The following is a 57,671-nucleotide window of genomic DNA, read 5'->3' as shown; positions in this document are numbered from 1 at the left end:
CCCGGTTGCGGAGGAGTTCGAGGACGGGGAGCCGGTAGCCGACGGCTGTCTGCTCCGCGTTGGCGAGGACGGCGCGGATCTGGTGGGCGGGGCCGCCGCGCCAGCGCTCGCCCGGAGCATAGACGCGCCAGGCGCCATCCATCCGTAGATGGCTGTGGAGGGTCAGGCCGCCCTCGATACGGGTGAGGAGATGCTTGCCGCGCGAGGCGACGTCCAGAACAATCCGGCCGGTGAGGTCGGCGGTGGCGAGCCGGGGGACGCGCAGGTCGGAGTGGGTGAGGACCCGGTCGGCGAGTGCGGTGTGCAGACGCTTGGCGGTCTGCAGGACGGTGTCTCCTTCGGGCATGCCTCCATGATGCGGGGTCGGGTGGGGAGTGCGGCGTGCTGGGCGTGGGCGGTGTGCTGCGGCGCAGGTGGCGTGGGGCGCGTGGTGTGGCGCAAGAGGCGTGAGGTGGTTCAGGCGCGCAGGCGGAGTCCCCTCGGGGTGGCCAGGAATCCGGCCGCCTCCAGCGTGCGGCCGATCGGGGAGGTCAGGGACGAGGCGCCGTTGGTGCGCTCCACCGTGACCGTGCCGAGCGCCCCCGCGCGGGCGGCTGCCGCCAGTGCCCCGGCTGCCGCGAGGAGTGCCGGGTCATCCGGGTCGGTGGGCCAGGCCAGCAGCGTCTTGCCGCCACGCTCCATGTACATCGCCAGTTCGCCGTCGACCAGCACCACCAGGGCACCCGCCTTGCGGCCGGGCTTGTGCCCGGCGTTGTCCGGGGGCTCCGGCCAGGGAAGAGCCGCGCCATAGGCATTGGCCGGGTCCGCCGCGGCGAGGACCAGGGCGCGGGGTGCGGTGCCCGGCTCCGTACGGTCTCGGGCGGTGGACGTGGCCCGCAGCCGGTCGACCGCGCCGTCCATCGCGAACTGGGCCGCTCCCAGACCTTCGACGACATAGCCGCGCAGGGCCTGCCCGTTGTCCTCGAAGGCGGACAGGACGCGGTACGTAGCGGAGAAGCCGCCCTCGACGCCTTCGGCCTGGACCGCGCCGCGGGTGACTACCCCGTGGCGGTCGAGGAGTGTTCGGGCCAGGGTGTGCGCACGGTGCGTGGGGTCGGGTTCACCGGCGGGCAGCAGGGACCAGCGGCCCGAGACGGTGGGCGGGCCAGTGCGGGACGAGGGCCGGGCGGCGGCGGTGAGTGAGCCGTAACGCCCGCGCGGGACACTCCGTTTGGCGCGGTGAGCGGTCGACCCTGCTGTGCGACCGGAGCCGAGGAGCGAACGCAGCGGGGCGAGCGTGTCATTGGTGAGCCGGCCCGACCATGCCAGGTCCCAGACCGCATCGGCCAGTTGAGGATCGGTGCAGTCCGGGTGCGTGGTGGCGCGGACATGGTCGGCGATCTGCCGGAAGAACAGTCCGTATCCGCCGGTCAGGGCAGTCAGGACGGATTCGTGCAACGCGCTCAGTTCGAGCGGGTGCGGGGGCGGGAGGAGCAGCGGTGCGCTGTCGGCGAGGTAGAGGGACAGCCAGCCGTCCTTGCCGGGAAGGGCACCCGCACCGGCCCAGACGACCTCGCCGGTGGTGGTCAGCTCGTCCAGCAGTGCGGGGGAGTAGTCGGTTACCCGGCCCGGCAGGATCAGTTTTTCCAGGGCCGACGCCGGGACGGGCGCACCTTGCAACTGCTCGATGGCGCGGGCGAGTCCGTCGATTCCACGCAGGCTGTTGCTGCCCAGGTGCTGCCACTGCGGAAGGAAGCCGGCGAGGGCGGCGGGCGGGACCGGCTCCAGCTCATGGCGGAGCGCGGCGAGTGAACGGCGGCGCAGCCGGCGCAGCACGGTGGCGTCGCACCACTCCTGGCCGATGCCGGCGGGGTGGAACTCGCCCTGGACCAGGCGGCCGGTCGTGGCGAGCCGCTGCAGCGCGCCGTCCGTGACGGCGGTGCCGAGGCCGAAACGGGTGGCGGCCTCGGTGGAGGTGAACGGGCCGTGCGTACGCGCATATCGGGCGAGGAGATCGCCGAGTGGGTCCTTCACCGGTTCGGTGAAAGCCTCGGGGACACCGACCGGGAGTGCGGTGCCCAGCGCGTCGCGCAGCCGTCCCGCGTCCTCGATCGCGGCCCAGCGGTCCGCTCCGCCGACCCGGACCCGGATGGCCCGGCGGGCAGTGGAGAGCTCCGGAGCCCAGGGCGGCTGGGCGCCGCGCTCGGCCAACTCCGCGTCGGTGAGCGGACCGAGGACCCGAAGGAGATCGGCGACCCCTTCGATGTCCTTGATCCGGCGGTCCTCGGTCAGCCACTGGAGTTCTTGCTCCAGCTCGGTCAGGACATCGGCGTCGAGCAGCTCGCGCAGTTCTGCCTGGCCGAGGAGCTCGGCCAGGAGATGGGAGTCGAGGGAGAGGGCTGCGGCCCGCCGTTCGGCGAGAGGCGAGTCGCCCTCGTACAGGAACTGGGCCACATAACCGAACAGGAGCGAGCGGGCGAAGGGCGAGGGCTCCGGGGTGGTCACCTCTACCAGCCGGACACGGCGTGCTTCCAGGTCGCCCATGAGTTCCGTCAGCCCTGGGACGTCGAAGACATCCTGGAGGCATTCGCGGACCGCTTCCAGAACGATCGGGAAGGATCCGAACTCGGAGGCGACCTGAAGGAGTTGTGCGGCGCGTTGGCGCTGCTGCCAGAGCGGGGTGCGCTTGCCGGGGCTGCGTCGCGGCAGCAGCAGGGCGCGCGCCGCGCATTCGCGGAACCGCGAGGCGAACAGGGCTGATCCGCCCACCTGGTCGGTGACGATCTGGTTGATCTCGCCCTGGTCGAAGGTCACGTCCGCAGCGCCGACGGGCGGTTGTCCGCTGTCGTAGGAGGGGCCCGGCAGCGGTGCCGGATCCTGGTCCGGCTCCTGCGCCGGATCGAAGTCCAGGAGGTCCAGGCCCATCAGGTCTGCGTCGGGCAGCCGCAGCACTATGCCGTCGTCGGCATGCATCACCTGGGCATCCATGCCGTACCGCTCGGCGAGGCGAGCGTTCAGCGCCAGCGCCCACGGGGCATGCACCTGCGCGCCGAACGGGGAGTGGACGACGACCCGCCAGTCTCCCAGCTCGTCACGGAAACGCTCGACGAGGATGGTCCTGTCGTCCGGTACGTGACCGCAGGCGCGGCGCTGTTCGTCGATGTACGACAGGGTGTTGTCGGCGGCCCAGGTGTCGAGACCGGCGGCGAGCAGACGCTGCCGGGCATCTTCCTGGGACAGCCCGCCGATCTCGCGGAGGAATGCGCCGAGCGCACGGCCCAGCTCCAGCGGACGGCCCAGCTGGTCGCCCTTCCAGAACGGAAGCCGGCCGGGAACCCCGGGGGCGGGAGACACCAGGACCCGGTCGCGGGTGATGTCCTCGATCCGCCAGGACGTGGTGCCCAGCGTGAAGACGTCGCCGACCCGGGACTCGTACACCATCTCCTCGTCCAGCTCGCCGACCCGGCCGCCGCCCTTCTTGGGGTCGGCGCCGGCGAGGAAGACCCCGAAGAGCCCGCGATCGGGGATGGTCCCGCCGGAGGTGACGGCGAGCCGCTGGGCGCCCGGGCGGCCCGTGACCGTACCGGCCACCCGGTCCCAGACCACACGCGGGCGCAGCTCGGCGAAGGCGTCGGACGGATAGCGCCCGGCGAGCATGTCCAGCACGGCGGTGAACGCCGACTCGGGCAGGGAGGCGAAGGGGGCGGCGCGGCGGGTCACAGTCAGCAGATCGTCCACCTGCCAGCTGTCCAGGGCGACCATGGCGACGAGCTGCTGGGCCAGCACGTCCAGGGGGTTGGAAGGAATCCGGAGCGCCTCGATGGAACCCTCGCGCATCCGCTCGGTGACCACGGCCGCCTGCACCAGATCGCCCCGGTACTTCGGAAAAACCACTCCGGTGGAGATCGCACCGACCTGATGCCCGGCCCGGCCGACCCGTTGCAGCCCGGAGGCGACCGACGGCGGCGACTCCACCTGGACCACCAGATCGACCGCTCCCATGTCGATGCCCAGTTCCAGACTGGAGGTGGCGACCACGGCCGGCAGCCGGCCCGCCTTGAGGTCCTCCTCGACCTGGGCGCGCTGTTCCTTGGAGACCGAACCGTGGTGGGCGCGGGCGAGCAGCGCGGGGGCGCCCTTCGCCGCGCCCGACTGGGCCATGATCTCGGCCGGGGAGTGTGCTTCCGGCGGTGTGGGGGCGGGGCCGTGCTCATGGAGCACAGTGCCGGTGGCCCGCTCGTACGCGATCTCGTTGAGCCGGTTGCAGAGCCGCTCCGCGAGGCGGCGGGAATTGGCGAAGACGATGGTGGAGCGATGCTCCTGGACGAGATCGACGATACGTTCCTCGACATGGGGCCAGATCGACGGTTTGTCCGCCTGGCCCGCCTGGCCCGCCCGGTCGGTGTCGGTGGCGGGGGAGCCGCCGAGCTCGCCCAGGTCCTCGACCGGCACGACCACCGACAGGTCGAACCGCTTGGTGGACGGCGGCTGGACGATCTCCACCTTCCGCTGCGGTGAAAGGAAGCGCGCCACCTCGTCGACCGGACGGACCGTCGCCGACAGGCCGATCCGCCGTGCCGGTCGCGGCAGCAGCTCGTCGAGACGCTCCAGCGATACGGCGAGATGGGCGCCCCGCTTCGTGCCCGCCACGGCATGCACTTCGTCCAGAATCACTGTCTCGATGCCGGACAGTGCCTCCCGGGCCGATGAGGTCAGCATCAGGAACAGCGATTCGGGCGTGGTGATCAGGATGTCCGGCGGTCGGGTCGCCATCGAGCGGCGCTCGGCCGGCGGGGTGTCGCCGGAGCGGATCCCCACCCGGACCTCGGGCTCGGGCAGCCCCAGGCGTACCGACTCCTGGCGGATGCCGGTCAGGGGCGAGCGGAGATTGCGCTCGACATCGACCGCGAGGGCCTTGAGCGGCGACACGTACAGCACACGGCAGCGCTTCTTCGCCTCGGCGGGCGGCGGGACGGACGCCAGCCCGTCCAGCGCGGCGAGGAACGCGGCCAGGGTCTTGCCGGAGCCGGTCGGCGCGACGACCAGCACGTCCGAGCCCTCGCCGATCGCGCGCCAGGCGCCTTCCTGCGCGGCGGTGGGCGCGCTGAAGGCACCCGCGAACCAGCTGCGGGTCGCAGGGGAGAACGAGTCGAGCGCAGAGCCGGCCATGTCCCCCATCGTGCACCCCGCCACTGACAACGGCCGTAATGGTCATCGGCGACCCTGCCCGGGGGCTGCGAGGATTCGTCCATGGCGGCCATACCGGAGTCGGGGTCTGCGCACTCGGTCTCGTCGTCTCACCGGCGTCTCGCAGTTCGCCCTTCCGCGCGCGATCCGCCCCTTCGCCGCCCAGTGGGTCATCGACGAGACCTCCGCCGTGACACTTCGGGTCTCAGTCGAGGCTGCGTCCATGGGCCCGCAGTGTCAGAAGCGCCTTGATCGTCACGATGGGCCGCCCCTCCGGAGCCGTCCCCGGAGCCCACTGCCGCCAGTTCACCGGCCAGCCGCCGTCCGTCTGCTGCTCGGCCGCAAGATGGTCGAGCGAGCGGGCCATTTCCTCGTCGGTGAACCAGCGGCGGGCGAGCGAATCGGGTGTACGGGCGTAGTCGTACGGGAAGTGCTGCTCGCCCGGTGCGTATCCGGCCGCCACCGGGTACTCCGCACGCCGCTCCGGATCCAGCACGGCGAGCCGCTGTTCCCGCACCAGCCGCCCGAGCCGGTCGGCCGCCGCCTCCGCACGGGCCCGGTCCGGAGCGCCGTTCAGAAAGGCGAGCGCCGCCTCGATCTCGTACGGATGCGACCGGTCCAGAGCGTCGACCGCCGCCCAGCAGAAATCGGTGGCCCGGAACAGCCAGGCATGCCACACCGCATTGCGGTGCAGGAGCCCGACGACGGGTCCGGTGGTCAACAGCTCCGCGGGCGGGTCGTCGACGATCGGGATGAACGGTGCGGCCGGATAGCCGCGCTGCGACGGTAGGAGAGCGGGCAGTGCACCCTCCTTGGTGGACACCTCGGTCAGGAAGCGGCAGATCTGCTCCATCCGCAGCCCGCTGCAGCGGCCGATGGAGTCGAGGACATTGAGCGCGTGCGCGGTGTGCAGTGGCTGACTGACGGGGCCGCGCAGATCGGGTTCGAGCGCGTGCCCGTATCCGCCGTCCTCATTCAGATAGGCGGCGAGTGCGGTCTCCACGGTCTCCGCACTTCCTTTCAGGAAGTAATGGGCGAACCGCCGCTGTTCTAGGACACGGGCCGTGAGCCAAATGAACTGCTCGGCACGGTTGAGGGGACTTGTTCCGGTTCCAGCCATGGACCGACCGTAGGGCGGTAAGCGCTCTCGGCAAGACGTAGCGGCCGGGCTGCACTCTCAGGAGCGGGATACTGAGGTCATGCGGTTGACGATTTTCTGGGAACGGATGGCGGACCACTTCGGCGCGGGGTACGCCGATTCCTTTGCGCGCGATCATGTGATGGCCGAGCTCGGCGGGCAGACGGTGCACCAGGCGCTGGCCGCGGGCTGGGATGCCAAGGACGTCTGGCGCGGTGTCTGTGCGGCGGTCGACATCCCCGCCGACAAGCGCTGATCGTCGGCTTGTCAATGACCGGACCTGTGATGTTGCCCGGGGCGGGGCCATTTGTCGCAGCGGTAGGCGAGACTGGAGCCGTGTCACCGACAGATGAGACAGCCCAGACCGAGACGCCTCTCGCCCAGCACGCCCCGCCGTCCGGCACCCGGCCGGCCCGTATGCCCGTGTGGCTGCCGCGCGCCATGGTGCTCGCCCTGGCGCTCTATGCCTGTTTCCAGCTCGGCAGCTGGGCGTTCCACCAGCTCATCGGGCTGCTGATCAATGTGCTGATCGCGTTCTTCCTGGCGCTCGCCATCGAGCCCGCTGTGAGCCGGATGGCGGCGCGCGGCATGCGTCGCGGCCTCGCCACTTTCCTGGTCTTCCTCGTTGTGCTGATAGGCGCGGCCGGTTTCGTCGTGCTGCTCGGCTCGATGCTCGCGGGCCAGATCGTCGCCATGGTCGAGGAGCTCCCGAGTTATCTGGACTCGGTGATCAACTGGGTCAACCAGATCTTCCACACCGAGCTCTCCCGGGTCGAGGTCCAGGACAGCGTGCTGCACTCCGACTGGCTGCAGAAGTACGTCCAGAACAGCGCCACCGGAGTGCTCGACATCTCCACCACCGTGCTCGGCGGGCTGTTCCGCCTTCTGACGATCTTCCTGTTCTCGTTCTACTTCGCCGCCGACGGCCCCAGGCTGCGACGCGCCCTGTGCTCCGTACTGCCGCCCGCGAAGCAGGCCGAGGTTCTGCGGGCCTGGGAGATCGCGGTCGACAAGACCGGCGGCTACCTCTACTCGCGCGGTTTGATGGCGCTCATCTCCGGGATCGCGCACTACATCCTGCTGATGATCCTCGGTGTTCCGTACGCGTCCGCGCTCGCCATCTGGGTCGGACTGGTCTCCCAGTTCATCCCCACGATCGGTACGTATCTGGCAGGCGCCCTGCCCATGCTGATCGCGTTCACCATCGACCCCTGGTACGCGCTGTGGGTGCTCGGATTCGTCGTGATCTACCAGCAGTTCGAGAACTATGCGCTGCAGCCCAAGCTCACCTCCAAGACCGTTGATATCCATCCGGCGGTCGCCTTCGGATCGGTCATCGTGGGCACGGCGCTGATGGGTGCCGTGGGTGCGCTGATCGCGATCCCGGCCGTCGCTACGCTTCAGGCGTTCCTCGGCGCCTATGTGAAGCGGTACGACGTGACGGACGACCCGAGAGTGCACGGCCGCCTCCAGCAACGTGGTGAGCCGGTGCTCGCACGGATGCGCCGGTCCTGGCGGGCTGCCGAGAGCAATGAGGGCCGGGGCGGACAGGGCAGGGCCGGGGAGCATCCGGAACGTGTCTGACCGGCTCGATGGAGGCGGTCGCTCCGGTCGAACCCAGCTGAACAGCGATGCCACGGTCCGCGCTCCGCCTCGCCTTGGCCACCAGAGCTGCTTTGCTTGCCAGGTTTGTCCGCACATGGTCGGAATCCGGCGCGGTGTCGATCGCCGATCCTGACTTCTCGGGGTGGAGCGCCAGGGGCCTGCTCCGGGGGCGGTTCAGTCCGGCGCGGCTCACTTGACACCAAAATCGAACATACATTCTCATGGGATTCCGGCCGGGTTTTCCCGGGCCCGACCGTGGAGTTGTCCACAGGCCGGGAGGACGTCGAGGCCCATTGTCAGTGGCAGGGGTTAGCGTCTTTGACGTGAAGCGATCGACTCAAGCAAATCGGGTGGAACCCATGGCAGGAACCGACCGCGAGAAGGCGCTGGACGCCGCACTCGCACAGATTGAACGACAATTCGGCAAGGGCGCGGTGATGCGCCTCGGTGAGCGGCCGAACGAGCCCGTCGAGGTGATCCCCACCGGTTCGACTGCCCTCGACGTGGCCCTTGGCGTCGGCGGCCTGCCGCGCGGCCGTGTGGTGGAGGTGTACGGGCCTGAGTCCTCCGGTAAGACGACGCTGACGCTGCACGCGGTGGCGAATGCGCAGAAGCTCGGCGGCTCGGTGGCCTTCATCGACGCCGAGCACGCTCTCGACCCCGAGTACGCGAAGAAGCTCGGCGTCGACATCGACAGCCTCATCCTGTCCCAGCCGGACAACGGCGAGCAGGCCCTCGAAATCGTCGACATGCTGGTTCGCTCCGGCGCGCTCGATCTGATCGTCATCGACTCCGTCGCGGCGCTCGTGCCGCGCGCGGAAATCGAGGGCGAGATGGGCGACTCGCACGTGGGTCTGCAGGCCCGCCTGATGAGCCAGGCACTCCGCAAGATCACCAGCGCGCTCAACCAGTCCAAGACCACGGCGATCTTCATCAACCAGCTCCGCGAGAAAATCGGTGTGATGTTCGGCTCGCCGGAGACCACGACCGGTGGCCGGGCGCTCAAGTTCTACGCCTCGGTGCGCCTCGACATCCGCCGGATCGAGACGCTGAAGGACGGCACCGACGCCGTCGGTAACCGCACCCGCGTCAAGGTCGTGAAGAACAAGGTCGCGCCGCCCTTCAAGCAGGCCGAGTTCGACATCCTCTACGGCCAGGGCATCAGCCGTGAGGGCGGTCTGATCGACATGGGCGTGGAGCACGGCTTCGTCCGCAAGGCGGGCGCCTGGTACACGTACGAGGGTGACCAGCTCGGCCAGGGCAAGGAGAACGCCCGTAACTTCCTCAAGGACAACCCCGATCTCGCCAATGAGATCGAGAAGAAGATCCTTGAGAAGCTGGGCGTCGGTGTCAGGCCTGATGCCGACGAGCCCGGTGCCAATGCGGCGGGCGGCGCCGCGGCTTCGGCCGACAGCGCGAAGTCGGTGCCCGCTCCGGCCGGCAAGGCCAAGCCGGCCAAGACCGCGGCGGCCAAGAGCTAGACCGTGACGCGTCGTACGGAGTGGCCGGTCGGCGCCACTGACCATGGTGTTGGTCCCGGCCCCGAATTCGCCACCGGACACACGGCCGAGTCCGAGGGCGCGTACGAGCCGGAGGCCGGTCACGGCACCAGCTCGGGTGCCGGATTCGGTGAGGGGGCGGGGCGTCGTGCCCGCTCCCGCTCCAGGAGCAGCGGCTCCCCTTCCTCGTCGAGGGCCGAGAAGGGGGAGCCGCGAGACCCGGTCGAGCAGGCGCGCAACATCTGTCTGCGGCTGCTCACCGGGACCCCGCGCACCCGAAAGCAGCTTGCGGATGCCCTGCGCAAGCGGGAGATTCCGGATGAGGCAGCCGAAGAAGTGCTGTCGCGCTTCGAGGATGTCGGGCTGATCGACGATGCCGCGTTTGCGGACGCCTGGGTGGAGTCCCGGCACCACGGCCGAGGGCTGGCCCGCCGCGCTCTCGTCCGTGAGCTGCGCACCAAGGGGGTGGATTCCGCCGTGATCGACGAGGCCGTCGGGCAGCTCGACTCCGAGCAGGAGGAGATGACCGCCCGCGAGCTGGTAGTGCGCAAGTTGCGCTCCACTCGCGGCTTGGACCGCGACAAGCGGCTGCGCCGCCTTGCGGGCATGCTCGCCCGGAAGGGGTACGGGGAAGGCATGGCCCTGCGCGTGGTGCGGCAGGCGCTGGAAGAAGAGGGCGAGGACACGGAAGGGCTGGACGAGCCCTTCTGACCGGGCCCGTACTGGGCGGGACGGTTGTGGTGATTACTGTCCGGCGCGAGCCGCGCGACTGATGGTGGCGTCGATCAGGACGAGCGCATCCGCGGCGGTGCGGCCGGGGTGCCGGTTCCAGGGTCCGATCAGCCCGGACCAGCCCTGGGAACGGAGTTCGGCGATGAGCCAGGCGCCGGCCCGGTCCACGGTGTCGCGGGAGCCGTACCCCAGGCGGTGTGCGGTGAGCAGGGCGCCGCAGATACACCGGGCGCCGCGGGCGTTGCGCAACCGGTACGGGGTGTTCTGCCAGCCCCACTCGGTCAGGATCTGCCGTGCGTAGGCGAGATGGGTGGAGGGCCGCACTTCGGGCTGTCCGATACGCCGCCAGGAGTGGAGCCGGTCGGGGAGGATCGCACCCAGGCGCCCGGGAAGGGGCCGTTCGCGCGGCGCGGACGCCGGCAGGGCTCGGACGGAATCGGCGATGAGCTGGTCGACCGGTACGGACAGCAGGTCGCGCCAGTCGGCCGGGTGGCTGTCCGGCAGCTGTTCCGCGGTGCCGGAGCAGGAGGGGGGTGCGGGTTCGGGGGCGGTGAGGTCCCAGCCGGAGACGATCTGCTGCCACGCCTCGGTGTCATGGAGGCGAGCGGCCTGAACGTCGAACTGGTCAGGGGTGAGGGTGGGGGTCGGCATGGGTGCGAAGTCTCCGTCATGTCGGTCCTTGGCGTTGAGGTGAATGTCCGTCGGGCACGGGGATTGCTCCACCTGAGCGTGGCGTTCGGGTGTATCGGAGCGGATTCGGCGGACTGGCGACGCAGATGCGTTCCGGTGCACGGACATCTGTGACCGGCACTCGGGGTCCGCCCGGCGGAGGTATGCACGGCCGCACGACAGAGCGCAGGGCGCGGCAGGATGAGGCGATTCAGCAGGACGGTCGACACACGCAGCCCGGATGGCGGACGAGGTCCATATGGACCCTCCGCCACAGGCGCACATCGGTGTCGGTCACGTTCCGGAGTGGACCATGTGTGCCCGTACGGTCAATTGACGTCCGCTGTCCGGTCGGAGCGTACGGAGGTGCGTGCCGCGCCGCCACGCGTCGCATCCGCCGCAGCGAAGAGCTCCTGGGGCCGTACCCCGCCGAACGACGCCACCAGGTGACCGTCCGGCCTGATCAGCAGCACGGTGTGCGCCGACGCCCCCGGATAGCTCTCGGTCACCAACAGCTCGCCCTTCACCGGCATCGCATCGACAGCCGCGACCAGACGGGGCATGACGCCCGCGGTCATCCAGTGCCGCCGGTCCCACACCCCGGTTCCGGGCGCCACCAGGACCACCAGCAGGTGCCCCTGCCCCAGCCGCTCGCGCAGCCGCACGGTCGTGCCGTCGGGTGCCGTCACCCGTACATCGGTGACCGGCGCACCGGGGGGCGTACCCACGGATGTGTGCGCCTCGGAGCGTGGGGGCGCAAGAGGCGAGTGCGAGTACGAGGGGGGCGCACCGAGGGGGCCGCATCCCAGATGCCCGTCGGTGAGCAGCGAGTCATGCCCCCGTGCGCTCCCGGGCACCAGGGTCCGCAGGCCTCCGCCACCGCGCAGTATCGGCAGCGACTGGTCCGCGGCGCGCAGCCGTGCGGCGACGGCGGCCCGGCGCTCGGCCTGGTAGCTGTCGAGCAGTACGTCGGAGGCGCCGTGGTGCCAGGCCTGGGCCAGCTTCCAGGCCAGGTTCTCGGCGTCCCGCAGTCCCTCGTCGAGCCCCTGGGTGCCGAGCGCCCCCAGCAGATGGGCGGCGTCCCCGGCGAGGAAGGCGCGGTCGACCCGCCACCGCAGGGCGAGCCGGTGGTGCAGCGTGTACACGCCCGTGTCCAGCAGTTCGTACGGCGGTGTCTCGCCGCACCAGCCCGCCAGGGTGTCCCGGACCCGGGTGATCAGGGCGTCCGGGGTGACGAGCTCGCCACGCGGCGGCAGCAGCCAGTCCAGCCGCCAGGCGCCGTCCGGAAGGGGCCGTGCGGTCACCTCGGCGCCCCCGGTGCGCCACGGCGGCAGCCGGTGCAGCACGGCCTGCCCCGGCCAGGGAAGATCGGTGCGCAGAGCCGCGACGGCGTGCCGCTCCACCGCCGTACGGCCGGGGAAACGGATGTCGAGGAGCTTGCGCACGGTGGACCTGGCGCCGTCGCAGCCCACCAGATAACTCCCACGCCACCAAGTCGGATTCGGCTCCCTGGTGTGCACCGTGACCCCGGTCGGGTCCTGCTTCAGCGTGTCGATCCGGCTGTACGGAGCCACCCGCACCAGCTTATGCGCGGCCACCGCGTCCCGCAGCCCACGCGTCAGGACGTGCTGCGGCAGATGAAGCGGGGCGGGCAACGGACCGCCGTCGGGGGAATCCGCGTCGGGGGAGTCCGCGCCGAGCCGCAGCTCACGCACCAGTTGCCTGCGTCGCATGGACCGCCAGCCGGACCAGCGGACTCCCTCGTGCAGGAGTGCTTTGCAACCGAGCCGCTCCACCAGGGCCGCCGTGTCCTCGCGCAGCACCACCGTACGGGCCGGACGCGTCTCGTCCTTGGCCGGATCCTCGTCCAGAAGGACGGAAGGGACGTCCTGTGCTGCGAGGGCGAGCGACAGTGCCAGACCGACGGGTCCCGCGCCGACGACGATCACCGGGTCCACGGGGCGCCCCCTCGGATTCGCGCGAACGATGCCGAAGACACCAGGGAACCGGGCGAAAGGAGCGAACGGCTCGAAAGTGGGGCAGGGAATGGAGGAGGCGTGGCGGCGGAGAGGGCAGGGGGCGCGATCACAGAACGTATGCAACCTACTGCCGGTGCTTGCGTCAAGCGACACCGAACGGTGGCGAGGGGCGGTGGCGGATCAGCCACCGCCCCTCGGGCACACGATGCGACGAGCCGTCAGACGGCGCGACCGTCGTCGACGACGAGCGCCGGCGTACCGATGGTCTTCGGTGCGCCCCCGGGCGCGGTGCCGGCCGGGGAACCCTTGCTCTTCCTGCTGCGCCGGAGCCAGCGCTCCAGCCAGCTCGCGAACGAGGTGAGCGCGAAGTTCAGCAGGAGGAAGATCAGAGCCACGATGGTGAAGCACGCGATCGTGTTCGCGCCGTAGTTCGCGCTCATCGGGCGGATCGAGGCCAGCAGCTCGGGGAAGGTCATCATGGCGCCACCGAGCGCGGTGTCCTTCACGATGACCACGAGCTGGCTGACGATCGCCGGCAGCATGGCCGTCACCGCCTGCGGCAGCAGCACGGACATCATGATCTGGCTCTTGCGCATGCCGAGCGCCTTGGCCGCCTCCGCCTGGCCCTTCGGCAGGGACTCGATTCCGGCCCGCACGATCTCGGCGAGCACCGAGAAGTTGTACAGCACCAGGCCGGTCACCACGGCGTACAGCGGACGCACATCGGTATCGATGGTGGTGTACTCCGCGTACACCGCGTTCGCGGTGATCATCAGGATCAGCACGGGAATGGCGCGGAAGAGCTCCACGACGATGCCCGCCGGCATCCGTACCCACCGGTGGTCCGACAGTCTGCCGATCCCGAACAGGGCGCCGAGCGGCAGCGCGATGATCAGGGCGAAGAACGCCGCCTTGAGCGTGTTCTGGAGGCCCGGCCAGATGTACGTCTCCCAGGGCTGGGAGCTGGTGAAGAAGGGCTTCCACTTGATCCAGTCGAGCTGCTGCTTGGAAGCGAGGCCGTCGTAGACCCACCACACCACCGCCGCGGCGCACAGGACGAACAGCACCGTGTACAGGATGTTGCGCCGCTTGGCGCGCGGTCCCTGGGCGTCGTAGAGGACGGAACTCATCGCTTCACCGCCACCTTCTTGCTCACCCAGCCGAGGATCAGGCCGGTCGGGAGGGTCAGAACGACGAAGCCGAACGCGAAGACCAGTGAGATCAGGATCAGCTGGGCCTCGGCCTCGATCATGTCCTTCATCAGGTACGAGGCTTCGACGACCCCGATCGCGGAGGCGACCGTGGTGTTCTTCGTCAGTGCGATCAGCACGTTGGACAGCGGGTTGACCACCGCACGGAAAGCCTGGGGGAGGATGATCAGGCGCAGCACCTGCGTGAAGCTCAGCCCGAGCGCACGGGCCGCCTCCGCCTGGCCGACCGGCACTGTGTTGATGCCGGAGCGCAGCGCCTCGCACACGAAGGCGGCGGTGTAGGCGGCCAGGGCGAGCACGGCCAGCCGGAAGTTGATGTCGTCGATGACCTCGGCACCGAGCATGACGCCCAGCGTCTGGTACAGACCCAGCGACGAGAACACGATGATCACGGTCAGCGGAATGTTCCGGACAACATTGACGTACGCGGTGGCGAAACCGCGCATCAGGGGGACCGGGCTGACCTTCATGCCGGCCAGCAGTGTTCCCCATATGAGGGAGCCGAGGGCGGAGTAGACGGTGAGCTGCACCGTCACCCAGAAGGCCCCCAGCAGGTCGTAACCTTCAAGAAAGTCGAACACGATCTCCCGCGCTTCCGCGTGTCGGAGGGCACGGCGCGCCGCCGCTCAAGGACGGCGCGCCCGGTCAGCCCTGCTTCACTTGACGACGTTGCCGATCTTCGGGGCGGGCTCGTACTTGTAGTTCGCCGGGCCGAAGTTGTCCTTCACGGCCTTGTCCCAGGAACCGTCCGAGACCATCTTGGCGAGCGCGTCGTTGATCTTCTTCTTGAGATCGGCGTCGCCCTTCTTCAGGCCGATGCCGTAGTTCTCGTTGGTCATCTTGAAGCCGGCCAGCTTGAACTTGCCCTGGAAGTTCTGCTGCGACGCGTAGCCGGCCAGGATGGAGTCGTCGGTGGTCAGCGCGTCGATGACCTTGTTCTCCAGGCCGGTCAGGCACTCCGAGTAGCCGCCGTACGTCTGGAGCTGGGCCTTCGGAGCCAGCTTGTCCTTGACGTTCTGCGCCGAGGTCGAGCCGGCGACCGAACAGAGCTTCTTGTCGTTCAGGTCCTTCGGCGACTTGATCGAGTCGTCGTCGGCACGGACCAGGATGTCCTGGTGCGCCAGCAGGTACGGGCCCGCGAAGTCGACCTTCTGCAGCCGCTCGTCGTTGATCGAGTAGGTGGCGGCGATGAACTTCACGTCACCGCGCTCGATGGCCGTCTCGCGGTCGGCGCTCTTGGTCTCCTTGAAGACGATGTCCTTGGCGTCGTAGCCGAGTTCCTTGGCGACGTACGTGGCGACGTCGACGTCAAAGCCGGTGTACTTGCCGTCCGGAGTCTTCAGACCGAGGCCGGGCTGGTCGATCTTGATGCCGATCGTGATCTTCTTGCCGCCGCCCGAACCGTCCGAGCCGCTGTCCTTCTTGTCGGAACCACAGGCGGTGGCAGTCAGGGCGAGGGCGAGCACGGCGGCCGAGGCGGCGGTGACCTTACGAAGCTGCATGATGAATTTCCCTAGAGAGTTGACGCGATGTGAGCGATCAGCCGGTCCGGTAACCGGCGATGCAGGATCAATCAGTGGTGAAGGATCTTCGACAGGAAGTCCTTGGCCCGGTCACTGCGCGGGTTGCTGAAGAACTGGTCGGGCGTGGCCTCTTCGATGATCTTTCCGTCCGCCATGAAGACGACCCGGTTCGCGGCCGAGCGCGCGAAGCCCATCTCATGGGTGACGACGACCATCGTCATGCCGTCCCGGGCGAGCTGCTGCATGACGTCCAGCACCTCGTTGATCATCTCCGGGTCGAGCGCGGACGTCGGCTCGTCGAAGAGGATCACCTTGGGGTCCATCGCCAACGCCCGGGCAATGGCCACGCGTTGCTGCTGACCGCCGGAGAGCTGGGCGGGGTACTTGTCGGCCTGCGTCGCCACGCCCACCCGGTCCAGCAGCGACCGGGCCTTGTCCTCGGCGGCCTTCTTGTCCGCCTTGCGGACCTTGATCTGGCCCAGCATCACGTTCTCGAGCACCGTCTTGTGCGCGAAGAGATTGAACGACTGGAAGACCATGCCGACGTCGGCGCGCAGCCTGGCCAGCTCCCTGCCCTCCTGGGGCAGCGGCTTGCCGTCGATCGATATGGCGCCTGAGTCGATCGTCTCCAAGCGGTTGATCGTGCGGCACAGCGTGGACTTACCGGACCCGGAGGGCCCGATGACGACCACGACCTCGCCACGGGCGATGGTCAGGTCGATGTCCTGGAGCACATGCAGCGCGCCGAAGTGCTTGTTGACGTTGCTCAGTACGACAAGGTCGTTCGCCGCAGGCGCGGCGCCCCCGGCACCCTTGGTCACTGAAACTCCGCTCATCGGCTTCTTGCTCCGTCCTCCTCGGTTGGGAAGGACCCTAGGACGTGGCGCGACCAGCGTCATCACATCTGAGCGAGAATTGAGGATAACGATCCGGCAGCACCCGGACACTCTCTGTGAACAGAGCGGCAGGCGGTGCGCCCGGGGCGTACCGGGTGGATAACAGATGGCTCGATGCGATAGGCGGGCCCTTGACTGACGTACCCGTCATCGGAGTGGATGCCCTGGTACGCCACGACGTGAAACGCCTCGGTACGGGGAAGTGACGAGGGGCGTACGAGAATCCGCACCGACACCGCACCTACGGGAACCGACACCGCACCTTCGGGAGGGGGCCATGAGACTGCTGCTCGTCGAGGACGACAACCATGTCGCGGCCGCCCTCTCCGCGATCCTCGCCCGGCACGGCTTCCAGGTCGTGCACGCGCGCAGCGGCGAGGAGGCACTGCAGGCGCTGCTGCCCGCGGGCGCGGCGCCCTTCGGTGTGGTGCTCCTCGATCTGGGCCTGCCCGACCAGGACGGCTACGAGGTGTGCGGGAAGATCCGCAAGCGCACCTCCACCCCGGTGATCATGGTGACCGCGCGCGCCGATGTCCGGTCCCGGATCCACGGCCTCAACCTCGGCGCCGACGACTACGTGGTCAAGCCGTACGACACCGGCGAGCTCCTCGCCCGTATCCACGCCGTCAGTCGGCGTAAATCGGCCGGCGAGGACACCGCGCCCACGCCCGTCGCCGCTCTGCGCCTCGGAAACGTCCACATCGAGCTGCCGACCCGCCGGGTCAGCGTCGACGGAGCGGAAGTCCAGCTCACCCGCAAGGAGTTCGACCTGCTCGCGCTGCTCGCCCAGCGCCCCGGTGTGGTCTTCCGCCGGGAGCAGATCATCAGCGAGGTGTGGCGCACGAGCTGGGAGGGAACGGGACGCACGCTCGAAGTGCACGTCGCGTCCCTGCGTTCCAAACTGCGGCTGCCGGCACTGATCGAGACGGTGCGCGGGGTCGGCTACCGCCTCGTCGCCCCGTCCGCGTAGAGGCGTACGTCCCAGGTGCGCACCCGGCTGCTTCCTCTGCTCATCATCCTCATGGCGAGTGTGCTGCTCGCCCTCGGCTTCCCGCTGGCCGTCAGCGTCGCCGCAGCCCAGCAGCAGCGCGTCGTCATCGACCGCATCGACGACTCGGCGCGCTTCGCCGCACTTGCTCAGTTCATCGCCGAGCGGACCCCCGGCTACGACGAGCGGCGCCGCATCCTGCGGAGTGAACTCGCAACGTACGCATCGGTGTACGGCATCCGCGCCGGTGTCTTCTACCGCGACGACAGCGCCATGGCGAAGGCCCCGGCCACCTGGCAGCTGCCGATCGAGGGGGAGGGGAGAGAGGCCTTCAAGGAGGCGCTCCTGGGGCGTCGCAGTCACGATCCGCCGCAGGTCTGGCCCTGGCAGCGTGGCAGGGTCGTCGTCGCCTCGCCCGTCGTGCGGGACGGCGATGTCGTCGCCGTCGTGGTCATCGACTCGCCCACCACCGAAATGCGCGCACGCACGCTGCGCGGCTGGCTGCTCATCGCCGTCGGCGAAGCGGTCGCGATGCTGGTGGCGGTCGGTGCCGCGATCCGGCTCACCGGCTGGGTCCTGCTGCCGGTACGGACCCTGGACGCGGCCACCCACGACATCGCCAGCGGCCGGATGAGATCCCGGGTCGCGGCTTCCGGAGGACCGCCGGAACTCAGGCGCCTGGCCCGCTCGTTCAACGAGATGGCCGACAACGTCGAGGAAGTGCTGGAGCAGCAGCGCGCCTTCGTCGCCGACGCCTCGCACCAGCTGCGCAACCCCCTTGCCGCGCTGCTGCTGCGGATCGAGCTCCTCGCACTCGAACTCCCCGAGGGCAACGAGGAGATCGCCTCCGTGCGCACGGAGGGCAAGCGCCTCGCGCAGGTCCTGGACGACCTGCTCGACCTGGCGCTGGCCGAACACGCCGCGGCCGATCTTCAGCTCACGGACATAGGCGCGCTCACCGCGGAACGCGTCGCCTCCTGGCGGCCGGTCGCAGAGGAGAAGGGAGTACGGCTCAGGGCGGACGGTTCGTCAGCCGTCACCGCATGGGCGGACCCCATCGCACTGTCGAGCGCCCTCGACGCCGTCATCGACAACGCCCTGAAATTCACCCCCGCCGACGAAGAAGTCCTCGTCACCGTCGCCTCCGGCCGCGATGACGTCACGGTCGTCGTCGCCGACCGCGGACCGGGCCTCACCGCACAGGAGATGGAGCGCGTCGGCGACCGCTTCTGGCGCAGCGCCCAGCACCAGAACGTGCAGGGTTCCGGCCTCGGGCTCTCCATCTCCCAGGCCCTCCTGACGGCAGGCGGCGGCTCTCTCAGCTACGCCGCACATGAGCCGCACGGGCTGCGGGTGACGGTGTCGGTGCCGCGCCAGGGCCCGCAGGGCTGAGCGCGGGCGGGGAAGTGCCCGGCGCGGGGATCAGGCTCGGCCGAGGGGGAGTGGGAATCAGGGTTCGACCGAGCGGCAGTGGGGATCAGGGCTTGACCGAGCGGTAGTAGCGCCTGGCTCCTTCGTGCAGCGGCAGCGGATCGGTGTAGATCGCGGTACGCAGATCGACCAGCTGGGCCGCGTGCACCTCGCGCCCGATCCGGTCCCGGCTGTCGATCACGGTCCGGGTGAAGGCCTCCGTCATCGCCGGATCCATACGGTCCGTGGTCACCAGCACATTGGCGACCGCCACCGTCGGCACCGCCTGCCCCTGCTGCGCGTTGTGGTAGGCATCGGCGGGCATCACGGCCGAACGGTAGTACCGGGCGGACCCGCCCACGGTCTGAAGCTCCTTGATCAGCGAGGCCTCCAGCGGCACCAGCCGGATCGCCAACCGGTCCGACAGCTCCTGCACGGCGGAGGTGGGCAGCCCGCCGGACCAGAAGAAGGCATCGAGCAGGCCGCTCTCCAACCGCTTCGGCATGGTGTCGATACCGTCGGGAACCGGCGTCACGTCGTGCGCGGGATCGAGGCCGGCGGCCGTCATCAGCCGGTCAGCGATCAGCCGTACCCCTGAACCCTGCTGCCCCACCCCGACGCGCTTTCCGATCAGGTCCGAGACCTTCCGCACCTCCGAGTCCCGGGGCACGACCAGCTGGACGTAGTCGTCGTACAGCCGCACACAGCCCCGCAGCCGGTCGGCGCCCGGCTTGCCGCTGCGCAGATAAGTGGCGAGGGCGTCGGCGGTGGCGATGGTGAAATCGGCCTTCCCGGTTGCCACCCGCGCGATGTTCTGCTGCGAGCCCTCACTGGTCTGCAGCCGTATCGACACCTGGGGCAGATCCTTGGCCAGGTCGCCCCTGAGCCGCTCGCCGTAGCGCTGGTAGACCCCGCTGCGCACGCCGGTGCTGAAGGTCAGTGTGCCGCTCGGCGCCGGTTCCCCGAGCGGGAGCAGCCACCACAGCAGCAGCCCGAGAACGACGACGAGGGCGGCGCACGCCTGAAGGGTGCGGCGCCGGCCGATACGGGACAGTGCCTGGAGCATGGCGGCGATCCTGCCAGCCCGCCGGGGCGATGACCAGGGCCGGGCCCCGGCCCCGAGCCGCAGTCCCCGCACCCGGGAACAGGAGCCGTGAGCCCGGCCGGAGAGGTATTCATCATTGCGGCCCGGCCGGAGCCCTTACCCTGGACGGGTGAGCGGCAACGATGTGGCTGGTGGAGTAGTGGACGGTTTGAAGACGTACGAGGTGCGCACCTATGGGTGCCAGATGAACGTCCATGACTCCGAGCGGCTGTCGGGGCTGCTGGAGGGCGCAGGTTACGTACGTGCCGCCGAGGGCTCCGACGGCGACGCCGACGTCGTCGTCTTCAACACCTGCGCGGTGCGGGAGAACGCCGACAACAAGCTCTACGGCAATCTCGGCCGGCTCGCCCCGATGAAGACCAAGCGGCCCGGCATGCAGATCGCCGTCGGAGGCTGCCTGGCGCAGAAGGACCGCGACACCATCATCGAGCGGGCCCCCTGGGTGGATGTCGTCTTCGGTACGCACAACATCGGCAAGCTGCCGGTGCTGCTGGAGCGCGCCCGTATCCAGGAAGAGGCGCAGATCGAGATCGCCGAATCTCTGGAGGCATTCCCCTCCACGCTTCCCACCCGCCGCGAGTCCGCCTACGCGGCCTGGGTCTCCATCTCCGTCGGCTGCAACAACACGTGCACCTTCTGCATCGTTCCGGCGCTGCGCGGCAAGGAGAAGGACCGCCGCACCGGCGACATCCTCGCCGAGATCGAGGCGCTGGTCGCCGAGGGCGTCTCGGAGATCACCCTGCTCGGCCAGAACGTGAACGCGTACGGCTCCGACATCGGCGACCGAGAGGCCTTCTCCAAGCTGCTGCGCGCCTGCGGGAAGATCGAGGGCCTGGAGCGGGTCCGTTTCACCTCGCCGCATCCCCGCGACTTCACGGACGACGTGATCGCGGCGATGGCCGAGACGCCCAATGTGATGCCCCAGCTGCACATGCCGCTGCAGTCGGGCTCGGACACGATCCTCAAGGCGATGAGGCGCTCGTACCGGCAGGAGCGCTTCCTCGGCATCATCGAGAAGGTGCGCGCCGCGATGCCGGACGCCGCCATCTCCACCGACATCATCGTCGGCTTCCCCGGCGAGACCGAGGAGGACTTCGAGCAGACCATGCACGTGGTCCGCGAGGCGCGCTTCGCCAACGCCTTCACTTTCCAGTACTCCAAGCGTCCCGGAACCCCGGCGGCCGAGATGGAGGGGCAGATCCCCAAGGAGGTCGTCCAGGAGCGGTACATGCGCCTGTCCGCCCTCCAGGAGGAGATCTCCTGGAAGGAGAACAAGAAGCAGGTCGGCCGAATGCTGGAGATCATGGTCGCGGAGGGCGAGGGCCGCAAGGACGGCGCCACCCACCGCCTCTCCGGCCGCGCACCCGACAACCGCCTGGTCCACTTCACCAAGCCGGACGAGGACGTGCGTCCGGGCGATGTGGTGACGGTCGAGATCACCTACGCGGCCCCGCACCACCTGCTCGCGGAGGGCGTTCCGGTGGGCGTACGGCGGACCCGGGCCGGGGATGCCTGGGAGAAGCGCACCGCCACCGAGGCCGCCAAGCCGGCCGGAGTGATGCTGGGACTGCCCGGTATCGGCGCCCCGGCGCCGCTGCCCGCCGCCGCGGCCCCCGGCTGCGGCTGCGACTGACACCGGCAGGACGCAGACGGCGACGGTTGCCGACGGGAGCATCGCACCCAACCAGTACGCTGCCCACCATGCTTGTCGCCGCCGCTGTCTGCCCCTGCCCGCCCCTGCTGGTACCCGAGGTCGCCGCCGGTGCCGCGCCCGAGCTCGACGCTCTGAGGAACGCCTGCGCCGATGCGCTCGGCGTGCTGGCTGCTGCCCGACCCGATCTGCTGATCGTGATCGGGCCCGCGGACCACGAGGGGCGTGGCCCGCATCCCGAAGGGGCCACCGGCACCTTCAAGGGCTTCGGCGTCGATCTCGGGGTACGGCTGGGGCGCGACAAGGAGCCGGTGGCGGACCGCACGCTTCCGCCGTCCCTCGCCGTCGGTGCCTGGCTGCTCGCCCGCGCGCAATGGGCCAAGGCGCCGGTCGAAGGGCTCGGCGTGGGGGCGCCGCTCGAAACCGGTCGTTGCACGAGCACCGGACGGGACCTGGCAGCCAGGGCGGACCGAGTGGCCCTGCTGGTGATGGGCGACGGCAGCGCCTGCCGCACGCTCAAGGCCCCCGGCTACCTGGACGACCGCGCCGAAGCGTTCGACGCGGCGGCCGCCCATGCGCTGGGCACGGCTGACCCCGACGCGCTGATCGCGCTGGACGCGTCGCTGGCGTACGAGCTGAAGGCGGTGGGCCGGGCGCCGTGGCAGGTGCTGGCGGGCGCGGCCGAGGGAACGGGCCTGGGCGGCCGACTGCTGTACGAGGACGCCCCGTACGGCGTCGGCTACCTGGTCGCCACCTGGTCCTGAGCCCGTGCCGTACCCCGGCAGAGACGGCTGACGGCGGCCGTACGGTGTTGCCGCCGCACGGCCGTCCGTCGGTCCCGAACGGTTGAACGGCCGCTGTTCAGGAAGCGGGCGGTGTGGGCGGTGTCGGCGGCGTGCCGCCCTCGTCGTGTTTGTGGGACAGGCGCTCGACCGCTTCCCTGGCCTTCCTCGTGCCGGATTCGATCTTGTCGCTGTACTTGCCCTTGGTCTTTTGGTCGACCGTCCGGGCGGCTTTTTCGAGCCCGTGGTCGATCTTGTCCCCGTGCTGCTGTGCGAGATCGCCGACTTTGTCCTTGGCGGGGCTCAGTTTGGCCTTCAAAGTGTCCAGGAAGCTCATCGGGCACCTTCCCTGCTGGGGGACTGGGGTCGGGCGTCCTCTCCGGCCCGCCGACCGCCGATTCAGGCGGTCCTACACAAAGGGCAAACCATGAAAAACGCCCGCATTCACCTACGAATTCTACTGGCACGGGCGTAGATCCGCGTCGGCCGGGGCGCGCCGGTTCCCTGTCCCGCGCCTGCCCCGGGGCCGCGGCCTGACCCGGTACCCGGCCCTCTGCGTTCGCTCACTCCCGCATGCCGGCCAGCTCCACCGCCCGGCGCCGCAAGGAGAACCAGGCAGGGGCCACCGCCGAGACGACGGCGAGGACGGCGCAGGCGCCGACGGTCGCGCCGAGCGTCGACCACGGGACCTCGATGCTGGTCCACACATCGAGGATGCCGAGGGCACCCCAGATCCCCAGCAGGTTGAGCGCGGCGACGAGGAGACCGAGCACCCCGCCGACCGCCACCACCATCAGGGCCTCGGCACCGACCAGTCGCAGCACCTGCCACTTGGTCGCCCCGGCCAGACGGAGCACCGCCAGGTCGCGGACCCGGTCCGACGTCGCCATGACCAGGGTGTTGGCGAGGGCGATCCCCGTGTAGAGGAGAGCGATGCCGAGGACGAGCAGGAAGCCGAGGCGGGTGGTCCGGTTGGTCTCCGGGTAACTCGCCCGCACCCACTGTTCCTCGGAACGCACCTGCCCACCGCCGGCGACGGCCGTGCGCAGCCCCGCGGCGACCGCGGTGGCGTCCACGCCGCCCGCGACCTTCACGTCGACGCGGTCGACACGCGCGCCCGGGCCGTTGCGCGGAGTGACGTAGACGCCGTTGTTGCCGGTGCCGGTGCGCATCACCGCCGCGATCCGCAGCGACTTCTTCGTGCCGTCCCCGAGCCAGACGTCGACGCGCTGTCCGACGGTGTGCCGTGCCCACTCCTCGTTGACGATGATCGAGTCGTCGCCGAGATCGGCGACCCGGCCCGACGCGATCGGCAGCCGCGTCGTCCTGGCGAGCATCACCGGATCGGCCGCCCGCGCATCGGACTTGATGAGCGCCACGCCGTCCTCCAGGACGTAGACAGCGCTCGCGGATGTCGCGGACACCTCGGCGCCCTCGACCTTCCGCAGCCGTTCCAAAGTGGCCGCGTCGAAGCCTGCCGGACCCGCGGGCGACACCACGTAGTCGACGGCGGCCTGGTCGCGGGTCTCGGTGGCCTTGGCCTCGTTGAGCGTCGCGGTCGCGCCGAGCAGGGAGCCCGCGAGGGCGACCGTGACCAGGACGGGGGCCGCGATGGCCGCGGTGCGACGGATGCCCGCCGCCGCGTTCTCGCGCATCAGCATGCCGCCCGCGCCCGGGAGCTGGGCCGGGAGCCAGGCGATGAGCCGGGTCAGCGGGCGCACCAGGACGGGCGCGAGCAGGGCGGCCGCGGTGATCAGGAGCATCGGGCGGCTCACGTACGTCTTGCGGTGGAGCAGTTCGCCCGGCTCCGTGGACAGTGCCATGGCGAGCGTCACGACCGCGGCGAGCAGCAGGCCTCCACCGAAGAGCCAGCGGCCCCAGGTCATCGTCCTGGTGTCCACGGACGCCTCGCGCAGCGCCTGGGCCGGGCCGGTCCTGCCTGCCCGCCACGACGCGGCGACCACTCCGCAGAGCGCCACCAGCAGGCCGGTCCAGAAGGCCATGTGGTACGGCCAGGTGTGGTCACCGATGGTGAACCAGCTCGGCGCCAGCTCACTGTCGACGACCCACCGGGCCAGCCGGGGAGCGCCGTACGAGCCGAGGACACAGCCGGCGGCCGACGCGAGGACACCGACGAGCAGGGCCTCGGCGAAGACCGTCCGGCGGATCTGCCCGGGGGTCGCGCCCGCCGTGCGCAGCAGACCGAACTCGCGGCGCCGCTGGGCCACCGCGAACGCGAACGTCGATGCCACCACGAACACCGACACGAAGCCGGTGACACCGGCGGCCGTGCCGAACATGGAGTTCATCGCGACCAGAGCCTCGCTGTCGCGGTCCGGGTCGGCGTCCGCGAGCCTGCGGTCGTCGCCCGTCAGCACGCGCACACCCGGGCTGCCCTGCGCCGCGCGGCGCACCGCGTCGGCGTCGGCGTCGACCACCAACTGCACGCTGCGCGGCGAAAGCTGGGCGGCCCGCGCATCCGTGAAGAAGAGCGCGTTCTCGAAGCCGAGCCCGGACACGGTGCCCGTGACGCGTACGGTGCCGCGGTCCGTGGCGACACGCTGCCCCACAGCGGCCCAGTCGCCGCCGGCGACGACCTGGTCGGCGGCCCGGGGCGGGTGCCCCTCGTCGATCCGGTACGGGGCGAAGGCGGCGGTGGACCAGGGATGGCCCACCAGGTCACCGGGCCCGCCCACGGCGCGTAAGGCGAACGAGCGGTCCTCGACCACCCGGCCGAGCTCACGCAGCTTCATCACGAGGGGGGCCGGCACGGCGCGCGGCTCGGCCAGTTTCTTGACCCGGTCGCCGATCCGCGTCGGCACCCGGAGCTCGTCCGCGCCTTTCACCACGACCGGCGCGGCGGCGAACCGCTCCGGCCCCCGGCCGGGCGCGTCGAGCGAGGAGGCGAGGGCCAGCCCCATGACGGCGATCAGCGCGACACCGAGCGACAGCGCGACGAAGCTGCCGACGAAGGTGATCCAGCGGGTGCGCAGGGTCCGCAGGGCGATGCTCAGCACGGCACGGCCTCCAGCTTGGTCATGCGTGCGGCGATCTCTTCGGCGCTCGCCTCGATCAGCTCGCCGTTGACGCGCCCGTCGACGAGGAAGACGACGCGGTCCGCGTAGGCGGCGGCCACCGGATCGTGCGTGACCATGATGATCGTCTGCTCCTCCTGGTCGACCATGCCGCGGAGCAGGGCGAGCACCTCGCGGCTGGTCTGCGAGTCGAGCGCACCGGTCGGCTCGTCGCCGAAGAGCACCTCGGGGCGGGTGATCAGGGCCCGCGCCAGCGCCACGCGCTGCTGCTGGCCACCGGACATCTCGGAGGGCCGGTGCCCCGCGCGCTCGTCGAGACCGACCTGGTGCAGCACCTCACGGACCCGGGCCCGCGAGGGACGCCGCCCGGCCAGGCGCAGCGGCAGCGCCACGTTCTGCTCGGCGGTCAGCGACGGCAGCAGGTTGAACGCCTGGAACACAAAGCCGATGCGGTCGCGGCGCAGCAGGGTCAGCTTGGTCTCGCTCAGCCCGGTCAGTTCGGTGCCGCCCACGGTGACCGAACCCGAGGTGGGCCGGTCGAGCCCGGCCGCACACTGCAACAGCGTCGACTTACCCGAACCGGACGGGCCCATGACAGCGGTGAATGTGCCCTTGGGGAAGCCGAGGGAGACCTGGTCGAGGGCGGTCACCGCGCCGCCCCCCGACCCGTACTGCCTGCTCACGGAGCGCAACTTGATCGCGTCGTCAGTCATCTTTCCACTCATTCGGTGTCGGTCACCCCGCACATCGGGCGGGACGGATGGTCGGGAGCGCGTCGGCCACCTTGCCCTGGCCGGGCCGCCTCCGGGCGGCCCGGAGGCGGTGCGCGGGGTGCAGGAGGTTGCACGCGGCACGGGTCAGCCCGGCCCCGCGGGCCACCATCGAAATGCCGCCTTCCTCACAACTTCGATGGCTCCACGAAACCGTGTCGCGGGGAGCCGGCGCAGTGCGGCAGGACCGAGACCTGGGGTAGGGCCAGGCATACCCTCCGCGTTCGGTTCAGCTCGCCCCGGTGAACGTCCGGTTCGCGACGAGCGCGTGCCCGGTGCAGTCCAGGGCAGGCTGCGGTGGCAAGTCCTTGCCGCCGCCCGTACTGGTCCGGTCGCCACCGCCATGTACAGGGCCTCACTAGGGTGGCGGCATGCACCCAAGGAATGTGTGGCAGGCCATGACCGGGCCGGGCTTCCTGCGTTCGGCCTGGCCCTGGCGGTCGGTGGCATACCTGGTCACCGGCGTGGTGGCCGGAGCCGTCGCGCTGGTCTCGATCGTGACCGCGGTCGCGGTCGGCGGGGCACTCGCCGTCGTCCTGGTGGGTCTTCCGCTCCTCGTGCTCGCGGCGTTCGCCGGGATCCCGGTGGCGTCCGTGGAACGGCGCAGGCTGCGCCTCATCGACCTCGACCCGGCCGCCGACCAGCACCGCACGCCGCCCGTGCCGGGTCTGTGGGGATGGCTGCGGACGCGGCTGCGGGAGCAGGTGACCTGGCGTGAACTCGGGTACGCGCTGCTGTTCGCGGTGGTGCTGTGGCCGCTCGACGCACTAGCCGTCGTGGCGGGTCTGCTGTGCCCGGCGTCGATGGCCGCCACACCGGTCCTGCTGGCGACCCTCGGGGACGGCCGGGAGACGAAGGTCCTCAAGCAGTGGACGGTCACCACCTGGCCGGCGGCGTTCGGTGTCGCCGTGCTCGGAGCGGTGCTGCTCACGCTGGGTGCGTACCTCCTGGCGCTCGTGGCCGGGGCGCGGGCCGAGCTGACCCGCCTTCTGATCGCCCCGAGGGATGCCGGCCTGGGCGCGAAGGTCACCGAACTCGTACGTTCCCGGGTGCGGCTGGTGGATGCCTTCGAGGCGGAGCGGCGCCGCATCGAACGCGATCTGCACGACGGGGCACAGCAGCGCCTGGTCGCACTGACGATGACGCTCGGCCTGGCCCGCCTCGACGCGCCCCCGGGACCACTGGCCGACCAGCTCGCCAAGGCCCATGACGAGGCGGGCAAGGCGCTCACGGAACTACGCGAACTCATCCACGGCATCCACCCCAGGGTGCTCACGGACTACGGCCTGGAGGCGGCGGTGGCGGACGCCGCCGACCGCTCGGCGATTCCGGTCGAGACGGCCCTGCGGGTCCCGGAACGACTGCCCCAAGCGGTGGAGGCCGCAGCGTACTTCGTCGTGTCCGAGGCCCTGGCCAACGTCGCCAAGCACAGCGGGGCGAGCCGCGCCGAGGTGACCGGCGGGCACCGGGACGGACGGCTGGTCCTGGAGGTGCGCGACGACGGCCGGGGCGGTGCGAGCGAGGAGGGCGGCAGCGGACTCACCGGACTCGCGGACCGGGTGTCGGTCCTTGATGGCAGACTTGTGCTGTCCAGCCCGCCGGGTGGGCCGACCCTGCTGCGTGTGGAGATTCCTTGCGACCCTTACGAGCGGACCGACCCCTCCGCGTAGTGCTGGCCGAAGACAGCGTGCTGCTGCGCGAGGGACTCATCGGTCTGCTGACCCGCTGCGGCCATGAGGTGGTTGCGGCGGTCGGGGACGCGCCGGGGCTGCTCACTGCGGTCGCCGAGCACCACCCGGACATCGTCGTGACCGACGTGCGGATGCCGCCCGGCTTCCAGGACGAGGGCCTGCACGCGGCGGTCCAATTGCGCGAGAAGCAGCCGACGTTGCCCGTCCTGGTCCTGAGCCAGTACGTGCAGCGGGCCTACGCGTCCGAGCTGCTCGACTCCGGCGACGGCTCGGGCGTCGGCTATCTCCTCAAGGACCGTGTCGGCCAGGTCGAGGAGTTCGTGCACGCGCTGGCCGAGGTCGCCGACGGAGGCACCGTGGTCGACCCGGAGGTGGTACGCCAGCTGCTGCGCCGTCGCCGGGACCCGTTGGAGCGGCTGACGCCGCGTGAGCGGGAGGTTCTCGCCCTGGTCGCTCAGGGCAAGTCGAACGGCGCGATCGCCCGCGAACTGGTCGTCTCCGAGGCGGCGGTCGGCAAGCACATCGGCAGCATCCTCACCAAACTCGACCTGCCCCCGGCGGACGAGACACACCGCCGAGTGCTGGCGGTGCTCGCGTTCCTGAGAGCCTGACACCGCCTCGGCCCCTCCTCGGCAGCCTTCCCGGCCAGACGGTACAGCTCCAGCGGACATCCGTCGTATGCCCGTGGCGGAAGCCGGGCACGCCCCGACGAACCCACGTCGCGGCCGCCCTCACCCGCGTCGACCGAACAGGCCGCCTCACGGATCTGTGCGGCGCCCCGGCCCGCTCGCGGTCCCGGCTGCCCATGGGCACCCGGCCGGGCGTGTGCGGACGGGAGGAGATCTCTGTTCCTCATTTCCCGCTCCTTTAACGATTTCTTACACTTGATCCCGTGAGATTCACGTCCGGAGGTTTGCGAGACTGGGGCGGTGAGAAGTTCAGCTCCCGCACCGCGGGTCATCACCGTCGTCGGTCCCACTGCGGCCGGAAAGTCCGATCTGGGGGTATTCCTTGCTCAGCAGCTCGACGGCGAAGTGGTCAACGCCGACTCCATGCAGCTCTACCGGGGGATGGATATCGGCACCGCGAAGCTGACGCTCTCCGAACGCGGAAACGTTCCGCACCACCTGCTGGACATCTGGGACGTCACCGAGACCGCCAGCGTCGCCGAGTACCAGCGGCTGGCCCGCGCCGAGATCGACCGGCTGCTCGCAGCGGGCCGCACCCCCGTCCTGGTCGGCGGCTCCGGGCTCTACGTGAAGGGCGCCATCGACGCCCTGGAGTTCCCCGGCACGGACCCCGGCGTACGGGCCAGGCTGGAGGAGGAACTGGTCGAGCGCGGCTCCGGGGCGCTGCACGCCCGGCTCGCCACCGCCGACCCCGAAGCGGGCCGGGCCATCCTGCCGAGCAACGGCCGCCGAATCGTCAGGGCTCTCGAAGTCATCGAGATCACCGGCAAGCCCTTCACCGCCAATCTTCCCGGTAACGATGCGGTGTACGACACCGTCCAGATCGGCGTCGACGTGGACCGCCCCGAACTCGACGAACGCATCGCGCTGAGGGTCGACCGGATGTGGGCGGCCGGACTCGTGGACGAGGTGCGCGCACTGGAGGCGCACGGTCTGCGCGAAGGACGGACCGCGTCCAGGGCGCTCGGCTATCAGCAGGTGCTTGCCGCGCTGGCCCAGGAGTGCACCGAGGACGAGGCGCGCGCCGAGACCGTACGTGCCACCAAACGATTCGCGCGCCGGCAGGACTCATGGTTCCGCCGCGACCCGCGGGTCCACTGGCTCAGTGGTGCCGCGGAGCACCGCGGGGAACTCCCGCACCAGGCGCTGGCGTTGGTCGAACGAGCGGTTACAGCCTGATCACGTGATGGCATCGGGAAGCCCTGCCCGTCATTTCGGCGCCCGGGGGCGTGCCATTATCGAGCATCGATCGACCAGTGGAGTCCGAGTTGGGAGGGCGCGTGGCGATGGAGGCCGGCCCTCGCGACACAGAACAAGACGCACCGGACACGTTGCACGAGGCAGGACGCTTGAGCCCCGACGGGCCCGATGAGTTCGAGGCGACCCCCGAGGTCGAGGTCGAGCTGCGGCCTGCGCGACGTCTGCGCATCTGGCAGCTCGCACCGATCGTCATGCTCTCCGCAGTGGGATCGCTGATGTTCGCGTTCCCGCTGGCATTCGAGTTCGGTGACGGCGGCGCGGTCGTCGCCATGCTGGGCCTGCTGATCAGCTGCTGTGCCGCGGGCTGGGGCATGATGGCCGCCCGCCGCGTGGGCTACACCTGGCCCGGGCTGCCGCAGCGGGGCTCGGGCGAGAGGTCCGACTGGCGCGTGATCGCGCTGTACGTCGCCGTGTGCGCCGCACTGGTCGCACTGGCCGTCTGGCGCGTGGCGCGGCTGCGTCACTGACGGACGGAGCGTCCCGCCGTGCTGCCGTCCGGCCGCCGCGACGCTCCGTCTGCCACCGCTGCGCGCCGTCGCGCGGCCCGCTTTCGTCGGCTGCCGGTCGCTCCTCGTACAGTTGCCCTGTGAGCACCTCGCAGATCGCCTTCCTCAAGGGCCACGGCACGGAGAACGACTTCGTGATCGTTCCCGATCCGGACAACGCCGTCGACCTGTCCGCCTCCGCCGTCGCCCGCCTGTGCGACCGCCGGGCCGGCATCGGTGGCGACGGGCTGCTGCACGTCGTACGGTCCGCCGCGCACCCGGAGGCGCGGGCCATGGCGGGCGAGGCCGAGTGGTTCATGGACTATCGCAACGCCGACGGCTCGATCGCCGAGATGTGCGGCAACGGCGTACGGGTCTTCGCCCACTATCTGCAGCGTGCCGGGCTCGTCGAGGAGGGCGACCTCGCCGTCGCGACCCGGGGCGGTGTGAAGAAGGTGCACATCGCCAAGAGCGGCGACATCACGGTCTCCATGGGACGCGCGCTCCTTCCCGAGAACGGCGTCACGGTCAGCCTGGACGGCCGCAGCTGGGACGCCCGCAATGTGAACATGGGCAATCCGCACGCGGTCGCCTTCGTCGACGATCTGGCGCACGCCGGTGATCTGCTCTCCGTACCGCCGTTCAGCCCGGCGGCCGTCTACCCCGACGGCGTCAACATCGAATTCGTCGTGGACCGCGGACCGCGCCATGTCGCGATGCGGGTCCATGAGCGCGGCTCGGGCGAGACCCGCTCCTGCGGCACGGGCGCCTGCGCCGTCGCCGTCGCCACGGCTCGCAGGGACGGCGTCGACCCCACGGAGACAGGCACCCCGGTCACGTACACGGTCGATCTGCCCGGCGGCACCCTCGTGATCACCGAGCGGCCGGACGGCGAGATCGAGATGACCGGAGCCGCCGTGATCGTTGCCGAGGGCCTGATCGACTCTGACTGGCTCGAAACGGCTATCGGCTAGAGCTTCGCTCGAATGGGTGATCCGTTTCACGCTGAGCGAGAGCCGGACTCCGCCACGTGGTGGGCTCGATAGCATCAAGCACCGGCCCGGAGGCGCGTCCGCACCTCTCCACCGCCGGTCGACGTCGCCGGAGGTGCCCCATCAGCGCAGAGGCCACCAACTCAGGTGCTCCCATCCGCAGACGGGGCCGTCCCCGGATCGATCTCCGCAGGCTCGGCCGCGTCGCGCTGCTCGGCCCCGTCTCCCGCGACCGGCTGCCCGACGCGATCGGTCATGTCGCCGAGGCCCACCGGGCGCACCACCCGGATGCCGACCTCTCCATCCTGCACAGGGCCTACGTACTCGCGGAGTCCTCGCACCGCGGGCAGATGCGCAAGAGCGGCGAGCCGTACATCACGCATCCGCTCGCCGTCACGTTGATCCTTGCCGAGCTCGGCGCCGAGACCACGACACTCACGGCCTCACTGCTCCACGACACCGTCGAGGACACCGAAGTGACCCTCGATCAGGTGCGGGAGCAGTTCGGCAAAGAGGTCTGCTACCTCGTCGACGGCGTCACCAAACTCGAGAAGGTCGACTACGGAGCGGCGGCCGAACCCGAGACCTTCCGCAAGATGCTGGTCGCCACCGGGGACGACGTCCGGGTGATGTCGATCAAGCTCGCCGACCGGCTGCACAACATGCGCACCCTCGGCGTGATGCGCCCCGAGAAACAGGCCAGGATCGCCAAGGTCACCAGTGACGTGCTGATCCCGCTGGCCGAACGGCTCGGCGTACAGGCCCTCAAGACCGAGTTGGAGGATCTCGTCTTCGCGATCCTCCACCCCGAGGAGTACGAACACACCCGCGCACTGATCGCCGCTGCCTCGGCGCAACCGGACGCCTCCGGCGCCGCGGCGCCCCAGGACCTGCTCGCCGCCATCGCCGAGAACGTCGCGGCGGTGCTGCGCGAGGCCGACATCCCCGCAGAAGTCCTCATCAGGCCGCGCCACTACGTCTCCGTGCACCGGGTCAGGATCAAGCGCGGCGAACTGCGCGGCACCGACTTCGGCCGGCTGCTGGTGCTCGTCGGCGAGGACGCCGACTGCTATGCCGTGCTCGGTGAACTGCACACCTGTTTCACCCCGGTGATCTCCGAGTTCAAGGACTTCATCGCCGCCCCCAAATTCAACCTGTACCAGTCACTGCACACCGCGGTCGTGGGCCCCGACGGGGCGGTCGCCGAGGTCCTCATCCGTACGCACCGGATGCACAAGGTCGCCGAGGCGGGCGTCATCGCCCTCGGCAATCCGTACGCCGCGGACAGCGGCTCCGCGCCGCAGTCCGCCGAACCCGCGGACGGAGAGCGCGCGGACCCGACCCGGCCCGGCTGGCTCTCCAGGCTCCTGGAATGGCAGCAGTCCGCCCCGGACCCGGACACCTTCTGGACCACGCTCCGCGCCGACCTCGCCCAGGACCGGGAGATCACGGTCTTCCGCACCGACGGCGGCACGCTCGGGCTGCCCGCCGGAGCCAGCTGCATCGACGCCGCCTACACGCAGCACGGGGACGAGGCGCACAGCTGCATCGGCGCCCGGGTCAACGGCCGCCTGGCCACCCTCGGCACCGTGCTGAGCGACGGCGACACCGTGCAGCTGCTCCTTGCCGAGGACGCCGCTTCCGGCCCCTCGCCCGACTGGCTCGACCACGCCCGGACCCCCGCCGCCCGTATCGCCATCACCGGCTGGCTGGACGCACACCCCGAGGACACCCAGGGCCCGCACAGCAGCAGGCCCGCGGAGCCCAGGTCCGAACCACAGCTCCAGGAAAGCACCGGCCCCGGGCACGCCAGGTTCGCGAGCGCCGTGGTGGACCGGCCGGACGCCACCGTACGACTCGCGGGCTGCTGCACCCCCGCACCACCCGACGCCGTCACCGGATTCGTCGTGCGCGGCGGCGCCGTCACCGTGCACCGCCAGGAGTGTTCCGCGGTGGCCCGGATGCGGTCCGTCGGCCGGGTGCCGGTCTCGGTGAGCTGGGGCGACGCGGCCGGGTGCCGGGTCACCCTGGTCGCCGAGTCCTTCGGACGGCCCCGGCTGCTCGCCGATCTCACCGAGGCGATCGCGACAGCGGACGCGGCGATCATCTCCGCCACCGTCGAACCGCCCAGCGAACAGCGAGTCCGGCACACCTACACATTGCAGCTCCCCGATGCCACCGGACTTCCGGCGCTGATGCGTGCGATGCGAGACGTACCCGGGGTGTACGACGTGAGCCGCGCCCAGCACCCCGCCGCCACCGGCTGACGCCGCCGCGCAGCTCCATCTGCCACAGCGATCTCGTTCGAGTGGCGTGGCGCGCGCCGCACCTGCCCAGGCGGGAGTCGCTGGTAGCGGTAGTCCATGCCGATCACCTCCCGCCGTCTGCGGACCGCTCTGCTGGCCACCGCATCGGCCGCCCTCGTTGCCGCCGCCCTCCCCTCACCCGTGCCGCTCGGCAACGGCGATCCACTCTTCCCGCACCTCGGCAACCCCGGGTACGACGTCCTCTCGTACGACATCGGGCTGACCTACCACGGCAGCAACAGCAAGCCGCTGGATGCCGTCACCACGATCGACGCGCGGACCACCGAGCCGCTGGACCGGATCAACCTCGACTTCGCCCGGGGCGCTGTCCGTACGGTCGAAATCAACGGTCTGCGCGCCGACTTCGCCATGGCGGACGAGGACCTGGTCATCCAGCCACCCGGCCGACTCCCGGCCGGAGCGCCGCTGCACATCACCGTCGAGCACACCAGTGACCCGAACGGCGGCCAGGACAGCGGAGGCTGGTTGCGCACCGCCGACGGTCTGGCCATGGCCAATCAGGCCGATGCCGCGCACCGGGTCTTCCCGAGCAACGACCATCCCGCTGACAAGGCGTACTTCACCTTCCGGATCACCGCACCCAAGGACCTCACCGTGGTCGCCAACGGCCTGCCCGTCGGCACGGCCCGACAAGGCACCGAGACCACGTGGACCTACCGGACCGAACACCCCATGGCCACCGAACTGGCCCAGGTCTCCATCGGCCGCTCCACCGTCCTGAAACGGACCGGGCCGCACGGGCTGCCGGTCCGCGACGTGGTGCCGAGCGTCGACCGCAAGCAGCTGGAACCCTGGCTCAGCAAAACACCCGATCAGCTGGAATGGATGGAACAGCAGGTCGGCCCCTACCCCTTCGAGACATACGGACTGCTGGTCGTCGCCACCGACACCGGCTTCGAGCTGGAGACACAGACGCTCTCGCTCTTCGAACGGTCCCTGTTCACCCGGACCGCCTACCCCAAGTGGTACGTCGAATCGATCATGGTCCACGAGCTCGCCCACCAATGGTTCGGCGACAGCGTCTCCCCACAGGTATGGTCCGATCTGTGGCTCAACGAGGGGCATGCCAGCTGGTACGAGGCCCGCTACGCCGAGGAACACGCCAACAAGCCACTGGAAAGCCGGATGCACGACGCCTACATCAAGTCCGACGACTGGCGTGCCGCGGGCGGCCCGCCGGCTCGCCCCGATGTTCCGGCGCCCGGACAGAAGCTCAGCCTGTTCCGGCCGGTGGTGTACGACGGCAGCGCACTGATCCTCTACGCGCTGCGTCAGGAGATCGGCGAGGCCGCCTTCGACCGCCTGGAGCGAGCCTGGGTGAAGGATCACCGGGATTCCAACGCCGCCACCGCGGACTTCGTCCGGCTGGCGTCACAGACCGCGGGCCGAGACCTGACCTCGTTCTTCGACGGCTGGCTGTACGGCAAGAAGACCCCGCCGATGCCGGGGCATCCGGACTGGCGCAGCGCCGAGCCCGGCGGGCAGCGATAGGACCGACCGGTCTATCGGCCCCCAGGCCGTAAACCCGTGTGACGGGCCCGGCGGATCATGCCACTATCGACAGGTCGCCGCGGCGGCCGGACCGGACTTCCGACAGCGGGAATCATCGGGAGAGGTCACGCGTTGTGACACATGTAACGGACTTCCATCGACGTAAGGATCCAATGACCTCCTCTTCTTCCCTTCCCCAGGACGCGCAGGACGCGCAGAGCGCCACGGAGAATGTCACCGAGAGCCTCACCGAGAGCCTTCGGGCCGACGCCCTGATGGAAGAGGACGTCGCCTGGAGCCACGAGATCGACGGAGAGCGGGACGGCGAGCAGCTCGACCGCTCCGAGCGCGCCGCACTGCGGCGTGTCGCGGGACTCTCGACCGAGCTCGAGGACGTCACCGAGGTCGAGTACCGACAGCTGCGCCTGGAGCGTGTGGTGCTGGTCGGCGTCTGGACCTCGGGGACCGTGCAGGACGCGGAGAATTCCCTCGCGGAGCTGGCCGCGCTTGCGGAGACGGCGGGCGCCCAGGTGCTCGACGCGGTCTTCCAGCGCCGCGACAAGCCCGACCCGGCCACTTACATCGGCTCGGGCAAGGCGCTGGAGCTGCGTGACATCGTCCTCGAAGCAGGGGCCGACACCGTCGTCTGCGACGGTGAGCTCAGCCCCGGCCAGCTGATCCACCTGGAAGACGTCGTCAAGGTGAAGGTGGTCGACCGGACCGCCCTGATCCTCGACATCTTCGCCCAGCACGCCAAGTCCCGAGAGGGCAAGGCGCAGGTCTCGCTGGCACAGATGCAGTACATGCTGCCGCGGCTGCGCGGCTGGGGCCAGTCGCTCTCCCGTCAGATGGGCGGCGGCGGTTCCAGCGGCGGTGGCGGCATGGCAACCCGTGGTCCCGGTGAGACCAAGATCGAGACGGACCGGCGCCGGATCCGCGAGAAGATGGCGAAGATGCGCCGGGAAATCGCGGAGATGAAGACCGGCCGCGAGATCAAGCGCCAGGAGCGCAAGCGCAACAAGGTGCCGTCGGTCGCAATCGCCGGCTACACCAACGCGGGCAAGTCCTCGTTGCTCAACCGGCTGACCGGTGCGGGCGTCCTGGTGGAGAACGCACTGTTCGCCACCCTGGATCCGACCGTGCGCCGGGCCGAGACGCCGAGCGGCCGGATCTACACCCTGGCCGACACCGTCGGGTTCGTACGGCATCTGCCGCACCACCTCGTCGAGGCGTTCCGCTCCACCATGGAGGAGGTCGGTGAATCCGATCTGATCCTGCATGTGGTGGACGGCTCTCACCCGGTGCCGGAGGAACAGCTTGCCGCGGTGCGCGAGGTGATCCGCGAAGTGGGCGCGGTGGACGTGCCGGAGATCGTGGTGATCAACAAGGCGGATGCGGCCGATCCGCTGGTGCTGCAGCGGCTGCTGCGCATCGAGAAGCACGCGATCGCCGTCTCGGCGCGTACCGGTGCGGGCATCGATGAACTGCTCGCGCTCGTCGATACCGAACTGCCCCGGCCCTCGGTCGAGATCGAGGCGCTTGTCCCGTACACCCATGGCGGGCTGGTCTCCCGGGTGCACGCCGAGGGCGAGTTGATCTCCGAGGAGCACACGTCGGAGGGCACCCTGCTCAAGGCGCGAGTGCATGAGGACCTGGCAGCCGACCTCAACTCGTTCGTGCCCGTGGCGCACTGACCGCAGCACGGTACGGCTCAGTACGGACCGAAGGCCCGTTCCCGGCGGCACTTTCCAGGGAACGGGCCTTCGGGCGTGCGGGTGGCCGCTACCGGCTGCCGAACAGACAGCGGGAACCCCGGCGGGCAACTGCCGCACGGGGGTCTCTGCCGTGCCGTCACCGTCACTCGAACCTGGCCGGGTGACGGTCCGTCGTCACTGCCCTGCGTACTTCTTGCTTACGGACTCGAAGACGCCCTTGGCTTCCTTGCCGAGGCGTGGTCCGGCCAGCCAGCCGGCCGTCGCCGGGCCGATGGAGGTGTTCGAGACCAGCGCGGGCTTGCCGTCCTGGCCCGCCGCGACCCAGCCGCCGCCGGAGGCGCCGCCCGTCATGGTGCAGCCGATGCGGTACATCGTGGGGTCCTGTGCGGTCAGCGAGAGCCGGCCGGGCTTGTCCGCGCACTGGAGGGCCTTCTGGCCGTCGTACGGCGGTGCGGCCGGGAAGCCGGTGGCCGTCATGCTGCCGATCTTAGGCACGGCCGGGGCATTGAACTCGACGGGCAGCGCGGAGCCGACCGTTTCCTCCAGGGACTTACCCCTCGAGCCTTTCTCCGGCGTGACACGCAGCACCGCGAAGTCGTACGGGGCGCCCTGCCCGCCGGTCGAGGAACCCTGCGAGATCCACTGGTCGGACGTCTGCGCCCACTGGCCCCACCACACGCCGTACGGCGCGATCTCCTGCTTGGTCGCCTTCTGCAACTCGGCCGTCGACAGACCGCTGTTGTTGTACGACGGAACGAAGGCGATGTTGCGGTACCAGCCGCCCTTCTTGCCCGCGTGCACACAGTGCCCCGCGGTCCACACCAGGTTGGACTTTCCGGGGTGCGCCGGGTCCTTCACCACGGTCGCGGAGCAGACCATGGAGCCCTCGGGGCTGTCGAAGAGCAGCTTCCCGGACTCCGCGGCATTGGCGTGGTACGGCGTCCGGACACCGGCGGCCTGGACCGGCGCGGGCGTCGGATCCGTCACACCCACATCACCCGAGATGTCATTGTCGACCGGCCTCTCCGGCGACTTGTCGGCATCCCGCATCCGGTCCGGGTCCCAGAGGCCCTCGATGATCGGGTTGACGAAGTCCTTGGCCTCGCGCAGCCACTTCTCCTTGTCCCAGTTCTTCCACTCGCCGTTCTTCCACTGGTCGACGTCGATCCCGTGTTCCTTGAGCCGGTCCTTCAGATCGTCCGGAATAGTGATCTTGCCGTCCGAGGACTGGCCGGCGGGAGTGCTGGCCTTGTCACTGGCGTTGTCCTCGCCCGGACCGCAGGCAGTGGCGGTGAGCGCGAGGACCGCAGTGACCGCGGCCACGGCGAGCGCCGAGGAACGCGTGCGACGCGCGCTCCCCTGACGTGCGGTGGGAACTGGTCGAATGAGTCGCATGTGGTGATCCCCCTGGGACTTCGAAACTCAACACTTCTGTCCTGCACTTCGGTACTGCTCGGAGCCATCCGCTCCGAACGTCCTGAAGACCCCCGGAAATTTGCCCGAGCCCTCCGTGCGGCCCCCCACTATGCCGGTGCCGATGGGGACGGTGCGCGGCAGGGCCACGGTTCCGCCCCCGCAAGGATCTGCGGATCCACCCGTGATCCCCGGCGTCGGGCGTCGTTGATACGTACGAGGGACTGGAGGACAGCGTTCATTCCCGCGGTCCGTCCATGCGCCGACGTACTGACGTGCAACGCAACTGTTACAGCGGGAGGACCAACAGCCGTGGCCGTGACCGAATCAGCTCCGGTGGCAGTGCCGGCGGCGCACGAGGGCATCCTGCGCCGCCAGTCGCTGCGCGAATCCGCCGCCCGTACCTACGCGCGTTCACTGCCGATCGTGCCGGTACGCGCCCGTGGGATGACCATCGAAGGCGCGGACGGGCGGCGATACCTCGACTGTCTCTCCGGAGCCGGCACCCTGGCGCTCGGTCACAACCATCCGGTGGTCCTGGAGGCGATCAAGAAGGTGATCGACTCGGGTGCACCGCTGCATGTGCTCGACCTCGCCACCCCCGTCAAGGACGCCTTCACCACGGAGCTGTTCGCCACCCTGCCGCGGCAGTTCGCCGACAATGCGCGGATCCAGTTCTGCGGACCTGCCGGTACGGATGCCGTCGAGGCAGCATTCAAACTGGTCCGTGCCGCGACCGGTCGCAGCGGACTCCTCGCCTTCAACGGCGCCTACCACGGCATGACAGCGGGAGCCCTTGCCGCCTCGGGCGGCGCCGAGGACGTACGGGTGACGCGTCTGCCCTTCCCGCAGAACTACCGCTGCCCCTTCGGTATCGGAGGCGAGCGCGGTGCGGAGATCGCCGCCCGGTGGACCGAGAACCTCCTGGACGACCCCAAGGGAGGCGCACCCGCGCCGGCCGGGATGATCCTCGAACCCGTGCAGGGGGAGGGTGGTGTGAACCCCGCCCCTGACAGCTGGATGCGCCGGATGCGCGAGATCACCGAGGCCCGGTCCGTCCCCCTGATCGCCGACGAGGTTCAGACGGGCGTCGGCCGCACCGGCGCATTCTGGGCGGTCGAACACAGCGGGATCGTGCCCGATGTGATGGTGCTCTCCAAGGCTATCGGCGGATCCCTCCCGCTCGCAGTGATCGTCTACCGCTCCGAACTCGACACCTGGGAGCCGGGCGCCCACGCCGGCACCTTCCGCGGCAACCAGCTCGCGATGGCGGCAGGCACCGCCACCCTTGCCTTCGTACGGGAGCACCACCTCGCCGAGCGCGCCGCGACACTCGGCGCCCGGATGGTCGCACGCCTCCAGGCACTGGCCACGGACCACCCGTCCATCGGGGACGTCCGCGGGCGGGGCCTGATGATCGGGGTGGAACTCGTCGACCCCGAGGCTGCTCCACGGGGCGACGGTCCCGAGCCACCGCCCGCCCCGGTTCTCGCCGCAGCCGTCCAACAGGAATGCCTGCACCGCGGCCTCATCGTCGAACTCGGCGGACGCCACTCCACCGTCGTACGCCTGCTCCCTCCCCTCACGCTCACCGACGAACAGGCAGCAGCGGTCGTGGACCGCCTCGCCGATGCCCTGGCAGCAGCCGAGCGCTCGCCGCACCGCCGAACCATGACCGGGTCGGCTCGCTGACCCCGGACACCCTCACAAGGAAGACCGCCGTGAACCCCACTTCCGCGCCCCAGGCCGACGGCCCTCCCCCCACCCAGCAGCGAGGACAGGCCGGACTCACCGGCAACTTCGTCGTCGAGCAGAACACCGTGCCCCGTCAGATGGCGGCACCGCACGACGAGCGGTACGTCCCGAAGGCCACGTTCACCTGTGCGGCACCGGCCGACCTCCTCGATCATCCGGACCCGCTGCGGGCCGCCGACACAGCGGGCGTCGAGAATCTGCTCCGCTGCTGGGTCCGGGAGAGCGACCTGCCCCGGCCGGACGGCAACACACTCCGCATCCCGCTCCCCGCCAGCGGGACCGCTCTGCTCGTCCCCGTCCGCTACTGGTCCGCCACGGGCTGGCACCGCTTCGGCATGCCTGCGCTGGAGGGGGCACCCGAAGGAGCACCACCCACAGACGCCGTCACGGTCGCCGCTCTCCTGGGCCGCGAGGCCGACCGTCACGAAGGCGCCGACATGGTGGCCCGGGTCGCCGACTCCGTACAGCGGACGGCCGGCTTCATCGCCGAGCGGCGCCGCACCCCCGGCGCCCCGGCCGAAGCGGACCTCTTTCTCACCGCCGAGCAGTCACTTCTCCTCGGACATCCGCTCCACCCCACCCCCAAGAGCCGCGAAGGCCTCTCGGACTCCGAATCCCGCCTCTACTCACCCGAGTTGCGCGGTTCCTTCCCACTGCACTGGATGGCTGTCGACCTGTCCGTGCTGGCCACCGACTCCGCCTGGACCGATGGAGGCCGTCCGGTGTCGGCCACGGAACTGATCACCTCCCATGCCGAAGGACTGCAACTCCCCGACAACACCGCGCCGATTCCACTCCACCCCTGGCAGGCCCGCGAACTCGGACACCGGCCCGAAGCCGCCGCCCTGCTCGACGCCGGACTCCTGCACGACCTCGGGCCGTACGGGAAGCACTGGCATCCCACCTCATCCGTCCGTACCGTGCACCGACCCGGTACCGATGTCATGCTCAAGCTCTCCCTGGGCGTTCGCATCACCAACTCCCGTCGTGAGAATCTCCGCAAGGAACTCCACCGTGGAGTGGAGGTCCACCGACTGCTCCGCAGCGGACTCGCCGCACAGTGGCACGCCGTCCACCCGGGCTTCGACATCGTCCGCGACCCCGCCTGGCTCGCCGTCGACGGCCCGGACGGCGGGCCTGTCGCGGGCCTCGACGTGATGCTGCGCCACAACCCGTTCGGTCCGTTCGACGACGCGGTCTGCATCGCCGCGCTCACCGCTCCACGCCCCTGGCCGGGCCGGACGGGCATGCATTCACGCCTCGCCGAGATCGTGATCTCCCTGGCCGCTGCCACTGGAAGAGCAGCAGGAGCCGTCGCCACCGAGTGGTTCCTGCGCTACCTCGACCGCGTCGTACGCCCCGTGCTCTGGCTCGACGCCCACGCAGGCGTGGCCCTCGAAGCCCACCAGCAGAACACCCTGGTTCTGCTCGACCCCCACGGCTGGCCCGTCGGCGGCCGGTACCGCGACAATCAGGGCTACTACTTCCGCGAGTCCCACCGCGCGGCACTGGAACAGCGGCTCCCGGGCATCGGATCGGCCAGCGACACCTTCGTCTCCGACGCGGTCACCGACGAGCGCTTTGCCTACTACCTCGGCATCAACAATGTGTTCGGCCTGATCGGAGCCTTCGGTGCCCAGCACCTCGCCGACGAACACGTGCTCATCGCCGCGTTCCGTCGATTTCTCGGCTCGGCCGCCGCACTGGGTTCCCCGCTGCCCGCACATCTGCTGGAAAACTCCCACCTGCGATGCAAGGCCAACCTGCTGACCCGGCTGCACGGCCTCGACGAACTCGTCGGGCCTGTCGACACCCAGTCCGTCTACGTCACCATTGCCAACCCCCTATGTGTCTGAGGGAACATGACCACCGCCTGAACCGCCGAGAGGAGAGCGACATCGTGGTTTCCGCCGATGCGCACACCGGCGCCGGTACCGGCCCTGCCCCCAAGGCCGACACGGGCGCCGAGGACACCCTGGACCTGCCGCTCCCCGAAGAACTCCTCGCCCTGTTCGGCGAGGACACACCGGCCACCGCCACACGCCCCCAGCCGCCGGACGCGTCCGCGTCATCCGGACCGGACGGCGCCGGCCCGGCCGCAGGCACGCAGGCGGCCATGAGCCGGCCGGCCGCCTCGGACCTGCTGGACCGCCCTGCCGACTGGGGACCGGTCACCACGCCGGCCGGAGTGTTCCAACTCGTCCCCGTGCGACTGGAACGCGACCTTGCCGTGATCAGCCGCTGGATGAACGATCCAGCAGTCGCCGCATTCTGGGAACTCGCCGGGGCCGAAGCCGTCACAGCCGACCATCTGCGCCCTCAACTCGACGGCGACGGACGAAGCGTCCCGTGCCTCGGCGTGCTGGCAGGCGTTCCCATGAGCTACTGGGAGATCTACCGAGCGGATCTCGATCCGCTGGCGCGTCGCTACCCCGCTCGACCGCACGACACCGGAATCCACCTTCTCATCGGCGGTGTGAACAACCGCGGACGTGGGGTCGGCACAACCCTGCTCCGGGCCGTCGCCGATCTCGTACTCGACAACCGTTCCCGGTGCGCACGAGTTGTGGCAGAGCCCGACCTGCGTAACACCCCTTCCGTCTCCGCTTTCCTGAGCGCAGGTTTCCGCTTCTCCGCGGAAGTCGAACTCCCCGGCAAACGAGCCGCCCTGATGGTCCGCGACCGAACGCACCGTGCCCAGCTGTGAACGATCTGCCGCATTGCATACACCGCTCGAACCCCATCGGTTCCACCCCGAGGAGTCCCCGTGCCGAAATACCCTGCGAGCCACGATTCAGCGGAGTCTGCCGCGCTGCTCAGCACGCCAGAACTGAACCGGACGGTCTGGGACGGAGCCGCCGCCCGACTGCTCGCGAAGATGCTCGGTCAATTCGCCTACGAGGAAGTCATCGAGCCGGTCCGGCAGGCCGACGGGGGCAACACATACACCCTCGGGCTCGACGACAGTGGAATCCTGAGCTTCAGCGCCCGGCGGGGCGTATACGGCAGTTGGCACATCGTTCCCGATTCGATTCTGGAGACGTGCGGCGACGCCCAGGAGTCGCCGTCGGAATCGACGCGGGACAGCGGCCGGGGCGTGCCTGCCGAGCCACTGGGGGACCGGAACACGCGCAGCGTCCCCTTCCGTGACCCGCTGCAGTTCCTCGCCCGCGCCCGCCACCTCCTCAGGATCGACGGCACCACCCTCGGCCACCTCATCCGCGAGATCACCACCACCCTCGCCGCCGACGCCCGGCTCGACCACACAGCCCTCTCCGCCGCCCGGCTGGCCGATCTCGACTACGCCGAGCTGGAGGGACACCAGACAGGACACCCCTGGCTCGTCGCCAACAAGGGGCGCCTCGGCTTCTCCGCCGCCGACGCCTCCCGCTACGCACCCGAGGCCCGCAGGCCGGTGAGGCTGCCGTGGATCGCCGTCTCCACCCGGATCGCCGCCTACCGAGGGGTGACCGGCCTGGCCACACCCGAGCAGTTGTACGTACAGGAACTCGACCTGTCGGTCCGCGATTCCTTCGCCGCCGTGCTCCGCGCCCGCGACCTCGATCCCGGCGGCTATCTCTGTCTTCCCGTGCACCCATGGCAGTGGGACGAATGGATCGTTCCGGTCTTCGCCCCAGCCATTGCCGCAGGCGACATCGTGCCGCTCCACGCCGACGCCGACCTCCGGCTGCCTCAGCAGTCCATCCGCACCTTCGCCAATGTGTCCCGCCCCGACCGGCACACCGTCAAACTGCCCCTGTCGATCCTCAATACGCTGGTCTGGCGAGGACTGCCGACCGAACGCACCCTTGCGGCCCCCGCCGTCACCACCTGGGTCCAGGGTCTGCGCGACCGCGACGCTTTTCTGCGCGACACGTGCAGGGTCATCCTGCTCGGCGAGGTGGCCTCCGTGACCGTCGAGCATCCGCTGTACGACCACCTTCCGGAGGCTCCTTACCAGTTCAAGGAGATCCTCGGCGCGATCTGGCGAGAACCCCTCCAGCCCCGGCTCGCGCCGGGCGAACGGGCCCGGACCCTTGCCTCGCTGCTCCACACCGATCCGCAGGGCCACGCTTTCACGGCCGAACTCGTCGCCCGCTCGGGGCTGACACCCACCACCTGGCTGACCCGGCTCTTCGCCGCGCTGCTCCCGCCGCTGCTGCACTTCCTCTACCGCTACGGCACCGTGTTCTCCCCACACGGAGAGAACGCCATCGTCGTCTTCGACGACCAGGACGTACCGGTTCGCCTGGCGATCAAGGACTTCGTGGACGACGTGAACATCAGCGCCCAGCCGCTGCCGGAGCACGAGTCGATGCCACAGGACGTACGCCGCGTCCTGCTCACCGAGGAGCCCTCCTTCCTCACCCAGTTCATCCACTCCGGACTGTTCATCGGCGTCTTCCGCTTCCTGTCCCCGCTGTGCGAGGAACAGCTGGGAGTTCCGGAGGCCGATTTCTGGTCACTCGTAAGGGACGAGATCCTGCGACACCAAGCCCGTTTCCCCGAGCTCAAGAAGCGATTCGAGATGTTCGACATGCTGACGCCCCGCATCGAACGTCTCTGTCTGAACCGCAACCGCCTGCACGTGGACGGATACCGGGACCGCCCCCGGCGCCCGCACGCCGCCATCCACGGCACCGTTCCCAACCCGCTCCACCCCTCCGCCCGAGTCCGGGACTGATCGCCGTTGTCAGTGGCGCCCCGTAGGGTGGTCGGGCTATGACAAAGCCATCCCTCCCCGAGCTCCTCCACGCCGCCGTAACCGCCGTCGGTGGTACGGAACGGCCCGGCCAGGCCGCCATGGCCGAGGCCGTTGCCGAGGCTGTCGACGACAATGCCCATCTGCTCGTCCAGGCCGGCACCGGCACGGGCAAATCCCTTGGCTACCTGGTGCCCGCGCTGGCGCACGGGGAGCGCGTCGTAGTGGCGACGGCGACCCTGGCACTGCAGCGCCAGCTCGTGGAGCGCGACCTTCCGCGTACGGTCGACGCTCTGCATCCGCTGCTGCGCCGCCGCCCCCAGTTCGCCATGCTCAAGGGCCGCTCGAACTATCTCTGCCTGCACCGGCTCCACGAAGGAGTGCCCCAGGACGAGGAGGAGGGGCTCTTCGACCAGTTCGAGGCAGCGGCCCCGTCGAGCAAGCTCGGTCAGGATCTGCTGCGGCTGCGGGACTGGTCGGACGAGACCGAGACCGGCGACCGTGACGACCTCACCCCGGGTGTGTCCGACCGCGCCTGGGCGCAGGTCTCCGTCTCCTCCCGCGAATGCCTGGGCGCCGGCAAGTGCGCGTACGGCGCGGAGTGCTTCGCGGAGCAGGCCCGTGAGCGTGCCAAGCTCGCCGACGTCGTCGTCACCAATCACGCCCTCCTTGCCATCGACGCCATCGAGGGCGCTCCGGTGCTTCCGCAGCATGAGGTACTGATCGTCGACGAGGCCCATGAGCTGGTCTCCAGGGTCACCGGTGTGGCCACCGGCGAGCTCACGCCCGGCCAGGTCAACCGGGCGGTACGCCGAGCGGCGAAGCTGGTCGACGAGAAGGCGGCCGACGCCCTGCAGACCGCGTCGGAGGGCTTCGAACGGGTGATGGAGCTGGCGCTCCCCGGCCGTCTGGAGGAGGTCCCCGAGGACCTCGGCTACGCGCTGCTCGCGCTCCGTGACGCCGCGCGTACGGTGATTTCGGCCCTGGGTACCACCCGGGACAAGTCGGTCCAGGACGAGGACGCCGTCCGCAAGCAGGCACTCGCATCGGTGGAGACGATTCACGGCGTCGCCGAGCGCATCACCCAGGGCTCGGAGTACGACGTCGTCTGGTACGAGCGTCATGACCGTTTCGGCGCCTCTGTGCGGGTCGCCCCGCTCTCCGTCTCCGGACTTCTGCGCGAGAAGCTCTTCGCTGAGAGGTCCGTCGTGCTCACCTCGGCCACGCTCAAGCTCGGCGGGGATTTCAATGGGGTGGGGGCGTCGCTCGGACTCGCTCCCGAAGGCACCGCGGGTGACGACAATCCGCAGTGGAAGGGGCTCGACGTCGGGTCGCCGTTCGACTATCCGAAGCAGGGAATCCTGTACGTCGCCAGGCATCTGGCCACGCCCGGCCGGGAGGGTTCTCGCACCGACATGCTGGATGAGCTCGCCGAACTGGTGGAGGCGGCGGGCGGGCGCGCCCTCGGGCTGTTCTCGTCCATGCGGGCGGCCCAGGCCGCCGCCGAGGAATTGCGCGGCCGACTCGACAAGCCGATCCTGCTGCAGGGCGAGGAGACCCTTGGAGAGCTGATCAAGAACTTCGCGGCCGATCCCGAGACCTGCCTCTTCGGCACGCTTTCGCTCTGGCAGGGAGTGGATGTGCCCGGGGCCAGCTGCCAGCTGGTGGTCATGGACAGGATCCCGTTCCCTCGCCCCGACGACCCGCTGATGAGCGCACGCCAGAAGGCGGTCGAGGAGGCGGGAGGCAATGGGTTCATGGCTGTCGCGGCGACGCATGCCGCTCTGCTGATGGCCCAGGGCGCCGGCCGGCTTGTACGGGCCACGGGCGACAAGGGTGTGGTCGCGGTGCTCGATCCGCGACTGGCCAACGCCCGGTACGGCAGCTATCTGCGCGCCTCGCTGCCCGATTTCTGGTACACCACCGACCGAAACCAGGCGCGCCGCTCACTCGCGGCCATCGACGCGGCAGCCAAGGCCAACGGCCAGTAGCCCGCCCGGGTGCCCGGCGGCACAGGCAGACCCCGGGATCGGCGCAGTGGATCCCGGGGTCCGGTCTGAAGGCGGCGAGTCTTCACACCCGCCGCAGCACCGCCACCACCTTGCCGAGAATCGTCGCCTCGTCGCCCGGGATCGGCTGGTATGCGGAGTTGTGCGGGAGCAGCCACACATGGCCGTCCTCCCGCTTGAAGCGCTTGACCGTGGCCTCGCCGTCCAGCATGGCCGCGACGATGTCGCCATTCTCCGCGACGGGCTGGCGGCGCACGGTGACCCAGTCTCCGTCACAGATCGCAGCCTCGATCATCGAGTCACCGACGACCTTGAGGACGAACAGCTCTCCGTCACCGACCAGCTGGCGGGGGAGCGGGAAGACGTCCTCGACCGATTCCTCGGCGAGGATCGGGCCACCCGCTGCGATCCGGCCGACCAGCGGCACATACGACGCCGCGGGCTTCCCGGTCGTATCGGTGGGCTGCGAGCTGGGCTGGTCCGAACCGCGGACCTCGTACGCCCGCGGGCGATGGGGGTCGCGACGCAGGAAGCCCTTGCGCTCCAGGGCCATCAGCTGATGGGCGACGGAGGACGTGCTGGACAGGCCGACCGCCTGGCCGATCTCCCGCATCGAGGGCGGGTACCCACGCCGCTGCACGGAGTCCCGGATCACCTCGATCACGCGCCGCTGCCGGTCTGTGAGCCCCGAGCTGTCCGCCCGGATGCCTGGAGGTCGGCCGGGCAACGAGCGCACTGGGCGCACGGGCTCCGGCCCCTCCGTGTTCGTGACTGAGTCATTCATGGCATGCACCGGCTCGAGTCGGCTCTGGGAGCGGTCCTGGGCAGTGATGGTGGCACTGTCTGCGGTGGTGGTCACGTCGGCCCCTCTCGAATGGTCTCCCTAGCTGGACAACGGTAGTAGCTTTCGAAAGGTTGCGCCAAACACACGTTCGAGTGAAAAACGAATAAAAGTCTGTCGTGTGTTCACTGGTGGGTGTATGCGTGACGGCCGGAGTGACCGGTTCCCTGCTTGGGCCGACCCCTTGGGGCGACCGGCAATTCGGGCTATTACGGTAGCGTTCGCCGGCGCGGCGTCGCCACGCGGGGTGGTCTCCGAGTCGTTGTCCGAGTCCGACAGCAGGAGCCCCGCAATCCTGGCAGCCGCGCGGTTCCCGTAACCTCGTGCTCGGCCGTAGGCTGCCTGCGGTCCGCTCGCGATGCGCGACACGCGCTGGGGCTGAATGTGCGACCAAACCCAAGATCTAGTGGTTGGATTGTTCCAGTCGCCCACAAGTTGTGGTCCCCGGTCTGCCGGGGGGCGGTCATCGCCTATGCTTGTGACTGCTTCGAGGGGCCCTGGCGGGCCCCGAAGAGGCTATTCAGTCGTGCTGTGAAGGAGGGTCGGAAGCCATGCACTGCCCCTTCTGCAGGCACCCCGACAGCCGGGTCGTCGACAGTCGCACCACCGATGACGGCACGTCGATCCGCCGTCGCCGTCAGTGCCCCGACTGCTCCCGCCGTTTCACGACGGTGGAGACCTGCTCGCTGATGGTGGTGAAGCGCAGCGGTGTGACCGAACCCTTCAGCCGTACCAAGGTCATCTCGGGCGTGCGCAAGGCATGCCAGGGGCGGCCGGTCACCGAGGACGCCCTCGCCAAGCTCGGCCAGCGGGTCGAGGAGGCAGTGCGTGCCACCGGCAGCGCCGAGCTGACCACCCATGACGTGGGTCTGGCCATCCTCGGCCCCCTGCAGGAACTCGACCTCGTCGCGTACCTGCGTTTCGCGTCCGTGTACCGGGCGTTCGACACACTTGAAGACTTCGAGGCCGCCATCGCGGAACTCCGCGAACGGCGGTCTCCCGCGGAGGAGCGCGGGAGGGGCGAGACCCTTGAGGTCCCCGTTCCCGCCGTCGCCGACTGAGCGACACCGGCCGATCGGCACAGGTCCATGGGCCGGCGACAGGGCGGCTGTATTTGGACTTGCTCCGGGCGCTGTGCGTGGTGCCCGAAGTATTGGAGACAGGCTGTGCCCCGGGAAGTTCTGGGCACTTCAGGGCGTTTTTGCCCACATATGGGAGGCGGCATGACAGAGACGGCGAGCGGCCCGGCACGAGGTTCCCGAGCCAAGGGATCCAAGTCGAGCAAGGGGCTGCGTATCGAGCGCATCCACACCACCCCCGGCGTACATCCGTACGACGAGGTGGCATGGGAGCGCCGTGACGTCGTCATGACCAACTGGCGCGACGGCTCGATCAACTTCGAGCAGCGTGGCGTCGAGTTCCCCGACTTCTGGTCGGTGAACGCGGTCAACATCGTCACCAGCAAGTACTTCCGCGGGGCCGTCGGCACCCCGCAGCGCGAGACCGGTCTGCGACAGCTCATCGACCGGATCGTGAAGACGTACCGCAAGGCCGGCGAGGACCACGGATACTTCGCCTCTCCCGCGGACGCCGAGATCTTCGAGCACGAGCTGGCGTACGCCCTCCTGCACCAGATCTTCAGCTTCAACTCGCCGGTCTGGTTCAACGTCGGTACGTCCCAGCCGCAGCAGGTGTCCGCCTGCTTCATCCTGGCCGTCGACGACTCCATGGAGTCGATCCTCGACTGGTACAAGGAAGAGGGCATGATCTTCAAGGGCGGCTCCGGCGCCGGCCTGAACCTCTCCCGTATCCGCTCCTCGAAGGAGCTGCTGTCCTCCGGTGGCAACGCCTCCGGCCCGGTCTCCTTCATGCGCGGTGCCGACGCCTCCGCCGGAACGATCAAGTCCGGTGGCGCCACCCGGCGCGCGGCCAAGATGGTCATTCTCGACGTCGACCACCCCGACATCGAGAACTTCATCGAGACCAAGGTGAAGGAGGAGGAGAAGATCCGCGCACTGCGCGACGCGGGCTTCGACATGGACCTGGGCGGCGACGACATCACGTCCGTCCAGTACCAGAACGCCAACAACTCGGTGCGTGTGAACGACGAGTTCATGAAGGCCGTCGAGTCCGGTGGCAAGTTCGGGCTGCGTGCGCGCATGACCGGTGACGTCATCGAAGAGGTCGATGCCAAGTCCCTCTTCCGCAAGATGGCCGAGGCGGCCTGGGCCTGCGCCGACCCGGGCATCCAGTACGACGACACGATCAACCAGTGGCACACCTGCCCGGAGTCCGGCCGGATCAACGGCTCGAACCCCTGCAGCGAGTACATGCACCTGGACAACACCTCGTGCAACCTGGCCTCGCTGAACCTGATGAAGTTCCTCAACGACGACGGCAAGGGCAACCAGTCCTTCGAGTCCGAGCGCTTCGCCCAGGTCGTCGAACTGGTCATCACCGCGATGGACATCTCCATCTGCTTCGCCGACTTCCCGACCCAGAAGATCGGCGAGAACACCCGCGCCTTCCGCCAGCTGGGCATCGGTTACGCCAACCTCGGCGCCCTGCTGATGGCGACCGGCCACGCCTACGACAGCGACGGCGGCCGCGCCCTCGCCGGTGCCATCACCTCACTGATGACCGGCACCTCGTACAAGCGCTCCGCCGAGCTCGCCGCGGTCGTCGGCCCGTACGACGGCTACGCCCGCAACGCCGAGCCGCACCAGCGGGTCATGAAGCAGCACGCCGACGCCAACGCCGCGGCCGTCCACATGGACGACCTGGACAACCCGATCTGGGCCGCCGCCACGGAGGCCTGGCAGGACGTGATCCGCCTCGGCGCGAAGAACGGTTTCCGCAACGCGCAGGCCTCGGTCATCGCGCCCACCGGCACCATCGGTCTCGCGATGTCCTGCGACACCACCGGCCTCGAGCCCGACCTCGCCCTGGTCAAGTTCAAGAAGCTGGTCGGCGGCGGCTCGATGCAGATCGTCAACGGCACCGTCCCGCAGGCTCTGCGCCGCCTGGGCTACCAGGAGGAGCAGATCGAGGCGATCGTCGCCCACATCGCCGAGCACGGCAACGTGATCGACGCCCCCGGTCTGAAGACCGAGCACTACGAGGTCTTCGACTGCGCGATGGGCGAGCGTTCCATCTCCGCGATGGGCCACGTGCGCATGATGGCCGCGATCCAGCCGTGGATCTCCGGCGCGCTCTCCAAGACGGTGAACCTGCCGGAGACGGCCACCGTCGAAGACGTCGAAGAGGTCTACTTCGAGGCGTGGAAGATGGGCGTCAAGGCGCTCGCGATCTACCGCGACAACTGCAAGGTCGGCCAGCCCCTCTCCGCGAAGACCAAGGAGAAGGAAAAGTCCGCGGCGGATGCGGTCACGGCCAAGGCCGAGGAGACCATCCGTACCGCGGTCGAGAAGGTCGTCGAGTACCGCCCGGTCCGCAAGCGCCTTCCCAAGGGCCGTCCCGGCATCACCACCTCCTTCACGGTGGGTGGCGCCGAGGGCTACATGACCGCCAATTCCTACCCGGACGACGGTCTCGGCGAGGTCTTCCTGAAGATGTCCAAGCAGGGCTCCACCCTCGCAGGCATGATGGACGCCTTCTCCATCGCCGTCTCGGTCGGTCTGCAGTACGGCGTCCCGCTGGAGACCTACGTCTCGAAGTTCACCAACATGCGCTTCGAGCCGGCCGGTATGACGGACGACCCGGATGTACGGATGGCGCAGTCGATCGTCGACTACATCTTCCGCCGCCTGGCGCTGGACTTCCTGCCCTTCGAGACCCGCTCGGCACTCGGTATCCACTCGGCCGAGGAACGTCAGCGTCACCTCGACACCGGTTCGTACGAGCCCTCCCTGGAGGACGAGCTGGACGTCGAAGGCCTGGCCCAGTCCGCGCCGGTGCGGACGGAGCCCTTGAAGGCGGTGGCCGCCGTGCAGGAGGCCGAGAGGCCGGCTCCGAAGACGGCGCACACCTCGGCGGAGCTCGTCGAGATGCAGCTGGGCATCAGCGCGGACGCGCCGCTCTGCTTCTCCTGTGGTACGAAGATGCAGCGCGCCGGATCCTGCTACATCTGCGAGGGCTGCGGCTCGACCAGTGGTTGCAGCTGACACCGGGCGCCATCGCGTGGGACGCAACGTCCGGCCCAGCCGGCGTGCCTAGTGCCGCGACCGGCGAGATATGCCCCGTCGCGACGCCCGGCACGCGCGCTCGCTGCGTTGGCCAAAAGCCCGGGTAGCTCCGCTACAAGGGCTTTTGGCCGCCTTGCGATCACACGCACCGGCCGCCGCTTCTTGACGGGCAAACCTTGCCGGTCGCGGCACTAGCTGATCAGCAGTGCGTACGAAGGGGACCGACCGACGGCCGGTCCCCTTCGTCTTGCCGCAGTTCCGGGGACGGGGACGGGAGGTGTGCTGTGTGGACCGTGCCCCGTGACGTGTCACGTTCCGGGCGTACGGTTTCCCATCATTCGGGCGAACGACTCGGGGTCCCCGTCGAAACCCAGGACCGTTCCGTGGAACTCCCAGACACCGGAGGCACCGCGGATGAACTCGGCGACGGTTGCCGCGGTGGCGGCGCCGACCGCGGAGAAGTCGTCCTCCGCAAGGTTCGTGTAGCCCTCCCGAATCTGAACGCGGGTATTCGCTATTTCGGCGAATGTCCTGCGGCCGTCGCGCTGCTGAATGGCGACTCCGACGACGACCCGGGTGTACGTGGTCGACAACCGGCCCAGTTCAAGAGTCATGACCTCGTCGAAACCGAAGCCCTGGCCGGTCCTGCTGTCGCGGTTGAGGGTGATGGTGCCGTCCGGGGAGCGGCTGTCGAAGTGCACGAGATGCGCAGGGCTGCCGTATGGCGCCTGCGCGAGGTAGGTCGCCGCGATGATGTCGAGATCATGGACCGGGGCACCCGAAGGGCTGGGATCCCATTTGAGCCTGACTTCGACCTTCTCGATGTCCTTGTTGGGTGTGCTCATCGCCACTTGCCTCCCTGGCTTGCCGCTGGGCCGTCGTCGGGCCGTTCGTACCACCTGATCATGTCTGTAACTGGCCCCGGATCCAACCGGCTTGGCCGTCGGCGACGTAATCGGGACACTGTCGGTTCGGCGATCCAAGCCTGATGGAGGGCCGTTCCGGGGGTGACGGCGGCGATGTCGGCGCGAGCCGGGCGTCGACGGGCAGCCCTTCGAGAGCACTGAACGACAGATCGGTGAGCTGGACGTGCTTGCCCTGGTGGTGCAGGGAGAGTGCGGTCCATGGAGATCATTCTGTGATTCACGGCCATTGATTCGGGCGTACTCCAACAGAGCGTGACCCGCGCTACGTTCGACGCCGTACGATGGCGCGGTGCTGGTCAAGTGGATTCGTTGCACCGTGGTGGACCGTCGAGGTTTTGAGCGGGGACAGCGAAAGTGGGCAGGGCTGCTGGATGAGCCGGGGTTCAGGGGACAGGGCGGCGGGTGGAGTCGAGGGCGTCCCGAAGTGGCCCACGTCTTCGCTTTCTGGGAGAACCGCGTCTTCTACGACTCGTTCATGGCGCGCGCGCACGACCGACTGGCTGCCGCGCAGTCCAGCACGTACAGCAGCATCCAGGTCAAGCTGTTCGAGTACCGCTTCGATGTGAAGACCGGCTTCGAGCCCCGCTTCACCGATGCGGATGTCGTCAGGGTGGCGCACAGCAAGGTGCACGAGGACCGGGTCGAGCATTTCGCATTGATGCAGGAGAGGGTGTGGAATCCGGCGATGGCCGGATCGCCGGGCATGCTGCGAGGGGTGTTCGGGGAGGCGCCGGGGCACGAGTTCCTCGTGTTGTCCATGTGGCAGTCGAGCGCCGAGCGTGGCAAGTACCGGGCGGGGAGTATCGAGCGGCTGACGCAACGGGCGCAGACCGAGGACGACGTGGCGGCGGTGGCGGGAGACGTCGTTCAGCTTGAGCCGTCCTGGACGGTGTGACCGGCCGTTCGAGCGCTGGCGTACCCCTGAGCCGTACGGCATCACCGGATAGAGTGGAAGGGCGATGACAACCGCTGACTCTGTATCCGACCAACGTTTCGAACGCGCCCTGGCCAGCCTGCGAGGGCTGTCGGTGGGGGACGCACTGGGTTCCCAGTTCTTTGTGCCCGCCAACTATCCGCTGCTGAAGCAGCAGAAACTGCCGTCCGGCCCCTGGCAGTGGACGGACGACACCGAGATGGCCTCGTCGGTGCTGGCCGTGCTGGTGGGGCACGAGCGAATCGACCAGGACGCGCTCGCTCGTTCCTTCGCCGAGCATCATGACTTCGACCGGGGATACGGCCCTGCTGTGAACCGGCTGCTCAGGCTGGTGAGGGAGGGCGACGACTGGCGGGAGCTGGCATCGGCGCTGTTCAACGGCCAGGGCTCCTGGGGCAATGGCTCGTCGATGCGTATTGCGCCGCTCGGCGCCTGGTACGCAGGCGACCCGGAGCAGGCCACACACCAGGCCGAGATCTCCTCGTACCCCACGCACCAGCATCGCGAGGCGGTCGTGGGAGCGATGGCGGTTGCGGCCGCGGCCTCGCTGGCGGCGGCAGCGGAGGGACCACCCAGCCCGACAGAGCTCCTTGACGGCGTGATCGCGCTCGTGCCGCGCAGCGCGGTCGGTGCAGGGCTGCGCCGGGCACGGGACATGCTCGACTACGGCGATGCCGGGACGGTCGCCGCGGTCCTCGGCAACGGTCGGCGTACCAGTGCACATGACACCGTTCCGTTCGCACTCTGGTCGGCGGCGCGGAGCCTCGGTGACTTCGAGCAGGCTTTCTGGGGCACGGCCCAAGCGGGCGGCGACATCGATACGACCTGTGCGATCGTCGGCGGGATCGTCGCAGCGGGCAAGGGGGGCGCACCGCCTGCCGAGTGGACGGCACAGACGGAAGAGCTGCCGGACTGGCTCCAGCGGCAGTTCGAGGGATGACGACAGCGAGCGCACCGATCAGGCCGCCGACGGGCGGCTGGATCTTGCACCCGCTGCGTGTGTGGGGGGCCGCGGCGGCGTGCCCAGCCCGCTGTGCCACAGGCAACCGGTCCGCAGCCACGTCGGCTCGGCGCTGTGTTCCGTCCTTCACGAATGTGATGCAGTCACTGCTGGACCCTTCCAATGGGCGATCCTCAATCGCGTTTTCCTGGCGTCGGCACAACACTTCGTGAGCACTGCCTTCGTATGCGCAGCTCTTCAGGCGTATGTACCGAAGCAAAGTGGCGGCCGGGGCACAGGACCGTGCCGCAATCCTTTCTGCGGCTCGGTGTGCGGCCGGGGCAGCCGTCGGGCGCCCCGGGGTGTTGTCGGCGTCCCCACCGGCGTACGCTGACAGGCGCCATGCCGTACGAACCACCCACGCACACCGTCGAGCGCTCACTGCGCGCTACCACTGGTGCCAAGACCGTCGCCGGTGTCGACGAGGTCGGACGCGGAGCGTGGGCGGGACCGGTCACTGTGTGTGCGGCCGTAACCGGCCTTCGCAGACCTCCCGCCGGACTCACCGACTCCAAACTGATCAGCCCCAAGCGCCGCGCGGAACTGGCCCCGCTGCTGGAGCGCTGGGTCACCGCGTTCGGTCTGGGTGATGCCTCTCCGCAGGAGATCGACGACCTCGGGATGACGGCTGCCCTGCGCCTCGCCGCTGTGCGTGCTCTCGACGCCCTGCCGGTGCGGCCCGATGCGGTGATACTCGATGGCAAACACGACTACCTGGGACAGCCCTGGCAGGTCCGCACAGTGATCAAGGGTGACCAGTCCTGCATCGCGGTCGCGGCTGCTTCGGTGATCGCGAAGGTCCGACGGGACTCGATGATGGCCGAACTGGGCGCGGATTCCGGCGAGTACGACGCCTTCGCTTTCGGCGCCAACGCCGGTTATCCGTCGCCCGTGCACAGGGCCGCGCTGGAGGAGTGGGGACCTACACCCCACCACCGCCTCTCGTGGTCCTACCTCGACGCGCTACCCAGGTGGCAGCACCTCAAGAAGGTCCGTTTCTCCGCCGAGGCGGCTGCACTGGAAAGCGGGGGCCAACTCGGCTTCGATTTCTGATCGCGCACATGCCCCCCGCTGATGCCTTGAGTGTCGGCGTTTGATAGACAACCACCCATGCCTCTCATCCCCGAGGAGCCTCAGATTCACGAGAGCGCCCAGGGTCCCCGCGTCACTCCGGCCGCAGGCCGCACCGCGTCGACCCCCCGTCCCGTACCCGGTCCGCGTTCAGCGGCCATGCCGCGCCCCGGTCGTCCGGGACCCGGCCCCGCGAGGCCCGCGCCCCCGGCGCAGCGTCCGCACTCCACCTCCGGCCAACCGCAGGCGGCCCGGCCGGAGAATCGTTCCGCACCGCAGATCCAGTTGATCCCCGCCTCGGCTGCCGGCGCACTCGACGCCGCCGACGAAGCGGTGGACCTGCTGCTCGACTCCGGACGCGCACCGGGCGACATCCTGGTGCTCACCACCGGTGAGCAGCACCCGTGGGCCGCGCACGAACTCTCCTTCGGCGAGGCTGCCTACTGGGCGCAGCAGGAAGTCGGCGATGACGTCTTCTTCGCCGGTACTGCAGCCACGGACCGGGTGAAGCCCCGCCCCGTGGTGATCGTCGCCGTCAACGGCGACAGCGGCGACGACGCCGGTGCACTGTCCGGTGCGCAGGAACGCACCGGTGCCCTGCTGATCGTGTGCGGGGACCCGCAACGGATCAACGCGGTGCTCGGCGCCGGCGTCTGATCCGCAGGGCACACAGGGCCGTGGTGGTCCGGCTGCTCGACAGGGCAGCCGGACCCGAAACCACGGGTCAGCGTGCTGCGGTGCGTCGCAGCGCCTGGGCCGCACCGCCGCCGGTGCACAGCGGGAGCGGATCGTAGTCGAGCGATGTGTCGACGAGAGCGGACGGCTGTGATGCCGAGTTGGGCCGACGCCCGCCCCGGCCCTCGCCCAGCACCTGCCAGCCGCCGCGGGTCAGCGTGATGTACGCGCCGCACCGAAGGCCGTGCAATGTGCAGGCGTCCCGCAGGCCCCACATCCACGCTCCGTCCTCCTCCGTCCAACGCTCGTCGCCCTCGCGGCAGTAGAGCAGTACTGCGGTACGGACAGGTGTGCGGCGGCGCAGGTCGTGCGGGATGACCCGCCGCAGATGCGCCAGCAGCGCGTTGCGGAACTCCCAGCCGTCCGCGGCTATGGAGCGGCGGGCGAACGAGGCGCTGGCCGTGAGGCGTTCCTCATGGTCGAGTACGGCGACGACAGCCGTCTCCGGGGTCGGCCGGTGCCGGGTGTGCAGGCCGCTGACAACCTCGCGGGGACTGCGCAGCAACGGTATGCCCGCTTCGGCCCACTCGGCCGGTTCCAGCATCCTGGCAAGGCGGTTGACAGAATCGGCGGATGCCGGGGACACCGACATCGAAGTGGCTGCGGACGGAGCGAATCCGAAGGTCACAATCCTCCCTTCGCATGCGCGCCCACGGTACGGGCAGGGGTGGATGAGGGCGCACCGCGGCACAGCCCTCCCGGGCCGCGAAAGAACCGTGCGGTGAGTGGGTCCAATTCTTCCTGGCGTATCGGCAGGCGGCAACGAGCAATTGGCGTAGCTGACGGGAATCAGCCGGAATGACTCTGATATCCCTGCCCATGCCGTGCCCGAATGACGCCTCCTGTTACGCCTGAACGGCCCGGACCAGCGGAAACACTCCCTGCGCCCCGGTCCGGCGCACCACGGTCAGTGTCCCGCCGGTGTCCGAGGGATCGTCCACGAGCAGTACGGGACCGCTCGCCGTGGCCAAGGCGTCGCCAACTCGGGCTCCACGACCGGTGCTTCGTGCAGAGCCCGGACCCGATGCCCTGGCCGCACTCGATCGGCGCGAGGCCGGTGGACCGATTGTGAGCCAGGTGTCACGTGGAGTGAAGTGGCTGATTGTCCTCGCTATCGGGTTGCATGGGGGCATGGACGATCTGGAGCTGCGCACTGAAGCCGATGCCATCCTCGCTGAGCTCGTCGGCGCCCCGGGGGGGTCGGCGCGGCTGCGGGAGGACCAGTGGCAGGCGGTGGCGGCTCTGGTGCAGGAGCGCCGACGTGCCCTGGTGGTGCAGCGCACGGGCTGGGGCAAGTCGGCGGTGTATTTCGTCGCCACGGCTCTGCTGCG

The 57,671-nt window shown here is 69.5% G+C and carries 45 protein-coding genes and 1 pseudogene (2 of these 46 running past the window's edge); 29 read left to right on the top strand and 17 right to left on the bottom strand.

Going from position 1 to position 57,671, the window contains the following annotated elements; all coding sequences use genetic code 11:
- Positions 1 to 346 carry the beginning of a DNA-formamidopyrimidine glycosylase family protein gene (locus ACH4EW_RS14375; RefSeq protein ID WP_398255963.1) on the bottom strand. Its footprint begins 455 nt before the window's first position, so only the first 346 of its 801 coding nucleotides appear in the window; it begins with the start codon at positions 344 to 346; the stop codon falls past the left edge of the window.
- 110 nt (positions 347 to 456) lie between these two features.
- Positions 457 to 5,148, bottom strand: coding sequence for a DEAD/DEAH box helicase (locus ACH4EW_RS14370; protein WP_398255960.1), 4,692 nt, complete (start codon positions 5,146 to 5,148; stop codon positions 457 to 459).
- Between the two features lie 148 nt (positions 5,149 to 5,296).
- Here ACH4EW_RS14370 and ACH4EW_RS14365 point away from each other — a divergent pair.
- Positions 5,297 to 5,365: pseudogene (locus tag ACH4EW_RS14365) on the top strand (branched-chain amino acid ABC transporter permease); the annotation flags it as partial.
- A gap of 6 nt (positions 5,366 to 5,371) precedes the next feature.
- Here ACH4EW_RS14365 and ACH4EW_RS14360 read toward each other — a convergent pair.
- A complete protein-coding gene (locus ACH4EW_RS14360; RefSeq protein WP_398255958.1) occupies positions 5,372 to 6,286 on the bottom strand; it encodes a hypothetical protein in 915 nt (304 codons plus the stop codon).
- Positions 6,287 to 6,365: 79 nt separating this feature from the next.
- Between ACH4EW_RS14360 and ACH4EW_RS14355 the strand changes: the two genes are divergently transcribed.
- The 4 genes from ACH4EW_RS14355 (at position 6,366) to recX (ending at position 10,119) form a co-directional block, all read left to right on the top strand.
- Positions 6,366 to 6,560: a DUF3046 domain-containing protein gene (locus tag ACH4EW_RS14355; protein ID WP_398255955.1), complete on the top strand. Its 195-nt coding sequence runs from the start codon at positions 6,366 to 6,368 to the stop codon at positions 6,558 to 6,560.
- A 161-nt stretch (positions 6,561 to 6,721) separates the two neighbouring features.
- Positions 6,722 to 7,888 (top strand): AI-2E family transporter, encoded by a 1,167-nt coding sequence (locus tag ACH4EW_RS14350; RefSeq protein WP_398256095.1) that lies wholly within the window; start codon positions 6,722 to 6,724, stop codon positions 7,886 to 7,888.
- A gap of 380 nt (positions 7,889 to 8,268) precedes the next feature.
- Complete coding sequence (gene recA, locus ACH4EW_RS14345) at positions 8,269 to 9,390, top strand: recombinase RecA (RefSeq protein WP_398255952.1); 1,122 nt, start codon at positions 8,269 to 8,271, stop codon at positions 9,388 to 9,390.
- 3 nt (positions 9,391 to 9,393) lie between these two features.
- A complete protein-coding gene (gene recX / locus ACH4EW_RS14340) occupies positions 9,394 to 10,119 on the top strand; it encodes a recombination regulator RecX (RefSeq protein ID WP_398255949.1) in 726 nt (241 codons plus the stop codon).
- A 33-nt stretch (positions 10,120 to 10,152) separates the two neighbouring features.
- Here recX and ACH4EW_RS14335 read toward each other — a convergent pair whose 3' ends face one another.
- From ACH4EW_RS14335 to ACH4EW_RS14310, 6 genes are all read right to left on the bottom strand, one after another.
- A complete protein-coding gene (locus ACH4EW_RS14335) occupies positions 10,153 to 10,791 on the bottom strand; it encodes a hypothetical protein (RefSeq protein ID WP_398255947.1) in 639 nt (212 codons plus the stop codon).
- Between the two features lie 347 nt (positions 10,792 to 11,138).
- Positions 11,139 to 12,767, bottom strand: coding sequence for an FAD-dependent monooxygenase (locus ACH4EW_RS14330; RefSeq protein WP_398255945.1), 1,629 nt, complete (start codon positions 12,765 to 12,767; stop codon positions 11,139 to 11,141).
- Positions 12,768 to 13,006: 239 nt separating this feature from the next.
- Positions 13,007 to 13,918 carry an amino acid ABC transporter permease gene (locus tag ACH4EW_RS14325; protein WP_398255942.1) on the bottom strand — a complete coding sequence of 304 codons (912 nt, stop codon included), beginning with the start codon at positions 13,916 to 13,918 and terminating at the stop codon, positions 13,007 to 13,009.
- Positions 13,915 to 14,580, bottom strand: coding sequence for an amino acid ABC transporter permease (locus ACH4EW_RS14320; protein WP_398255939.1), 666 nt, complete (start codon positions 14,578 to 14,580; stop codon positions 13,915 to 13,917). Before ACH4EW_RS14320 ends, ACH4EW_RS14325 begins: the two co-directional genes overlap by 4 nt.
- A 75-nt stretch (positions 14,581 to 14,655) precedes the next feature.
- Positions 14,656 to 15,501 (bottom strand): glutamate ABC transporter substrate-binding protein, encoded by an 846-nt coding sequence (locus ACH4EW_RS14315; RefSeq protein WP_398255937.1) that lies wholly within the window; start codon positions 15,499 to 15,501, stop codon positions 14,656 to 14,658.
- 71 nt (positions 15,502 to 15,572) lie between these two features.
- Positions 15,573 to 16,358, bottom strand: coding sequence for an amino acid ABC transporter ATP-binding protein (locus ACH4EW_RS14310; protein WP_398255934.1), 786 nt, complete (start codon positions 16,356 to 16,358; stop codon positions 15,573 to 15,575).
- A gap of 337 nt (positions 16,359 to 16,695) precedes the next feature.
- Between ACH4EW_RS14310 and ACH4EW_RS14305 the strand changes: the two genes are divergently transcribed.
- Positions 16,696 to 17,388, top strand: a complete 693-nt coding sequence (locus ACH4EW_RS14305) for a response regulator transcription factor (protein WP_398255931.1) — start codon at positions 16,696 to 16,698, stop codon at positions 17,386 to 17,388.
- Positions 17,389 to 17,403: 15 nt separating this feature from the next.
- A complete protein-coding gene (locus tag ACH4EW_RS14300) occupies positions 17,404 to 18,798 on the top strand; it encodes an ATP-binding protein (RefSeq protein WP_398255928.1) in 1,395 nt (464 codons plus the stop codon).
- Positions 18,799 to 18,883: 85 nt separating this feature from the next.
- On the opposite strand, the gene ACH4EW_RS14295 is transcribed toward ACH4EW_RS14300, so the two are convergent.
- Complete coding sequence (locus tag ACH4EW_RS14295; RefSeq protein ID WP_398255925.1) at positions 18,884 to 19,882, bottom strand: TAXI family TRAP transporter solute-binding subunit; 999 nt, start codon at positions 19,880 to 19,882, stop codon at positions 18,884 to 18,886.
- Between the two features lie 178 nt (positions 19,883 to 20,060).
- Between ACH4EW_RS14295 and miaB the strand changes: the two genes are divergently transcribed.
- The gene (miaB, locus tag ACH4EW_RS14290; protein ID WP_398256091.1) at positions 20,061 to 21,554 is read left to right on the top strand and encodes a tRNA (N6-isopentenyl adenosine(37)-C2)-methylthiotransferase MiaB; all 1,494 of its coding nucleotides are present in this window, start codon (positions 20,061 to 20,063) and stop codon (positions 21,552 to 21,554) included.
- A 68-nt stretch (positions 21,555 to 21,622) separates the two neighbouring features.
- Complete coding sequence (locus ACH4EW_RS14285; protein ID WP_398255922.1) at positions 21,623 to 22,336, top strand: class III extradiol dioxygenase subunit B-like domain-containing protein; 714 nt, start codon at positions 21,623 to 21,625, stop codon at positions 22,334 to 22,336.
- A gap of 97 nt (positions 22,337 to 22,433) precedes the next feature.
- On the opposite strand, the gene ACH4EW_RS14280 is transcribed toward ACH4EW_RS14285, so the two are convergent.
- The 3 genes from ACH4EW_RS14280 to ACH4EW_RS14270 all read right to left on the bottom strand — a co-directional run bounded on the left by ACH4EW_RS14280 (position 22,434) and on the right by ACH4EW_RS14270 (position 26,102).
- On the bottom strand, positions 22,434 to 22,691 hold the full coding sequence (locus ACH4EW_RS14280) for an antitoxin (protein ID WP_398255919.1): 258 nt from the start codon (positions 22,689 to 22,691) through the stop codon (positions 22,434 to 22,436).
- 226 nt (positions 22,692 to 22,917) lie between these two features.
- Positions 22,918 to 25,371 carry an FtsX-like permease family protein gene (locus ACH4EW_RS14275; protein ID WP_398255916.1) on the bottom strand — a complete coding sequence of 818 codons (2,454 nt, stop codon included), beginning with the start codon at positions 25,369 to 25,371 and terminating at the stop codon, positions 22,918 to 22,920.
- On the bottom strand, positions 25,365 to 26,102 hold the full coding sequence (locus ACH4EW_RS14270) for an ABC transporter ATP-binding protein (RefSeq protein ID WP_398255914.1): 738 nt from the start codon (positions 26,100 to 26,102) through the stop codon (positions 25,365 to 25,367). Before ACH4EW_RS14270 ends, ACH4EW_RS14275 begins: the two co-directional genes overlap by 7 nt.
- A gap of 428 nt (positions 26,103 to 26,530) precedes the next feature.
- On the opposite strand from ACH4EW_RS14270, the gene ACH4EW_RS14265 reads away from it, so the two are divergent.
- The 8 genes from ACH4EW_RS14265 (at position 26,531) to hflX (ending at position 36,788) form a co-directional block, all read left to right on the top strand.
- Positions 26,531 to 27,829 carry a sensor histidine kinase gene (locus ACH4EW_RS14265; protein WP_398255911.1) on the top strand — a complete coding sequence of 433 codons (1,299 nt, stop codon included), beginning with the start codon at positions 26,531 to 26,533 and terminating at the stop codon, positions 27,827 to 27,829.
- A complete protein-coding gene (locus tag ACH4EW_RS14260) occupies positions 27,829 to 28,461 on the top strand; it encodes a response regulator (protein ID WP_398255909.1) in 633 nt (210 codons plus the stop codon). The genes ACH4EW_RS14265 and ACH4EW_RS14260 overlap by 1 nt, the downstream gene beginning before the upstream one ends.
- A gap of 318 nt (positions 28,462 to 28,779) precedes the next feature.
- The gene (gene miaA, locus ACH4EW_RS14255; protein WP_398255907.1) at positions 28,780 to 29,718 is read left to right on the top strand and encodes a tRNA (adenosine(37)-N6)-dimethylallyltransferase MiaA; all 939 of its coding nucleotides are present in this window, start codon (positions 28,780 to 28,782) and stop codon (positions 29,716 to 29,718) included.
- A 107-nt stretch (positions 29,719 to 29,825) separates the two neighbouring features.
- Positions 29,826 to 30,266: a hypothetical protein gene (locus tag ACH4EW_RS14250; protein ID WP_398256088.1), complete on the top strand. Its 441-nt coding sequence runs from the start codon at positions 29,826 to 29,828 to the stop codon at positions 30,264 to 30,266.
- 119 nt (positions 30,267 to 30,385) lie between these two features.
- Positions 30,386 to 31,258, top strand: coding sequence for a diaminopimelate epimerase (gene dapF / locus ACH4EW_RS14245; protein WP_398255904.1), 873 nt, complete (start codon positions 30,386 to 30,388; stop codon positions 31,256 to 31,258).
- A gap of 140 nt (positions 31,259 to 31,398) precedes the next feature.
- Entirely contained in the window at positions 31,399 to 33,543 is a 2,145-nt protein-coding gene (locus ACH4EW_RS14240; protein WP_398256086.1) for a RelA/SpoT family protein, read from the top strand.
- Between the two features lie 96 nt (positions 33,544 to 33,639).
- Positions 33,640 to 35,094 carry a M1 family metallopeptidase gene (locus ACH4EW_RS14235; RefSeq protein WP_398255902.1) on the top strand — a complete coding sequence of 485 codons (1,455 nt, stop codon included), beginning with the start codon at positions 33,640 to 33,642 and terminating at the stop codon, positions 35,092 to 35,094.
- A 173-nt stretch (positions 35,095 to 35,267) separates the two neighbouring features.
- The gene (gene hflX, locus ACH4EW_RS14230; RefSeq protein ID WP_398255899.1) at positions 35,268 to 36,788 is read left to right on the top strand and encodes a GTPase HflX; all 1,521 of its coding nucleotides are present in this window, start codon (positions 35,268 to 35,270) and stop codon (positions 36,786 to 36,788) included.
- A 195-nt stretch (positions 36,789 to 36,983) separates the two neighbouring features.
- On the opposite strand, the gene ACH4EW_RS14225 is transcribed toward hflX, so the two are convergent.
- Positions 36,984 to 38,204, bottom strand: coding sequence for a trypsin-like serine peptidase (locus ACH4EW_RS14225; RefSeq protein ID WP_398255896.1), 1,221 nt, complete (start codon positions 38,202 to 38,204; stop codon positions 36,984 to 36,986).
- A 330-nt stretch (positions 38,205 to 38,534) separates the two neighbouring features.
- On the opposite strand from ACH4EW_RS14225, the gene ACH4EW_RS14220 reads away from it, so the two are divergent.
- Genes ACH4EW_RS14220 through ACH4EW_RS14200 form a run of 5 tightly spaced genes read left to right on the top strand, consistent with a single transcriptional unit; the run spans position 38,535 to position 46,670 of the window.
- Positions 38,535 to 39,914, top strand: coding sequence for a diaminobutyrate--2-oxoglutarate transaminase family protein (locus tag ACH4EW_RS14220; protein WP_398255894.1), 1,380 nt, complete (start codon positions 38,535 to 38,537; stop codon positions 39,912 to 39,914).
- 29 nt (positions 39,915 to 39,943) lie between these two features.
- Complete coding sequence (locus ACH4EW_RS14215) at positions 39,944 to 41,833, top strand: IucA/IucC family protein (RefSeq protein WP_398255891.1); 1,890 nt, start codon at positions 39,944 to 39,946, stop codon at positions 41,831 to 41,833.
- A gap of 44 nt (positions 41,834 to 41,877) precedes the next feature.
- Complete coding sequence (locus ACH4EW_RS14210; RefSeq protein ID WP_398255889.1) at positions 41,878 to 42,684, top strand: GNAT family N-acetyltransferase; 807 nt, start codon at positions 41,878 to 41,880, stop codon at positions 42,682 to 42,684.
- A 60-nt stretch (positions 42,685 to 42,744) separates the two neighbouring features.
- Positions 42,745 to 44,661, top strand: a complete 1,917-nt coding sequence (locus ACH4EW_RS14205; protein WP_398255886.1) for an IucA/IucC family protein — start codon at positions 42,745 to 42,747, stop codon at positions 44,659 to 44,661.
- A 38-nt stretch (positions 44,662 to 44,699) separates the two neighbouring features.
- Positions 44,700 to 46,670 carry an ATP-dependent DNA helicase gene (locus ACH4EW_RS14200; protein ID WP_398255884.1) on the top strand — a complete coding sequence of 657 codons (1,971 nt, stop codon included), beginning with the start codon at positions 44,700 to 44,702 and terminating at the stop codon, positions 46,668 to 46,670.
- Positions 46,671 to 46,752: 82 nt separating this feature from the next.
- Here ACH4EW_RS14200 and lexA read toward each other — a convergent pair whose 3' ends face one another.
- Entirely contained in the window at positions 46,753 to 47,547 is a 795-nt protein-coding gene (gene lexA / locus ACH4EW_RS14195) for a transcriptional repressor LexA (RefSeq protein WP_398255882.1), read from the bottom strand.
- Positions 47,548 to 48,080: 533 nt separating this feature from the next.
- Here lexA and nrdR point away from each other — a divergent pair.
- Together nrdR and ACH4EW_RS14185 are read left to right on the top strand one after the other, a co-directional pair.
- Positions 48,081 to 48,590, top strand: a complete 510-nt coding sequence (gene nrdR, locus ACH4EW_RS14190; protein WP_398255880.1) for a transcriptional regulator NrdR — start codon at positions 48,081 to 48,083, stop codon at positions 48,588 to 48,590.
- 162 nt (positions 48,591 to 48,752) lie between these two features.
- A complete protein-coding gene (locus tag ACH4EW_RS14185) occupies positions 48,753 to 51,653 on the top strand; it encodes a vitamin B12-dependent ribonucleotide reductase (protein WP_398255876.1) in 2,901 nt (966 codons plus the stop codon).
- Between the two features lie 329 nt (positions 51,654 to 51,982).
- Here ACH4EW_RS14185 and ACH4EW_RS14180 read toward each other — a convergent pair whose 3' ends face one another.
- A complete protein-coding gene (locus ACH4EW_RS14180) occupies positions 51,983 to 52,573 on the bottom strand; it encodes a TerD family protein (protein WP_398255874.1) in 591 nt (196 codons plus the stop codon).
- Positions 52,574 to 52,889: 316 nt separating this feature from the next.
- Between ACH4EW_RS14180 and ACH4EW_RS14175 the strand changes: the two genes are divergently transcribed.
- From ACH4EW_RS14175 to ACH4EW_RS14160, 4 genes are all read left to right on the top strand, one after another.
- Positions 52,890 to 53,495, top strand: coding sequence for a YdbC family protein (locus ACH4EW_RS14175; RefSeq protein WP_398255872.1), 606 nt, complete (start codon positions 52,890 to 52,892; stop codon positions 53,493 to 53,495).
- 64 nt (positions 53,496 to 53,559) lie between these two features.
- Positions 53,560 to 54,474, top strand: coding sequence for an ADP-ribosylglycohydrolase family protein (locus ACH4EW_RS14170; protein WP_398255870.1), 915 nt, complete (start codon positions 53,560 to 53,562; stop codon positions 54,472 to 54,474).
- Positions 54,475 to 54,876: 402 nt separating this feature from the next.
- Positions 54,877 to 55,587: a ribonuclease HII gene (locus ACH4EW_RS14165; RefSeq protein WP_398255867.1), complete on the top strand. Its 711-nt coding sequence runs from the start codon at positions 54,877 to 54,879 to the stop codon at positions 55,585 to 55,587.
- A 57-nt stretch (positions 55,588 to 55,644) separates the two neighbouring features.
- The gene (locus tag ACH4EW_RS14160; protein ID WP_398255864.1) at positions 55,645 to 56,262 is read left to right on the top strand and encodes a hypothetical protein; all 618 of its coding nucleotides are present in this window, start codon (positions 55,645 to 55,647) and stop codon (positions 56,260 to 56,262) included.
- A gap of 67 nt (positions 56,263 to 56,329) precedes the next feature.
- Here ACH4EW_RS14160 and ACH4EW_RS14155 read toward each other — a convergent pair whose 3' ends face one another.
- Entirely contained in the window at positions 56,330 to 56,968 is a 639-nt protein-coding gene (locus tag ACH4EW_RS14155; RefSeq protein ID WP_398255861.1) for a hypothetical protein, read from the bottom strand.
- Between the two features lie 503 nt (positions 56,969 to 57,471).
- On the opposite strand from ACH4EW_RS14155, the gene ACH4EW_RS14150 reads away from it, so the two are divergent.
- On the top strand, positions 57,472 to 57,671 hold the beginning of the coding sequence (locus ACH4EW_RS14150) for a RecQ family ATP-dependent DNA helicase (RefSeq protein WP_398255858.1). 1,960 nt of this gene lie beyond the right edge of the window; 200 of the gene's 2,160 nt are visible here — the first part of the coding sequence; the start codon lies at positions 57,472 to 57,474; the stop codon falls past the right edge of the window.

Source organism: Streptomyces sp. NPDC018000, from assembly GCF_044328025.1.
Taxonomy (GTDB): domain Bacteria; phylum Actinomycetota; class Actinomycetes; order Streptomycetales; family Streptomycetaceae; genus Streptomyces.
Note: the sequence above shows the minus strand (reverse complement) of the source record. Positions and strands in the feature narration are given on the sequence as shown.

Excerpts from the sequence above, each read along its gene's own strand:
- ACH4EW_RS14370 (WP_398255960.1), bottom strand. The coding sequence starts at position 5,148 with ATGGCCGGCTCTGCGCTCGACTCGTTCTCCCCTGCGACCCGCAGCTGG.
- ACH4EW_RS14360 (WP_398255958.1), bottom strand. The coding sequence starts at position 6,286 with ATGGCTGGAACCGGAACAAGTCCCCTCAACCGTGCCGAGCAGTTCATT.
- ACH4EW_RS14355 (WP_398255955.1), top strand. The coding sequence starts at position 6,366 with ATGCGGTTGACGATTTTCTGGGAACGGATGGCGGACCACTTCGGCGCG.
- ACH4EW_RS14350 (WP_398256095.1), top strand. The coding sequence starts at position 6,722 with ATGCCCGTGTGGCTGCCGCGCGCCATGGTGCTCGCCCTGGCGCTCTAT.
- recA (WP_398255952.1), top strand. The coding sequence starts at position 8,269 with ATGGCAGGAACCGACCGCGAGAAGGCGCTGGACGCCGCACTCGCACAG.
- ACH4EW_RS14335 (WP_398255947.1), bottom strand. The coding sequence starts at position 10,791 with ATGCCGACCCCCACCCTCACCCCTGACCAGTTCGACGTTCAGGCCGCT.
- ACH4EW_RS14325 (WP_398255942.1), bottom strand. The coding sequence starts at position 13,918 with ATGAGTTCCGTCCTCTACGACGCCCAGGGACCGCGCGCCAAGCGGCGC.
- ACH4EW_RS14315 (WP_398255937.1), bottom strand. The coding sequence starts at position 15,501 with ATGCAGCTTCGTAAGGTCACCGCCGCCTCGGCCGCCGTGCTCGCCCTC.
- ACH4EW_RS14310 (WP_398255934.1), bottom strand. The coding sequence starts at position 16,358 with ATGAGCGGAGTTTCAGTGACCAAGGGTGCCGGGGGCGCCGCGCCTGCG.
- ACH4EW_RS14305 (WP_398255931.1), top strand. The coding sequence starts at position 16,696 with ATGAGACTGCTGCTCGTCGAGGACGACAACCATGTCGCGGCCGCCCTC.
- ACH4EW_RS14295 (WP_398255925.1), bottom strand. The coding sequence starts at position 19,882 with ATGCTCCAGGCACTGTCCCGTATCGGCCGGCGCCGCACCCTTCAGGCG.
- ACH4EW_RS14285 (WP_398255922.1), top strand. The coding sequence starts at position 21,623 with ATGCTTGTCGCCGCCGCTGTCTGCCCCTGCCCGCCCCTGCTGGTACCC.
- ACH4EW_RS14280 (WP_398255919.1), bottom strand. The coding sequence starts at position 22,691 with ATGAGCTTCCTGGACACTTTGAAGGCCAAACTGAGCCCCGCCAAGGAC.
- ACH4EW_RS14270 (WP_398255914.1), bottom strand. The coding sequence starts at position 26,102 with ATGACTGACGACGCGATCAAGTTGCGCTCCGTGAGCAGGCAGTACGGG.
- ACH4EW_RS14265 (WP_398255911.1), top strand. The coding sequence starts at position 26,531 with ATGCACCCAAGGAATGTGTGGCAGGCCATGACCGGGCCGGGCTTCCTG.
- ACH4EW_RS14250 (WP_398256088.1), top strand. The coding sequence starts at position 29,826 with ATGGAGGCCGGCCCTCGCGACACAGAACAAGACGCACCGGACACGTTG.
- ACH4EW_RS14235 (WP_398255902.1), top strand. The coding sequence starts at position 33,640 with ATGCCGATCACCTCCCGCCGTCTGCGGACCGCTCTGCTGGCCACCGCA.
- hflX (WP_398255899.1), top strand. The coding sequence starts at position 35,268 with ATGACCTCCTCTTCTTCCCTTCCCCAGGACGCGCAGGACGCGCAGAGC.
- ACH4EW_RS14225 (WP_398255896.1), bottom strand. The coding sequence starts at position 38,204 with ATGCGACTCATTCGACCAGTTCCCACCGCACGTCAGGGGAGCGCGCGT.
- ACH4EW_RS14200 (WP_398255884.1), top strand. The coding sequence starts at position 44,700 with ATGACAAAGCCATCCCTCCCCGAGCTCCTCCACGCCGCCGTAACCGCC.
- nrdR (WP_398255880.1), top strand. The coding sequence starts at position 48,081 with ATGCACTGCCCCTTCTGCAGGCACCCCGACAGCCGGGTCGTCGACAGT.
- ACH4EW_RS14185 (WP_398255876.1), top strand. The coding sequence starts at position 48,753 with ATGACAGAGACGGCGAGCGGCCCGGCACGAGGTTCCCGAGCCAAGGGA.
- ACH4EW_RS14170 (WP_398255870.1), top strand. The coding sequence starts at position 53,560 with ATGACAACCGCTGACTCTGTATCCGACCAACGTTTCGAACGCGCCCTG.
- ACH4EW_RS14165 (WP_398255867.1), top strand. The coding sequence starts at position 54,877 with ATGCCGTACGAACCACCCACGCACACCGTCGAGCGCTCACTGCGCGCT.
- ACH4EW_RS14160 (WP_398255864.1), top strand. The coding sequence starts at position 55,645 with ATGCCTCTCATCCCCGAGGAGCCTCAGATTCACGAGAGCGCCCAGGGT.